Genomic DNA, 54563 nt, shown 5'->3' on the forward strand with positions numbered 1-54563 from the left:
TATTAATCAAAAAAGTTCATAGTTAAATAGTTGAAAAGGGAGGCCTCTATGTAAATAGAGATCTCCCTTTTATAGTAGTGGATCAAGCCCATCGTTAATGGGAAAGTGTTCAGGGTGAATAAGGGATGCTACCTTTTTCAAACCTAGCAATAGTCTAGGAGATGGCCGACAGTAAAGGGCCTCTTCTAAAATGTGTATGTTATTATTTTTTACTGCCTCAAGATTGACCCAATCCGGTCTTTTTTCAACAAGACTTGGATTTACTTTATCTTGTCGAACACCAACCCATGCTAGGCAAATATGATTTGGTTTTCGATTTAGAACATCTTCCCAGTCTGTCTGAACGCTTGCAAGTTCAACATCTTCAAACAAATTACTAGCCCCAGCAAGGTCACTAATATAAGTTAGCCAATTAAGCTTTCCTGGTGTAAATACAGGTTTGGGCCACCACTCCCAATAAAGAGTTGGCCTATTAAAAATGCCTTTTGATATATGAGTATATTCTGTTATGAATTGATTATACTTATTTACTACTTGTGCTGCCTTTTTAGTTCGATTTGTATATTTCCCAACCGTAATAAGATCTTGAGCAATTTCTTCAAGAGAATTAGGATTAAGGACTATATGTGAAATCCCTCTTTTTTGAAGCTCATCCACATTTTTTTCCATACCAGGTACACTTAAAGATGCTAAAACTAAATCAGGTTTTAATTGCTCAACTTTATCCATATTTATTGAAAGGTCTGGGCCAAGCCGTGGTAAGCTTTGAACAGACTCAGGCCAATCAGAAAAGTCATCTACAGCAATAAGTTGATCTGTTAACCCTAAGTAGTGCAGTAGTTCAGTATTGCTAGGACAAATTGAGATAATTCTCATATAAATTCCTCCTACATTATGACAAGTAAATAATGTAATAGAAGTGTTAGTAAGATTCCAGAAAGGCCACCGAAGAATACTTCAATTGGCTGATGTCCTAATAACTCTTTAAGCTCTTTTCTCTTTTCGGTTTCATCCATCTTTGGCCACATTTTTGCTTCCTCTACAAACCTATTAAAATCAATGACAAGTCGATTTAAGACGGTAGCTTGTTCTCCAGCATGGCGACGAACTCCTGTTGCATCAAACATAACGATAATCGCGAATACTGCAGAGACCGCGAAAAGAGGGGATCCGACCCCTTCTTCAATTCCAATTCCAGTGGTAAGTGCAGTTACTGCAGCTGAGTGAGAGCTAGGCATACCGCCAGTACTTGTTATGAGTGACCAATCCACTTTTCTTGATGCAATAAATTGAATTGGAACCTTTACAAATTGTGCAAAACCAATGGCTGCAAGTGCAGCCCATAACGGGAAATTGGTGAATAAGTCCATACTGTACTTCCTTTCAATCACAATAGTGTAAGATTATAAGTGTAATTATTAATAAAATGGGGTGACCATGTTGAACGATTACCCAATGGAGTATTATCAGTTCTTTATTCATTTTAACGAAGGTGATTACTACACCTGCCACGATCTTCTTGAAGAAATGTGGTTAACAGAGAAAAGCAATCTCTTTCTTAAGGGTCTCCTGCAAATGTCTGTAGCTATATACCACTATGAATATGGAAATGTGAAAGGTGCCCGGTTAATGATGAATGCTGGTCATCTTTACATCCAAAAATATCGTCCTTTTCATTGGGGACTAGATTTAGAAGAAGTAAACAGCTTCATTGAAAGATGCCTTTCTATTATACCACAACATATCGATCGAGTTCCGTTTGAAGAGGTAGAAACATTACCAAAACTGCCAGCCTTAATTTTATTTATGAAAGATGATAGTTAGAAGCTCGAAATATTCTAGCATTTCTCTTATAATAGAGAGTACAAAGACTTACTACCACTTGTAGTAATCTTACCGTTATTGTTAAATTGTAAAGCGGATTATATTCGGAGGTGGGATATTAAATGTTTACTGTTAAACAAGCATTAGAATTATCAAAGGTTCAGGAAACACTTGTCATTGGCTTATTTGAAAAAACGAATAAGTTAGAAGGGTTGGCTGCTGAGGTTGACTCCGTACTAGAAGGGCAACTAACAACTTTACTGAAAGATGGGGACATTTCAGCTAAGAAAAAATCAATCACAAAATTACATACTTTAGGTAGACTTTCGGCTAAACGCATTTATTTTGTAGGTTTAGGTAAAGAAGATAAGTTATCTTTTGAAGTTTTACGTGATACATATGGAAAATTATTTAAGACACTAAGGGGAGCAAAGATTGAAGAAGTCACCATTGCTCTAGACTCATTTACTACAGAAGCTATCGACCACACTGAAGCGGCCCATGCAATCGGTGAGGCAGTCTCACTTGCAACCTATCGATTTGCTGATTATAAGCAAAAGTCGAATGAACCTGAGAAAGACATTAGAGACGTTGTTATTTATAGTGATGCCGATTCAGAAGAAATCGAGGCAGGGTTAACAGTTGGTTATGCTTACGCTAAAGGAACAAACTCAGCTCGCACTTTGGTAAATCTTCCTGGCAATATGCTTACGGCAACTGATATGGCTAATTATGCAAAAGAGCTGGGAGAAAAATATCAGTTTGAAGTTGAAATACTTGAAAAAGAAGAAATGGAAAAGTTAGGTATGGGCGCACTATTAGCTGTTAACAAAGGCTCTGTTGAACCGCCTAAGATGATTGTGTTGAAATACCAAGGAAAAGAGAATTGGGAAGATGTGATTGGTCTTGTAGGAAAAGGGATCACATTTGATACGGGTGGCTATTCTATTAAACCTAAAGATGGAATTGTTGGTATGAAATCTGATATGGGTGGGGCAGCTGCAGTATTAGGCGCAATGGAAGTAATCGGTGAGTTAAAGCCCGAGCAAAACGTAGTTGCAGTTATTCCAGCTACCGATAATATGATTAGTGGTAGTGCGTTTAAACCGGATGATGTCATTACAGCGATGAGTGGGAAAACAATCGAAATTTTAAATACAGATGCAGAAGGTCGTCTTGCATTAGCTGATGCAGTAACTTATGCAAAACATCATGGAGCGGGCTATTTAGTGGATGTTGCGACTCTAACTGGTGGGGTAATTGTTGCACTTGGTAATGACATCACTGGGGCAATGACGAATAACGAGGAATTATTTGAACAAGTGCTTGAAGCATCAAATGAGGTTGGTGAGCCGATTTGGCGCTTACCAATTACTGAAAAACATAAAGAACGTGTTCGTAAGAGTCCAGTGGCAGACTTAAATAACTCACCTGGTCGTGACGGACATGCAATCTTCGCAGGTACTTTCATTGGTGAATTTGCAGAAGATACACCTTGGGTACATTTAGATATTGCCGGTACAGCTACTACTAATGCTGCATACGACCTTGGTCCTGCAGGCGCAACTGGGGTAATGGTTCGAACACTTGCAACGTTTGTTGAGAGGTTTACTACAGAAAAATAGATTACATGAAAAAGGACTTATCCGCTTCTATGCGGGTAGGTCTTTTTTGTTGTTTTTTTCCATTGACGGGTATTTAGGAATATGATAGTTTATTTTAGTGATTTAATTCTCTAACTCTCTAATATACTAAAGTGTTGAAATTTTGGAGGTCTTTATTATGAATGCTGTACTTATTGCGGTAGCTGTTATGTTAGTTTTAAGCTTACTGCGTGTAAATGTTGTTTTTGCCCTGGTAACCGGTGCACTAATTGGAGGTCTTACAGGGGGTATGAGCCTAGAAGCTACCATTTCGACATTTAGTAATGGTCTTGGAAGTAGTGCTGTAGTTGCGTTAAGTTATGCTCTATTGGGCGGTTTTGCAGTAGCTTTATCTAAGACTGGTTTACCAGACGCCATGGTGCAAATGGCACTAAAAATCGTTGGTAAAAATGGTGAATCTAAGAAGAAGTCTTATTCAAAAGTTCTTGTGGTCCTTATTATTCTAGTAATTTCTATTTTTTCGCAAAATGTAATACCTATTCATATCGCATTTATCCCAATTTTGATTCCTCCTTTATTGAAGGTGTTAAATGAACTAAGGTTTGACCGAAGATTAATAGCAACCGTAATTACTTTTGGACTAACAGCTCCTTATATATTACTACCTGTTGGTTTTGGAAAAATCTTTCATGATATTCTTCAAACAAATATGATGGATAGTGGGCTAGAAGTAAGTGTTAGTGACATTCCTATTGCCATGTTAATTCCCGTTTTAGGAATGTTAGTAGGACTTTTATGGGCAGTGTTTTTCTCTTATCGAAAACCAAGAAACTACCAGACTGTAGAAATCGCGGGTGGCACTGAAAATATTCCGGTAACTTTTTCGACTAAAAGTTTACTTTTTGCAGTTATTTCAATTGTTGTAGCACTGGTTGTACAACTTCAAGTAGATTCAATGATATTTGGTGCATTAGCAGGAATTGTTGTTATCTATGTAAGTGGTTCAATGAAATGGCGTGAAGCTGATACTCTGCTAACAGATGGTATGAAGATGATGGCCTTTATCGGCTTTGTGATGCTAGCTGCATCAGGCTTTGCAGATGTATTGAAAGAAACTGGAGATGTAGATCGTCTAGTAGAGCAGTCTGCGGCTATTATTGGAGGAAATCAATCCCTAGCAGCACTTCTTATGTTACTAGTTGGCTTATTAATCACAATGGGTATTGGTTCATCGTTCTCAACGATTCCTATTATTGCAACAATCTTTGTTCCCTTAAGCATTCAATTAGGGTTCAGCCCAATGGCCACGATTGCATTAGTTGGTACTGCAGCAGCACTAGGGGATGCGGGCTCACCGGCATCAGACAGTACGCTTGGACCAACTGCTGGGTTAAATGCAGATGGTGCACATAACCACATTTGGGACACATGTGTTCCGACTTTCTTACATTTCAATGTTCCACTCATTGTGTTTGGGTGGATTGCTAGTATGGTTTTATAATTGATAATATAGACTAATTGCTACCGAGAGGGTGGTGATTAGTCTTTTATTTTAGTGGATTTGGGTTTGGCCCGATTATAGTGGTATATGGCCCGATTTTGTTAAGTTTTGGCCTGATTATCACAGTATTCCGCCCGATTCCGCTTCAGTTTGGCCCGATTTCATTTCTAGAGAGTTACTCAGTTTAAAAGTTCACAAAAAAGCCACTTAATATAAGCAGGGAAACCCAGTTTTTAGGCGTATTTTACTTTATGTAATGAAGGAGAGTGATATATTGATAATAAAAACTTGGAAAAAGTCAATAGAATTATTGAAATTGGAGGCTCTGTTACGAAGATTATCTAAAAGTCATCCAAAAAGGCAATTAGTTGAGAAAGACTATGCAATTAAATCGGCGGGTTTTAGGGGGGAGCTATCTCTGGATTACCCTTTAGGATTTTTACCTGAAAAAGATTACTTAATATTTCATAACATCAGATTGAAGTTCAACGATAATTACTTCCAAATCGATACTCTTTTAATTTCTCCTAAATTCATCCTCATCCTTGAATCAAAAAATATCTCTGGAATATTGGAATTCGACCACTTAAACAAACAACTTATTCGAACTTTTAACGATAGTATTAACGTCTATCCAGATCCGGTACAGCAAGTTAAATTGCAGCGTTTTCAACTTGGTTCCTGGCTAGAGTTAAATAAAATAACAACGATTCCAATAAAGACTCACGTAGTAGTCACAAATCCAAATTCACTAATAAGAATCGTTCCCCGAAATACATATTACCAAAAGAAAATCATCAGAAGCACTATCCTGTTTGAGAGAATAAAAGAACTAAGTACACAATTCAACAATGATTTATTATCTAGAAAAGAAATTAGAAAGCTTTCAAATCTCCTCTTAAAGCTAGATACCCCTTTAAATCCGGATATATTAAAAACATACCAAATTAATCCTAATGATCTAGTAAAAGGTGTTCACTGCCCGAGCTGTGATACAATTCCAATGGCTAGAGTAAGGGGGAGCTTTTTATGTCCACAGTGCACCACAATTTCTAAGGACGCATACCTAGCTTCATTAAGTGACTATGCCCTTCTAGTTAAGCCTACTATTACCAATACTGAGATGAGAGAGTTCTTACTCATTCACTCAGCATCAATCGTTAAAAAGATGCTTGCTACCTTAAATCTATCCTATACTGGGACGACTAAGGATAGAAGATACCATCTTCCTTCAAATGAATAAGAAAAGGCTGGTAATAAAATACCAGCCTTTTCAAGTTATGAAGCTTTCGTCGTAATCGTATTCACACCTGAATTTCTTTTTAATGCATAGTAAATTCGTGGAGCGATCATGGCAGCAAGAATTGTAAAGACTATGTCTTTAACGGCAAACCATGTCATAACTACCCAAGCAGTACCATAGCCCATTTCAACATCCATCCAGACATTTAAAGCAAGGTACATGTAGTTAGTACCTATAAAATAAATAGCTGCAATACCAGCAAGAGATGCAGTTATAAAAACCGATAGATTTGGTTTTTCTTTTGATTCAACAATCTTTCCTGCAAGATAAGCAGCAGCAATATAAGATAAAATAAATCCACCTGTATTTCCGATGATAACACTGATTCCTGAACTAAACTGAGCGAATACTGGAGCACCTGCGATCCCAATTAACATATAAACAGTCATAGAGATAGCACCAAGTCTACTACCTAATAGTAATCCTGCTAAAATAGCAAAAAAGGGACCCATAGATAAAGGGACATTGGCAACTTGTAAAAAGGGTGCCCATGAAGTAATGTTAGCGCCAATTGCCATTAGAGCAGCGAACATTCCGACATACGTAATATCAATAGCACGGAATTTAGAGTTTGTAATAGATGACATAAATTATGTAAACCTCCTAAAATATGATGTTAACAAAATAGTATCGGAAAAGTTGCATTTATGTCAACTTATTTTTACATTTAGTTAACCAAATCGTGAATGGTTGACAAATTAAACTTATCGAAATATGGTGACAATAGTAAAAAAGGAGGGATACCTTTGTACTTTGGAAAAAAAGTTGAAAATAAAAATGAAAGAATTCCTCCAAACCAGCATGTAACAACGTCTTTTCCTGTGTTGCATCATGGCAATGTTCCTTACTATAGGAATCTTCATGAAGAATGGAGTCTAACCTTGTTTGGGCTAATCGAAGGAGAGGAGAAGGTACTAAGTTATGATGATTTTTACAAGCTACCACAAGCTAATTCTTTAAATGATATTCACTGTGTAACAGGTTGGTCTAAGCTTGATAACACATGGAACGGTGTATTCGTTAAGGATCTAGTAAGGGGAATTCAAATTAAGCCAGAAGCGAAGTTTGTCATTTTACATGCAGAAGAAGGCTGGACAACAAATCTACCTATTGAAGATTTTTTGAAGGAAACAAGCATGCTAGCACATTCTCATAATGATAAACCATTAACTCCGGAGCATGGCTATCCTGTTCGAATGGTAATTCCACATTTATATTTTTGGAAAAGTGCCAAGTGGATCCGCGCCATTGAGTTTACAGATAAAAATAAGCCCGGATTTTGGGAAAGAAATGGGTACCACATGTTCGGAGATCCCTTTAAAGAGCAGAGGTTCAGCTGGGATTAAATTAAAATGATAATAGTACGTAAGCTACGGTCATATATTTACAGAAGAAAACGAATAAGTCTAAAAAGTCTGTCGTAACAAAGGAGGACACCCTAATGCTAACTAAAATTGTATTAAGATGGCACTTTGTTAGAGCGAGGTATTTTAATGCCTTATTCGAATCATGTCTTGACCCGACTTTAAAAAAGAAACTAGAATTAAAACTGAACTATCACTTAGATAAAATGATTGAATTAAAATCAGAAGCCTCTAGTTAAGGGGCTTCTGATAGTTTTTCACGCTTCACGTAAAATCGGCATTGTGCAGCATCGGAATGATCCACCAGATTTAATAATTTCAGTTATATCTACTTCAATTACCTCAAAACCTCTACTTCGAAGTTGTTCATTTACCCCTTTATTTACCGGTAAACTTAGTATCCTTTTATTTCCTATAGATAAAATATTTGTGCCTAACGTAAATTGTTCCTCCTTACTCACTTCGATTAATTCATATCGTGAAGAAAGAATATTCTTCTCTTTTTCGGTAAATGCCTCAGGGTAAAAGAGTGCAAGGTCAGGAGAAATAATATTAAAAACACAATCTAAGTGTAAAAATTTTTCAGTAAAAGGAATGGCAACTACTTCGAAGTCACACATTAAACTTTGCATATGCTCAATTGCTTTCATGTCAGTACGATCACTTAACCCTATAAAAACAGTGTCCCGATCGATAATGACATCCCCACCCTCAATATGATCTCCAATCAAGTTATAATAGGAAATTTCATTATCTTCAAGCCACTTTTTTAAAACATTTTCTTCTCCTACTCGTGCATCAGCTGCCATTTCAGCAACATAAGTGGTTTTTCCTAAAGTAAATCCAATATCTCGAGTAAAAACTTGTTCATGAAATTTTTCGTCTGCAGGTAATAGAACAACTTCAATACCGTTGCTCTCTAAAGTTTTTACTAACTCCTTGTGCTGTTGCATTGCCTTTTCAATATGTATGCCTTCTTTTTCAAAATGCCTTTGTGTTTCATTTATAACATCACGTATTGTCATATATTTTGGCTCACATAGAATTACTCTCTTCAAAACATCATATTCGGTTCGACAAAAAGTCGTTCTGCTATCGTTAGTCATAACTATTTTATTCCTCCAATGATTGTTTATCCTTATGCTACCCAATTGCAAGGAATTTATAGAAAGGTAAATGAGGTTTAGAATTCCTTTAAAATCTCAATACTAGTAGAAAATAGAGCAGAAAAGAGTGGCTTATATGTTACAAAATGAAATAGAGGATGTTTTTAATTGTTATGGTAATGGTCATCTATACGAAAAACTTAAATATCCACTATACCTCTCAGGAGCGATTGATAAAATAGAGATTGAAATGCTTGAGAACTTTCTAGAACTATATAATTTTGATAGTGAGAAAACTCTTCTTTTCGATGAATTTATGTATCATTTCAGAATCTACGAAGCAGTTTTAAATTTAAATGACCTACCTATAAAATACTTGTAAAAGCCAACTGTCTTTGGGTATAAGCAGCTGGCTTTATCTTTTTATTAGGTTCTTTTCTAAAAAAATGCATCGTTATTAAATTTATATAGATTAATAGTGGATTGGAGCGGAAGTCACTTGACTCCTGCGGGAAGTAGAGGAAAGGTCGAGACCCCGCAGACGGACGTCGAGGAGGCTCGACTTACTCCCCGGGGAAAGCAAGTGACTGTAGCGGAAAGGAACGGTCCATGTTAAATTGAAAAACAACATTCTTTACATGAGCGTTTACTAATAAGGATAAAACACTCAACTTCTTGATTTTTGTCCGGACTTCTTTAATAAAATTTTAAGACAAATGAATTATAATGAAGTTAAAATAGTTGATTGGTGTGAATTTATATGAGGATACTTATAGTTGAAGATGACAATTCGATGCTTGAGGTCATTTGTACAGCGCTTAGAAATGACTCATATCAAATAGATGCATGCAGCACAGGTGATGAGGGATTGCTCTACGCCTCAAATGCTGTGTATGACCTTATCATCCTTGATATTATGTTACCAGGAGCAGACGGATTAACAATTGTTAAACACATTAGAAAACGGGGATTTGATACCCCTATTTTGCTGTTAACGGCTAAGGATGCTATAGAAGATAGAGTAAGAGGGCTCGATTCTGGCGCAGATGATTATCTGACAAAGCCGTTTGCCATTTCTGAATTATTGGCTCGTGTTCGTGCATTGATTCGTAGGAAAGCTGGAATGCAATCAGAGGGACTTCTAAAGTATGGTCCTATAAGCATTCGAAGTGATGTTCACGATGGGTATGTAAATGAACAACCTTTGAAATTGGCAGGGAAAGAGTATGATTTGTTGGAGCTCTTTTTAAGGAACCCCAAACGAATACTAACAAAAGATCAGATATTTGATAGCATCTGGGGGTTCGAGTCAGATTCAGCACCTAGTGTAATCGATGTTTATGTACACCATTTACGAAAGAAACTAGCAAATTATAATTGTCAGGGATATATTGAAACGATTCGCGGTGTAGGTTATATGATGAAAGGAAATGAGTAGGATGTTTAGGAAGACTAGACACAGATTAGCGTTTACAAATGCGAGTATTTTGTTTGTTATTTTAATCTTGTTTAGTAGCGCGTTATACCTCTTTACAGAACAGCGCATTTATTCTCAAATTGATTCAAAAATGGTTACGGAGGCTAAACCGTATTTATTGGACGAGAGAAGGCTGGTATATATAAATCAAAATTATAATAATCGTTCAAATTTAACTAAGATAGCACAAACTCCAACGCTTTACTTACTATGGGATGGGAATCGAAATATCGCTTTTCAGTATCCCTTAACCGTTTTTAAAAACGATGAATTGCTTTTTCTCTCATCTACACTTTCTAGTTCTAAAGGAGAAACGGTTGAAATTCAAAATAGCTCATTTAGAATCATTAATTTTGTTGAAAGATATGAAAATGGAGAAGAACGAAAAATTTTACAAGCCATTCGTAACATTGATCAAGAAATAGGCATGCTGAAGGACCTTAGAATCATCATTCTAGTTGGTATTGGGGTAGGGATGATTGTTGCTATTATCACAGCTTTTTATTTAGCACAGAGAGCACTTAAGCCAATTCAGGTATCATGGGATAAACAGCAACAATTTGTTGCAGATGCATCGCATGAATTACGTACACCTTTGGCGGCTATCCAAGCAAATACAGAACTTTTACTACATCAACCACACCAAACAATTGAAAGTGAAAGTAAGACAATTGCAAATGTGCTAAAAGAAACAAAAAGATTAAATAAGCTAGTCGATCATTTATTAACGCTTGCAAGGTCAGATACAAATCAGCTGCAGTTGCAAAAGGTAGAGCTACAGCTTGATAAGGTCATTCAAACTGTTATTGAGCAGTTTAGTGTTTTATGTGAAATTAAAGGTGTATCTTTTGAGGCCACTATAGATAATGAGCTAAAGATGGCTGGAGATGAAGAGAGAATAAAGCAATTACTTTATATCATTCTGGATAATGCTTTAAAATATACTCCTGAAAAAGGAGTTGTATCACTAACGGCACAAGAAAATGGTCGTCAAGTAGTAATTATTGTGAAAGACAGTGGTATGGGGATAAAGGATGATGATTTACCTTATATATTTGATCGTTTTTATAGGGGAGATAAGTCTCGTTCTGGAAATGGTGCAGGACTCGGATTATCCATTGCAAGATGGATTGTAGAAGCTCATTCTGGAAGAATAGTGATTAAAAGCCAGGAAGGAAAAGGCACAGAGGTGAAGTTGACATTCTAAATTGTTAAAAAAGTAAAAGCAAATGGGCATCTGATTTAGTGTCATAAACTCAATTGCAACAATATAATGCCCATATCTGGGAAGTTGGAGAGGTGTTAGGCAATTGAGTATAGGAATATTAATTATGGGCCTTGTTGTAGGTTTTTTAGTAGGTTTAACAGGTGTAGGTGGTGCTGCGCTTTTGACACCTTTTTTAATCTTACTGGGAATTAATCCTGTGGTTGCGGTTGGTACTGATTTTGTTTATAACTCTATTACAAAGTTGTTTGGATCAATCCAGCACTATCGACAAAAGACAATAAACCTACAGTTGGTGAAATATTTAGCAATAGGAAGTATACCTAGTGCACTTATTGCACTGCTTTTTTTGCAAATATACGGAAATACACAATATCTACAAGGTGAGATTATTAAAACGGCTTTAGGCTATGTGTTAATCATTGTTGCAATCGCTACAATTATAAAAACCCTGTTTGGACATCACTTTAAACAGAATACTTATATTGAAAAACCATTGGATCAAAAAGTTACAATTACCATTATAGTTGGGGGCGTTTTAGGTTTTATAGTTGGGTTAACTTCTGTTGGTTCAGGATCGCTCTTTGCCTTAGCAATGCTATACTTATATAATTTAAAAGCGTCAGAACTTGTAGGAACGGATATTGCACATGCTTTTATTTTAGTTACTGTAAGTGGAATTATTCATATGGGCCTTGGAAATGTTAATTTTATGCTTGTACTAAATTTGTTAGTAGGTTCCATACCAGGGGTAATCTTAGGAAGTACTCTTTCAGCAAAAGTTCCTGTCAAACCTTTAAGGACAATAATAAGTGTAATAATTTTAATGAGCGGAATTAAATTAATTTATTAGGCACCCGGGATGATTTTAATGAATCATCCCTTTTTAAATTATCAATACTATGGAAAATACATAACTGCTCTTCCATTAATTCAAGAGAATGAAATGATATGAAGATTGATATGATATGAATAGCAAGGAGGTAAAAAGGAAATGTATGATAAGGTCATAAATGATCTAAAAGAAGAAAACACTAAAAATAATTCATTAAACCATGGTTTAGATCCTGAGCTAGACTTACGAAATGTCAATTTCGCTACAGGAGAAAATCACTACCTAAGCGAAAATGCTAGTCAGGATGAACAATATACAGGACGGTGAACATAATGGCACGTGATGAAAGGTTAAATGAAGAAGGTGCTATGAATAATAATTTAACTGCATCTACCTATGTAACAAATCCTGAAATTAGACAGCAACATAAAAAACCAAGACTAATCCCTCGAAAAAAATAAAACAATCTAAGATGCAATGAGTGAATTCATTGCATTTTAGATTGTTTTGAACGTAATTTCAAACCACCTATAACAATCAATATATTGAGAATGATTATACCTGCTAATACAATCATAGATTGATGTTTTGTCCATAAAGTGGAAGTAGTCCGAATAAACTCATGTAAACTAGGCTCAGAAATTGGTTCATTTCGCTTGTCAACATAGCGAATATGCTCAATTGTACTCCCGGATAAAGTTGGCCTCCATTGACTATTTTCACCTTTAACTAGCCAAATCTTAATGATGTCTCCTTTTGTAATATCTACTCTCGATGGACCTACGTACTGATTTATATTCCAGGATGGTATGTAATGGTACTGTACATTCAACTTATGATTGGTATGAAGATTTAAATCTTCTGGTTGTTTTAAGATTTCATGTACTAAAAGGACCATTTCTCTTGTTTGTGATGGGTGAGATTTTGAGGTACTAATATCCTCTAGTAGTAAATCATCGATGACTTCAGCGGTGACTATTAATGTAGATTTCTGTTTTTTTTCTTCTACCTCATTTGGAGGTGGGGCGGCATAAGTGGATACAGGTAAAACGAATAATAAACAAAGTAAGGCTATAATCTTTCTCATATATCGTACCTCTCAATGGGCTTTTACCTATTAGTCGAATATAGTTCTATAATGTTACATGAAAAATCCACCAAAGTACTTTTTAACTCTGGTGGTTTTTAAGTATGCTTGTTACCCCCTCCAAAGAAGTGCAACGGTTAGCTTACAGCAATCTGTTTGACCGACTTTCGACTTAAAGGTCATATTTATACCGTCAGGATTAAAAGAGGTTTCGACCTTAGACTTAATTCCGGTTGATTGTATTAGTCGATCAACTTCTTGTAGATGTGACTCTTGTGCAGCCGACATTACTTTCTTAGCAAAATCCTTTGATTCTGCGATGCGTTTTAAGACAATACTCGCATCATTCATAAGCTTTTGCATTTCAATGGCTGATTCATTAAAAAGTGTCGGATCCACGTCTGGATATTGTCTATAAGTAGGATATGAATACCAATGATAATTAGGATGAAAAGATGGTATTCCTTGTGGATACGTGGACTGAATCATTGGATAATTTGGTGTAGGAAACACATGCATCTGACTAACGTTATGATATGGGTAATTGTACAAACTTTGTCCCTCCCTAGCAAAACTCCATACCATTATATGTACAAATACCCACTTAGGTGCCTGAACCAAGTAAATTGACACATCTAATCATTTTACTGTTTTAGGTTAATTTTTTCATAACAACCCTCTCCCATAGCTTCCAAGGTAGCAACTTTTTTAAAAGTAATCCTACTCGTACTCCTTTTCCAATGGGATACCTAAGCTTTGTTTCACCTGGTTTTTTACATGCGATGTTTTTAACTAGCTCTGCAACCTCCTGTGGGTCACCATATTGATTCTGCCCTAATTCAAGTTGATCCTCGATCTTTATCATCATTGGTCTGTATGGCGAATGGGGATCCAGTGAATTTTTTGCTATTTGTTTACCAGAACTCCATATATTCGTTTTGTATGAGCCTGGTTCAATAAGAGCTACTTCTATTCCGAAAGGTTTCACCTCTAGTCGAAGGGACTCACTATAACCTTCTAGTGCAAATTTGGAAGATACATAGGGAGAAAGGCCTGGAAATCCAATGTGCCCACTTATACTACTAATGTTAATAATTTTACCTACTCTTTGTTTTCTCATAAAAGGCAACACAGCTTGTGTAACTGCAATCAATCCAAAAAAATTAGTATCAAACTGTTTCTTATACTCATGTATGCTTACTTCTTCAGCAAAGCCTCCTAATGCAAATCCTGCGTTATTCACCAATACATCTATTTGTCCTAAAGTTGGTAAGAATGTTGTGAATTCCTGTAAGGATTGTTCACTTGTAACATCTAAGCTTTGAAACTTTACAGATTCCTGCAAACCTAATTGTGTTAAGACCGTTAATAAGCGCTCTTTTTTCGAAAGGTCACGCATGGTAGCAATCACTTGAAATTGTTCTTTTGCTAGCTCAATCGTTGATAGAAATCCAAAGCCACTTGACGCTCCAGTAATTATTGCTACTTTTTTCATAGGGCCTCCTGTGTTTACGGTTTACTTAAGTGTACTTTCAGATGTCTATTCTATTCAATAGGTAATTTTCAATAATTATGTAAAGCTAGCATACATTGATATAGTAACTACCTCAAATGTGAAGGAAGGATAAATGAATGTATCCAAATTCTTATTTTTCTTATCAAAATGGATTAGTCCAACATAGGTCTGCAAATCACTATAAAAGCCCAATCATAGAAGTGGAAGGGATTGGACAACTCAAGGTAAGGCCTGATATTGTTAGTGTAAGATTTGGTGTGTTAACGGAAGGTATGGACGTTCAAAATGCACAAGACGAAAATGCAAAGATAATAAATGATATTATTGAAGCTATCGTGAATGCTGGGGTTCAAAAAAATCAAATTGAAACAGTATCATTCTCTGTTAGTCCACAATATCAATACACAAACAATGAAAAAATACTACAAGGCTATGAAGTGAGACATCTCCTCTCTGTGAGGCTAGATGATGTGCAAAAGGCAGGAGTGATCTACGATATTGCTTTTAATGAAGGTGCCAATATTGCTGAAAATCCAATCTTTATGGTCGAGAATGAACAAGCCTACCAGATGGAAGCTTTACAGAAAGCTTTGCAGAATGCAGTTATTAAAGCCACTACTATAGCAAATACCCTTGGTGTGACTTTAAGTCAACAACCATTACGTGTAGAGGAAATTAGTACAAATTTCATCCCAAGAGAGTATGGTGTACAGGAGGTAGCTGCAAGTATGGGGACAGCGACTCCTATTCAAGTAAGAGAGATTGAATTTCAAGCAAGAGTAGAGGTTCAGTTTACTTTTCATTAACTTAGGAAAACAATAAGACAGTAGATAATACTGTCTTATTGTTTTGAAATGTAGGATATTTTTTAGTTAGTAAAATGAAGGGATGTAGCAGGTATGAAAGTAAATTGGTTAATCATTTTTTGTTTAGTAATCTGTGTCGGGTGTGCCGGTGACCGTATACAAAATGAAACAATTGAAGTATTCAAAGATCAGCCTGAGATTATTTCTATACAACTAGATATTCCGTGGTCCATTTCAAAGGTAGGGAGATCTTTATTTATAACTGAGCGAAAGGGAACCCTTTTAAAGGTTGATGAAGAAACGAAGCAAATAATACCACAGGAGCTGAGTTTGAATAAAAAGATTTATCATATAGGAGAAGGAGGTTTATTAGGATTTACATTAACACCTGATTTTGAAACTAGTAAGGAAGCTTACATATATCATACATATGAAGAAAATAATGAAATACTAAATCGTGTAGTATTAATTGAAAGAGCAGGGGATGTATGGGTTGAGCAAAGATCTGTACTCGAAAATATACCAGGTGGACGAATACATAATGGAGGTAGACTTAAGTTTGGCCCTGATGGATATCTTTATATCACAACTGGTGATGCTGGTGTTCCAGACAATGCACAGAACTTGGTTAATCTTTCTGGTAAAATTTTGCGGATGGAGAGAGATGGTTCTATTCCGAGTAATAACCCATTTGATAATTCCTATATCTATTCTTATGGTCACAGAAACCCGCAAGGACTCACTTGGGATGGTGAAAATAATCTATATGCAACAGAACATGGACAAAGTGCTCATGATGAAATTAATTTGGTACGACCTGGACGAAACTATGGCTGGCCAATTATTGAGGGTAATGAAAAATCACCTGGTTTAGAAACGCCACTTTTCCAATCGGGCAAAGATACGTGGGCACCATCTGGGGTTGACTATTATAATGGAAAACTTTATGTAGCTACTTTAAGAGGACAAAGTGTTCGAAGTTTCGATTTAGATACTATGGAGATAAGCATTGAATATAATCAATCAGGTAGAATGAGGGATATCCTTATTCATGATAACACTTTATATGCTTTGACAAATAATAAAGACGGTAGGGGAAGCCCACAAGAAGATGATGATAAGTTAATGAAAGTTAATATTGATTAAAGGAGGTAATAATCCCCCCTTTAACAATGCGTTTTTATCCCTATCTTCGATGTTCAATAAAGGATGATGTATAAACATTTGAAATTATCTGGAAACGATGTACAATAAAAGAAAAGATAGAAAAGGGGGATAATATGGATATTAAGATGAACCGAGAAAATACACTCGTTGAAGCACTTGGAATTGAGTTTAAGGAGCTTTCACCAGAGCGAGTGGTTGCAACAATGCCTGTAAATGAAAAAACTCGTCAACCATTTGGAATTCTACATGGGGGTGCTTCAGTAGCACTAGCTGAAACAGTTGCCAGTGTAGGTACCTACAACTTAGTGGATCAAGAAACAGAAGCATGTGCTGGACTTGAGATTAATGCAAATCATATAAAGTCGAAGAAGGACGGGATTGTGACTGCAATTGCAACTCCATTACATAAAGGTCGGACAACAATGGTATGGGACATTAAAATCGTGGATGAAGAAGAAAATCTAATATGTGTTTCAAGATGCACAATGGCTGTTTTAAAACTTAAAAAATAACGTAAAAACCGAGATGACTAGTCTGTCACCTCGGTTTTATTTATGATTTTACTTTTTGTTTTACTTTTAAATCATCTCTAACACTATTCTCCCATAGAGGAACCCCAGAATTATATGCTGCACGACTAATTAGATGTCCAGCTACTGGTGCTGTTAAAAAGATGAATACAATCGCTAAAATTAATCTTGAATTCATATAGCCATTTTCTAGCCAAAAGAACAAAAAGGTACCGAACAAAATGAACAGAACTCCTAATGTTGCACTTTTTGATGCTGCATGATTACGAGTATAAATATCCGGCAAACGAATTAAACCAATCATAGTTATAATACTAATTACTGATCCTAGAAGGATAATTACCGCAAAAGTAATTTTAAGAGTTTCGATCACGTTCTATGACGACTCCCTTCTCAAGAAACTTAGCAAAAGATACGGTTCCAATAAAGGCAACAATACCTATTAAGAGTATGACTTCCAAGAAAGCTTCCGTTCTTAGAAGGACAGAAGTAATAGCGGTAATTCCAACTAAGTTAATTCCGATAGCATCCAATGCAATAACACGATCTGGTACCGTTGGACCTTTTACCACTCGGTATAAGAACCCAAGAGTTGCAACCGATAAAAGCAGTAAAGATACGTTTAAAATAATATCTACCATTATCGGCTCACCTCCTTGATTGCTTTTTCAAATGTATTTTTTATTGTATTAATCGAGCTGTTTACATCCGGTACATCCATAGCATGAATGTAAAGGGTTTTCTTGTCATCTGACACGTCAATCACAAGTGTTCCGGGTGTTAAGGTAATTAAATTTGATAAAACCGCGATTTCCCAGTCTTCTTCAAGTTCTATTGGTAAAGCAAAAATCCCGGGTTTTGCATCAAATTTTGGTTTTAAGACGATCTTTAAAATTTCAAAATTTGATAATATAAGTTCTTTTATAAATAACAAAATTAGCTTAATTACAGCATAAATATTTGCCAAGTAGAAGCGGTGATTAAAAAATCGCCGAAGGATAAAAATCATTAATAAACCTACGAGGTAACCTGCAAAAAATGCTGCAAAATCATACGAGTTGGTTAAAAACATCCATGTAAACGCAATAAGTATATTAAGTAATAGTTGAAAGGCCATTTTTCACTATCCCCCTAACACAGCTTGAATATAGATTGAAGGGTTCATTAGTGTTTCAGCAGCTTCGCTTATATAAGGATAGAACCAATCGGCACCTACTCCAAGAATAATTGATATTGAAAGTAATAGAGCGCATGGGTACAATAACCCTTTTGTTGTACCTTTTTCTTCTTCTTTAGCTAATTTTGTTTCTCCCCAGAATCCATTCAAAAAGATCTTAAAAACTGAGTAGAGCACAAGCAAGCTTGATAATAATACCAATCCGGCTAGCCAATAGTGTTCACTTTCAAAACCACCAGTTACAATTAATAGCTTACCTACAAATCCACTTAGTGGTGGGATTCCGGCTAAAGTTACAGCTGCAACAAAAAACATCCAGCCTAGTAAAGGATGATTTCTGATTAATCCTCCCATTTCCTTTAAGTTATTTGTTCCAGTAATAACAATCATGGCTCCTACTAATAAAAATAGTGCAGCCTTTATGACCATATCATGAACAACATAAAAGATAGCTCCAGATAAGGCAGTTGTAGAGAATGCAGCCAATCCAGCTAAAATGACTCCGACAGCCGTCATAATATTATAGATGATTATTTTCTTAACATCCCAATATGCGATAGCACCGATAACACCTACAATAATAGTGAAACCAGCTAGTATTCCTATAATTGTATGAGTAAATGCAACATCCTGATTAAAAATCAATGTAAACACGCGGATAATTGAGTACACTCCGACTTTTGTTAAAAGTGCGCCAAAAAAAGCAGTAATTGGCGTTGGAGGTGCTTGATAAGATCCAGGTAACCAAAAGAATAGAGGGAATATTGCAGCTTTCATTCCAAATACGACTAAGAATAAAATGGCAATAACCGTGATTATTCCTTCATTACCGATCTCATTAATTCGAACTGATAAATCTGCCATATTTAATGTACCAGTAACCGCATATAGATAAGCGACAGCTGTAACAAACAAAGCAGAGGAAACAATGTTAACTAAAATATACTTAATTGATTCTCTTAACTGAATTTTTGTGCCACCTAATACTATTAATACATAAGAAGACATCAGCATAACTTCAAAGAATACAAAAAGATTGAAAATATCACCAGTTAAAAATGCACCAAGTATTCCTACAATCAAAAATTGGACGACCGAGTAATAGTAAAATCGCTCTCTATCAATGCCAATTGATTTGAAGGAATACAAGATACACGCTAAAGAAACAATGGAAGTAGTAAAGACAAGAATAGAAGCGAATAAATCTGCAACTAAAACGATTCCAAACGGTGCTTTCCAATTTCCTAAGTTTAAGGTTTGGATCCCATTATCATAAACGAATTGTACCAAGTAACCCGAGACAATAACAGTTAATACAGCTGAAAGAGCACTTATCCATTTTTGAGCTAGGATATACTTATGTAGGAATATTAAAGCAATCCCAGCTAATAATGGAATAAGCAGTGGTAGTATTACTAAATTATTCATTACGATCAGTTCCCCTCAATTTGTCCATGTTATCTGTTCCAAGTTCTTGGTAAGAGCGATAGGCTAGTACTAAGAAGAAAGCAGTAACACCAAAGCTAATAACAATCGCTGTCAAAATTAAAGCCTGAGGCAGCGGGTCTGTATAAGCACTGGCATTTTCTCCAAGTAACGGTGCAGCCCCTCTTTTTAATCCTCCCATTGTTAGTAGTAACAAATGTGCTCCATGGCTTAGAAGTCCAGTTCCAATAATGATACGTATTAAACTTTTAGATAAAATGAGGTAGGTTGCAGCAGTAAATAATATGCCGATGATAAAAGACATTACTATCTCCATTATTCATCCTCCCCAATTGTTTGTATGATGACCATAACAATTCCTACAACCACCAGGAAAACACCAATATCAAATAATACTGCTGTGGCAAGACCGGTTTTCCCGATGATCGGTAGATCAAAATAACCAAATGTATGTGTTAGAAATGGAACATCAAATAGAAATGCACCAACACCTGTTCCAACTGCAATCAGTAATCCTAATGCTGTCATGCTGATGAAATTGAATGGGAGTATGCTACGGACCGTCTTCATGTCAAAAGCTAATAACAGTAAAACAATTGCTCCAGCAGCCATCAGTCCGCCAATAAACCCACCACCTGCCGTATAGTGACCAGCCAAGAACAGGTTGATTGCATATGCAAAAATGATGAAGACAAGAATCTTCGTCATCGTTTGAAGAATTACATCGTTTGTTTTCATCCTTGTCTCCCCCTTGTTAGACGGAGTTTTATCATTGAATAGATCCCCAGTGCTCCGATACCAAGTACGACAATCTCAAATAAGGTATCAAACCCTCTAAAGTCTACAAGTATAACATTTACCATATTTTTACCACCGGCTTCAGTGTAACTTGCATCAACATAATAACTTGATATCGAGTCAAAAAGTCTTGTGCTATTTGCTGATAAAGCGATTAAAGTAACAACAGTTCCAACACCTAAAGAAATAAGTAAGTTCGTAAGTCGGAAAGAAAGTCGCTTTTGTTGTTTCTTATACTCAGGCAAATGGTAAAAACAAAGTAAGAATAATGCTACAGATACTGTTTCTACTAATAGTTGAGTTAATGCTAAGTCCGGTGCCCTAAATAACACGAAGAATAAAGCAATCGTGTAACCAACGGCTCCAAGAGCAATAATTGCTGATAACCGAGACTTTGAAAATAATATTGTTAATACTCCTGCTACTAAAACCAAGGCTAAAACAACTTCATATAATCCTACTGGCGCTGCCGCAGTAAAATCTACAATAAAAGCATTCTTGGTCAGTAAAGAACCACCCAATGCGAAAATCATAAAACCAAATATAAAAACTAGGTAATTTCTAATAAAGCCTGTCATGTAAAGACTATTTAGTTTGGTTGCTGATCTTTCCATGGATATTAGCCCGTGGTCATATAAATTATTAAGTGTTAAGCGCTTTGGAAATAGGTCATACAAGCCAGACCACTTTGTTAATGTTAAAAATAGGGCTGACCCTATACCTACTACTCCAATAGTCATAAATAACTCAAGGTTCCAACCGTGCCAAAAGTAGATCTTTGTATTGAACGATCCCATTTCCAGAAGAGTAGGGTGAATGGACACCATTGCCGGTTCTATTAAACTCTGTGCAATGAGGTTCGGAAAGAAAGCAATAATAATTACTAATGAAGCTAAAACAATTGGTGATATTAGCATACCGATTGGAGCTTCATGTGGTTTCTTATCAAGTTCCTCTGGTTTGTATTTTCCTGTAAAGGTTTTGAATACCAAAATCATGCTGTAAATGAACGTAAAAATACTTGCAATCCAAGCCAGTATTGGAAACAGAATTCCCCAAGTTTCGAAATTAAAAATATCTAATGTGGATGCGTGAAGCATCGCAGTAAAGAACATCTCTTTACTAAGGAAACCGTTAAAAGGTGGTAAACCAGCCATTGAGAACGAACCAATGATTGCTAATGTAAATGTTATCGGCATTAATGTCATTAAACCGCCCAATTTACGGATATCCCTTGTTCCTGTTTCATGATCAACAATTCCTACAACCATAAATAGACTACCCTTGAAAGTTGCGTGATTGATTAAGTGAAAAATTGCTGCAGTTGTAGCAATTAAATAGATATTGTCATCAAGATAGTCATAATGTAAGGCTGCTGCTCCGATTCCTAGCATTGACATAATCATCCCTAACTGACTAATTGTCGAAAAGGCAAGGATTGATTTTAAATCGGTTTGTTTTACAGCGGAGAATGACCCCCAGAAAAGGGTGATGATTCCAAATCCAGCAACGAGCCATAACCATTCTGCTGACCCGGCGAAAACAGGACTTAATCTTGCTACAAGGTAGATACCTGCTTTTACCATTGTAGCTGAGTGTAAATAAGCACTTACCGGAGTAGGAGCTTCCATAGCATCCGGCAACCAAATATGAAATGGAAACTGAGCAGATTTTGTAAAAGCTCCAAGTAGCACTAGCAATAATGCTGGAATAAATAAAGGATGTGAAGGAATTGTATCTGCTTGTGCAATTAATTCACGAATACTAAAAGTATCAGCCATCATACCTAAAAGAATAAAACCAGCTAACATTGATAAACCGCCAAACACAGTGATTAGCATTGATTTTTGGGCACCATATCTTGATTTCTCTCGATGATACCAATATCCAATAAGTAAGAAGGAAGATAAACTGGTTAACTCCCAGAAAGTATAAAGAACAATTAGATTATCAGATAAGACAACCCCAAGCATTGCTCCCATAAACATTAATAGATAAACATAAAACGTATGTAAGGATTCTTTGTCCTTCGACAAATAATAAATGGAATATAAGACAACAAGTGCTCCAATTCCTGTAATCAAAAGGGCAAATAACAGCCCTAGTCCATCCACATATACTGTGAAATCGATTCCTAGTGATGGTATCCAGGATAATGTCTTTGTTGTTGGGTTACCCTCTACATTACCTTTTATAAACTGTAAAAGATAAATGAATAAGATGACCGGTAAAACAAGGACGAACCACCCAGTATGAATCTTCCTGAAATGCTTATATAACAGCGGAATGAAAACCGCCAGCAAAAAAGGAGACAAAATGGCTAAATGTAACAATGACAATGTAGTACCCCCCTATTTATTTTTAGACGTTCACTAATCCTTAGTAAACATCAAGAATTAGTATGTATACCTTACTAGGAAAATTATATACTAAACTAATTTAACTTGCATGCAATGTAATTGGTAGTATACGCCATACTAATCGAAGTTATTAAATAAGTAAAAACCCGTCATAATCTATTAAAAAATTCATAAAAAATTTTTTCTAGGTATAGATTTTTACTTCTTGCTAAAAACTATACCTGAGGTGTTGACTATGTATAAAAAAGAAGTAATGGTAGCAATATCAATTTTTTTTATTTTACTTATAGGTGCTTGGTGGCTGAATGATCAAACTAAAAGTGATTATGGAAATTATAAATATGAAAAAGATCCAGACGGAACCGTTCGAATACAAACTATAAATAATGGACAAATTGGCAAAGAAGGCAATTTATATACGCCTTTTAGGCCAAGAGAATATATTAGGGTTAATAGTAGACCTGGTGTAGACTAAACAAAATAGCTTACAAAATAAAACAGATGGCTATAGCTATATAACCATCTGTTATGTTATGCATCTACATGTCTTTCTATTTCATTGGATTGCCGCTTGATACTTCCCCATAAAATAAGGGCACTTAAAACAAAGATTCCACATGTTACAAAGAACACAGAAGAAATCCCAAAATACCCACTTACTATTCCACCCATAACAGGACCAATTACATTTCCGAGAAATCTAAAGCTAACATTATAACCCATTACTTCTCCTTGAATTGAAAGAGGGGCTACTTGACGTATATAAGCAGTCATACATGGAATTAATCCGCCAACAGAAATACCAAATAAAAACCGAAAGATAACTAATTGCCAGAGTGAAGTAGCTAATCCTTGAGGAATAAACGTAATAGCTGCAAATATGATTAAAATCATTAGTACTTTTTCATGACCTATTCTGTCCCCAAGTTTTCCCCACTGTCTTGTTGCAAGTAAATTTCCAAATCCAGTTGCTGAAAAAGCAAGACCTGCTAGGAAGGCAAGATTCTCCGTTCCATTAAGTTCTCCAACATAGAGTGCTAAAAGAGGTTGGATGCTAAAATTCGCAGCCTGAACTAGTAAAGAGATTATCATAATTGTAAATAATACTGGATTGTGAAAGATTAGTTGAAGTACCTCTTTACGGGACAATCTCTTTTTGTCCTTGCTTTCTTTTGATACTCTTATTTCATTAATCCCGATTCCCACCAATAAAGTGGACAGTGCAATGACGATGGATGTTAGTAAAAATGTGTATTGAAATCCAACTGCATCAGCAAGTATTCCCCCAAGCAGTGGTCCGAATAAGGCACCAGAAACTGTCCCCATTTGCAATGTACCGAGAGTTTTTCCTGCCGTTTCCTTTGGCGTTTGAGCTGATATTAAGGCTAATGATGTTGGAATAAAGCCTGTTACAATTCCCATTATTAATCGAAGAATAAATAGCTGTTCAACAGACTGTACAAAGCCCATTAAGAAAATACTTATCGCAATTCCAGAACCAGTGATTAGTAATATTTTTTTATAACCGTGCTTGTCGGCGAAACGTCCCCAAATTGGAGAAATAAAGAATGCACTCAGAAAGGTTACCCCGAAAACAAAGCCTGACCACTTTTGAACATAATCATCTGAAAAATCACCTAATGTATCAATGAATAAAGATAAAAAAGGCATAATCATTGTAGCACTAGCTGCTACAAAAAAATTGGTAAACCACATAATTAGTAAGTTTCGCTTAGCGGTAGTAATTGTGTACACCTTCTTGTCTTAGTTATTTCGTTTCCCTAAATATTATAGTATAATATTCAAAATAGTAAAAGTGATTTGTCAAAGACTAGATTGAATTTTTTGTATATTTTTATTATATTCTGAAAAAAAGACATAAACAGAAGCTCATCTCGTGGTATAATTGTCTAATAATGGTGTTCGAAAGTCTTTAGATGGTATGTCATAACAAGGGGGAAGTAGAATGGATGATAAGCACCAATATCTATTCATTGATTTTGAATTTACAATGCCAGAAAATAGATCTAATCCATATGGTTTTTATCCTGAAATAATTGAAGTGGGTTTAGTAGCCGTCATAGGGCAAAAAATTCGTGGCACATTTTCTTCATATGTTAAACCATTAAAGTTTCCTATCCTCACAGAGAGATGCCGAACGTTTCTATCCATTACTCAAGAGCAGGTGAACAACGGTATTACATTTGAAGAACTAGTTAAGAAGTTAAATGAATTTGATCCCGCTCAGGAAAGTACAATCATTACATGGGGTAATATGGATATGAAGGTATTACGCCAAAACTGCATAAAAGCAAACCTTGCCTTTCCTTTTAAAGGGAGACAACGAGATTTGTCAATGGAGTATAAACGATTTTTTGGTGACCAAAATCAAACTGGTCTTTGGAAGGCTGTACAGGAGTATGGGAAAGAAGGGACAGGTAAGCATCACTGTGCATTAGATGATGCAACGACTACTTTTAACATTTTTAAATTGGTTGAAAATGATAAGCGATACTTAGAAAAACCTGAACCGACTACAATTGGTGACCGAGTTGATTTTTCGAAGCTATTAAATAAGTTTGCATGATGAGCTAAATCCACACAAGTGATTTAGCTCTATTTTTGTGGTGAAAATACCCCTTATTATCCATTAATTACAAGATATATAACCGTTTCAGCTTTTCATAAAAACCATCTCCTAGGAAAAGACTAGATAAAAAAGAGGAGAGATGTTCGATGTTTGTTGGTCATCGTATGGAAAGTAACGATACAATTATCTTAACACTCGACCCTAACCTTACTGAGTTTTCAAATGAATTGGGAAGCAATCCACCTCAAAAAAAGAGACATCTTAATGGCAATGTTCAAGGCTATCTTGAAAAGAATGTCCCTAATTTTAAACAAGGAATAGTTAAGGTAGTCTCGGGTACCATTGTTGTTGCCACAATTATGCTTGGGAGCAGTATTGTTCTCGGGGATAACTCTCAAGCAACTGTAAAAGCAGCCTCACTAGATAACACCTACACTGTTCAAAAAGGAGATACTTTATCTGCTATCGGACAAAAATTCAGAATAACAGTACACGATCTGAAGCAACTTAATAATTTGACTGGTGATATGATTTATATCGGACAAACTTTAAAGATATCTTCCTCGAGCCCTTCGTCAGTCCAAGAATCATCTTATACTGTAAAAAGTGGTGATTCCTTATCAGTAATTGCCAAACTTTATAATATGACTGTAAATGAACTAAAACAACTAAACAATTTAACAAGTGATACAATTTATATCGGACAAAACTTGAAAGTTAGGGGTTCAACCGTCACACCACAACCTACAACCTCAACTCAGAATTATGTAGTTCAGGCTGGTGATTCCCTTTCTGTTATTGCTAAGAGATACAATATGACTGTTTTACAAATCAAGCAACTTAATAATCTTACCTCGGATACAATTTATATTGGTCAACAGCTGAAAGTAGGTACAACTAATCCAACTTCTACAACCTCATATGTCGTTCAATCAGGTGATACATTATCTGCAATTGCTAAAAGGTATAATACTACGGTAAATGCGATTATGTCAGCCAATAATTTAGCAAGTGATGTAATTTATGTTGGTCAGAGGTTGACTGTGGTTTCAGCAGGTGGTTCTACAACAAGTGGAACGACTAAGAGCCCTGCACAAGTAAAACAGGAGTTAGTTAAGGACTCTTTTAACTACATAGGTGTGCCTTATGTGTGGGGAGGTTCTACTCCTTCGGGTTTTGATTGCTCAGGTTTTGTTTCTTTTATGTTTGCGCAACATGGAATTAATATTCCAAGAACAACTTCTGCAGCTTATTTTACAATGGGCACTTCTGTTGCAAAGTTGAATTTAGAAGTAGGAGATCTAGTATTCTTCGGGGTGAACCGGCCTGGAGAGGTATCGCATGTAGGTTTCTATGTAGGAAATAATGAGTTTATTTCTGCAACAACCTCGAAAGGAATTGCTGTTTATTCGTTAGATAATAGTTATTGGTCTCAGTATTATATGGGGGCGAAAAGAGTTTATTAAGGGCAGGGGATACCCTGCCTTTTGTTTGCTTAAAATTAGGAGTAAAAGTAGCTCTTCTATAATCCACTTTAAAGTAATGTTATTTAAAGTAGTCTATTTTAAGGATTGCTAGGTTTTCTAGGCTTCTTTTTGCCCATTCGCTGTTGTCTGTTTCTAATTCTTGTACTGCTTTATTTAATGCGTCGTGTAGGGATTTTTCATAAGATGGAATTTCGCCTTCGTACGGACGTACCATTTTTAAAGGGATGTTTGTTTGTTCGTTAAAGGCAAGTGCTCTGCGTTCATGAAAGATTGGAACATTTACTTCCTTAGGAGCATGAAGATCCCCTTGAAGAGGATGCTTAAGAACAGCTTTAATTTTAACTAAGTAATGCTGTGGACGGATATTTGTTATTTCACCGATATATTTTCCAGTCTTAGCGATTCCTGTGACAATATCACCAATTTGTAATGTGTTTTCACTCACTTTTTTCACCCTCATTCCTGTATTAATATGTTCGAGAACTCGTCATTAATATGATATACTTAGCGAGTTAGACTAGCAATATGAAAGGTAGTGTGTCTATGTTCGTAGTATTCAACACGCTTTATTTATTTTTATATTTTCCAGAGGATAAGTCAGAGTATATTCCAGCCTTCTTTTGGAGTGCACTTTTTTTGTTATTCGCTGTTTTAACAATGCGCTTTATTATAAAAGTTTCTAACAAAGAGCAAGCAAAAGCAAAAGAACTTGAAGAGAGATTAAGAGATAAAGAATAAATTGTAAAGTAATCCTACTCAATTAAGTAGGATTTTTTAAATTATTTGAAATAATTTTATTAATAGATTTATGCTATTATAAATATTATTTCATAAATGAGCAATGAAAGAGGAGTAAAGTATACATGAAAAATGATCAGTGGACATCGAAGATAGGTTTTATACTAGCAGTTGCAGGTTCTGCAATTGGGCTAGGTGCTATATGGAAGTTTCCATATATGGCTGGAACAAATGGAGGAGCCATCTTTTTTCTTTTGTTTCTTCTATTAACAATATTCATAGGGGCACCCATTTTAATAGCAGAATTTATTATTGGTAGAGCCTCTCAAAAAGATGCAATAAGCTCTTTTAGACAATTAGTCCCACAGACAAACTGGCATATATTGGGGTATATGGGGGTTGGTCTTTCCTTTATCTTACTATCATTTTATAGTGTTGTAGGTGGTTGGATCTTATCATATCTATGGAGGAGTATTAGTGGTTCCTTAACAGGGCTAAGTAATGATGAGTATGGAAGACTATTTTCAGGTATTATTTCTAGTCCATTTGAGGTTGTGTTTGTTCAGTTTCTATTTATGCTCCTAACCATTATGGTGGTTCAGGGAGGCATTCAAAAAGGTATTGAAAAAGCTAGCAAATACATGATGCCTGCTCTATTTATCTTATTTTTGATTTTGGTATTTCGCTCGGTAACTTTGGAAGGTTCAAGTGAAGGAATTGCGTTCTTATTAAAGCCAAACTTTATGAACATAACATCAGATACAGTTTTAATGGCTTTAGGTCAGTCTTTCTTTGCTTTAAGTGTCGGCATTTTAGTAATGGTAACGTATGCTTCCTATTTATCTAAAAAGGAGAATATCACAAAGTCTGCATACACAGTAGTTGGATTAAATATTTTGATTTCTCTTTTAGCGGGATTGGTTATTTTTCCTGCAGTATATGCATTTGGGTTTGAGCCAAGTGAAGGACCTGGTTTAGTTTTTGTTGTCCTTCCAGCAGTATTTAATGAGATGTTTTTCGGTGGCTTTTTCTTATTTCTATTTCTTCTGTTGCTTCTGTTTGCTACCTTAACATCTGCTTTCTCGATATTAGAAATCGTTGTGGCAGCAATAGTAAAGGGAGAACACCGGAAGAGAAAGCATGTAACCTGGATTTCTGGTATTTTGGTTTTCCTAGTTGGCATTCCGAGTGCCTTATCCTTTGGAGTGTTGTCGGATTTCTTGATTTTTAACAGAACAATATTTGACTTAGCAGACTTCATTGTTACAAACTTTGGCTTACCATTAGGTGCTCTATTTATCTCTTTATTTGTAGGGTATAGACTACCAAGGAAGCTAGTTAAGCAAGAGCTCGAAAATGGTACAAAGGGTCTTGGTATCTTATTTGATTTATGGTATTTCTCAATTCGTTTTATTGTTCCAATTGCTATAAGTGTTATCTTTGTTTATTCACTTGGTTGGATTTGAAAATGATGTAAAGTGGGGAATGGAAATGGATATTGTTATAATTAGACATGGTCAATCGGAAGCAGACTTACTAGGCGTTCATGAGGGAAGAGCAGATTTTTCACTAACAGATTTAGGTAGAGAGCAAGCTGCGCTTATGGCAGAGAAAGTAACAAAAAGATTTAGCCCTAATAAAATTTGGGCTAGCCCATTAAAGCGAGCACATGAAACGGCCAGTATACTATCACAAAAATGTGGTGTTCCACTACTACTTGAAGATGACTTAATGGAATACAATAATGGTGTGCTTGCTGGGTTACCTAGGGAAGTTGCTGCACAAAAATATCCACTCCCACCTGGTGGAAGATTGCCACATGAAGCAATCGAGGCTGGTGAGTCTGTCCTGGATTTTAGATTAAGAGTGGAGCGGGTATTTTCAAAAATAATTGCAGAAAGCGGAAATGCCCCTAGAATTGCCATTGTTGCCCATGGTGGCACGATCTCAAATATACTTAAATCTTTTTTAAAGCTACCACCAATTACAGAGTACGGTTTTTCTACAGGAGATACAGGTATTCATTACTTACGAATTACCGATAATAATAGATTGATTTTATGGTTAAATAATACGGAGCATTTAGTGGATTTACAAAAAGATGAAGTCTAGGTTTTATTCGGACAGGTTTGCGAAGAGAATACCACAACTAGTCCGAATCCGTGGTGTATTCGGACAGGTTGAACAAGCCAACCCCTCAACTAGTCCGAATCCGAGGTGTATTCAGACAGGTTGAACAAGCCAACACCACAACCCGCCCGAATCCAGAGGTTATTCGGACAGGTTGAACAAGCCAACACCACAACTAGTCCGAATCCGGGGTGTATTCGGACAGGTTGAACAAGCCAACCCCTCAACCCGTCCGAATCCAGAGGTTATTCGGACAGGTTGAACAAGCCAACACCACAACCCGCCCGAATCCAGAGGTTATTCGGACAGGTTGAACAAGCCAACCCCTCAACTAGTCCGATTCCGAGGTGTATTCAGACAGGTTGAACAAGCCAACCCCTCAACCCGTCCGAATCCAGAGGTTATTCAGACAGGTTGAACAAGCCAACCCCTCAACCTGTCCGAATCTAAGGAGTAAATAATCAACACAGTAAACATGCATTTCCCTCTTTTTGAAAGAATATAAGGTTCTTTCCAAAACTCTATGACAAAGCAACCTTCAGCCTATTAAGTCCTTCTTTAAGCGTACTTATAGGACATCCAATATTAATCCGAACGAATCCTTCACCACCCGGTCCATATTTAGTACCAGGCTCTAATCCTAATTTACCCTTCTTGATAAGGACATCCTTAAGCTCAGAGTCTGTTAACCCTAGCTCCCTGCAATCCAACCAAACAAGATAACTAGCATCAGGTCTTATCACCTTAACTTTAGGAAGATTAGATTCTATGAAGTTCATAAGATAAGAAACATTTTTCCGCAAATACTCAATTAAATTATCCAACCACTCGTCTCCATGTAAATAAGCAGCCTCCATTCCTATAATGCCAAATGTGCCTAAAGTAAAAAATCCTTGTTGTTGTTGCCTTTTATCAAACCTTGTTCGTAAGGATCTATTTGGAATAATAGTGGCTGAAGCCTGTAAACCAGCTAAATTAAAGGTTTTACTAGGTGCAATTAACGTGATGGATTGATTAGCGAACTCTTCAGAAATAGAAGCAAAAGGAATATGTGGTTGATCCCCGATAATTAGATCTGAATGAATTTCATCAGATACAATAAGAATATTGTGCTTTAGACAAATTTGACCTAATCTTATAAGTTCTTCTCTTGTCCAAACTCTCCCCCCCGGATTATGAGGATTACATAGAAGAAATAGTTTAACAGAAGGATCTAAATTTTTTTCTAAATCGTCAAAGTCTATATAATAGCGGTTATTTTTTAATATTAGAGGACTGTTCAACACGGTCCGATTATTCTTCTCTATCATTTCAAAGAAAGGGGTATAAATGGGTGATTGAATGAGGATTTTATCTCCTGGACTTGTATACTCTTGAATGACCATACTAATTGCGAAGACGACTCCAGGACTGTATGTTATTGAACTAGAATTAACTACCCATTGATGCCTTCGTTTCAACCATCCCGTGATAGCCTCACTCGTCTCTACCATAGGTATTGAGTAGCCAAAGATACCATGGTTGACCTTTTGTGCAAGTTCCTTTACAACTATCTCTGGTGCTTGAAAGTCCATATCAGCAACCCACATAGGAAGAACATCTTTTGTTCCAAATACTCTTTCATTTATATCCCATTTCACAGAGTTTGTTCCCTTACGGCTAATTTCATTATCAAAGTTCAACATACATTCAACCTCCTAATATGTATTACATGTAAAGGTGTGATAAAATAGACCATACTGTATTTATGAAACCTATGTGTAACTTGACAGAAGTTATTACATTAAAGATAAAATTATGTGTAAAAAGGTGATAATTATGACTATGCAGAGAGATGTGAATTTACAGATCATGTACCTGCTTGAAAATTGGGACCCTCTAGGTCATGGACTAGGGTCATATGAAACAGAAGCAGTAGATGTTCTTCAGGCTGTATACCAGATAGATGATCCGGAGAAACTTGCAACTAAAATTCAGTTAATTTATGAATTCTCGTTTGAACAGCTGATTCCTTTAGCGGATTGTAGAAAGATGGCTGAAAAACTACTATTAATTAAAAATGATTCGACTTGTGAATTGTAGGTTAAGGAAACACTAACCGAAATAATAAACGTAAAAGGAGATTACATCAGATAGTTACGATGTAATCTCCTCTTACGTTAGATAAATTGAGCTATTCTCTCATGAACTAGTAAGGGTTTCTCTTCTGGAACAAGATGACCAGTTTTAGTCAACGAAATAAAAGAGGAATTCGGGAGGTCTTTGTGCAGACGTTCTCCAATAGATATAGGAACCACCTTGTCCTCTTGTCCCCATATCAATAAACTAGATGTCTCAATTTTTCTCAGTTCCTCAGGAGTTAAATCACCTTCACGATGCCTAATCATTCTTGTTAATGCCCTGAAGATATTATCATCGGAAAATGGCTCTAGATATCCTTTTCTCATATCTTCATCGATAATCGAGTGATCGTGAACAACATTGTAAAGATTACGATCTATTCCCTGTTTTGCAAGATGACGTTTTACATATAGGTGAAAAAAAGGAAAATAACTTGAATAAATTAAAGGTGAGGGTAGTCTCTTCATATAACCAGAACTACTAAGTAAAACAATTTTATCAATTAAATCTGGGCATTGCTTTGCAATATTTAAAGAAATTTGTCCTCCCATAGAATGGCCGACTAAACTTACTCGAAAATAGTTAAGGTGATTAAGTAACTTAATCACAACATGAGCTAGATTCTGATAAGAATAGGTCATTTTTGTAGATTTACCACTACGACCGAATGGTGGCAAGTCTAAGGCTAGTACAGTATACTCTTCTTTTAATAAAGGAATAAGTCGTCTATAGCTAAAGGTTGAAGAGAGGAAGCCGTGAATAAGGACAAGTACAGGTTTATTGCGATCTTTATGGGGATATAACTCATAATAAATGTCTATCCCTTGAACATTTACTTTAAACTGGGGAGATACTAACGTCATTGATTTCACTCCAAATTAAAATATGAAACTATTTTACCCAACTTTACCCAAAAAACACACCTTTTTAGGTGCAAAATAAAAATGGACATTACCAATGGTAATGTCCACAAACAAAAGGGGGGGAATACTAGAAAGCCTTATAATTTATATGATACCCAGGTATTTCACTTTATAAACACTTAAAACTACTTAACCTAAATTATTTTCATCGTTATACTTAATTTCATATAACATTTGCATAACGCGAAGAAAATCTTCTTCAGAAAATTCCTTAGCTTTTCGTAAAATAAGCTTTGATCTTTTTATTCCAATTTCTTTAATGAGTGACTCAATCTCTGAATCTATCCCAAATGTTGATTCTGTATTTTCTTGTTCCATAAGTTCTGAAGCTGGAATATCAAGTACGGTTGAGATCTTTAAGATTGTTTGAACATCAGGTGTCTGTTCTCCGTTCTCATATTTCTCTATAGTCCCTGTTCCTACACGTACTTTTAAAGCGAGTTCCTGCTTAGTCATATTACGTTGTTCACGATAAACTTTAATGTTCTCACCTATACTACCCATCATCTCACCCCACAGAAATAATAACGATTTCTTACTACTATCATACCATTTCCAACATGTAATAAAATTATCAAAACTAGAACATTTTGTGATAATTAGTAAAAATTATTAGTAGATGTGAAACAATTGTTCATTAATGTACGTTACATAGGTGAAATAAGGAGGTTAGCCATCATGCAAGAGGAAGAGTTAATCCAGCGGGCCAAACAAGGAAATATGAATGCCTTTAGTGAACTAGTCGAGGCATATTATCCAACTGTGGAACGGTTTGCTTATCAGTTAGGAAATCGGCAGGAAGAAATACAGGATATAACCCAAGAGGTGTTTATTCGAGTATATAGATTTCTAGATCAATTCTCAAAAGCTAAATTTTCAACATGGCTGTACAAAATTACATTAAATGTAACGAGGGATATGGCTAGAAAACGCAATCAAAATCTAAAGAAGATCTTTAAAATACAAAAAGAACGTCATGATGATTACCCTGAGGTTGAGTCTCATATTTTACAAAATGAAGAAGACCGAAGACTACATCTTTGTATTCAAAAATTAGATGAGAAATATAGAATTCCAATTGTGTTGTTTTATTTTCATGATAAGAAATACGATGAGATAGCCGATATTATGTCAGTTACACTATCTACCGTAAAAACTAGAATTTTAAGGGGCAAAACGATGCTTAAAAAAGCAATCGAAGAAATGGAAAAAAAAGAAGGTGAAGTACATGGATGATAAATTTTTAGAAAAAAGACTTCAGAACCTAAAATCTTCTTACGAGGAATTGCCAACAGTTTCACAACCTAAGGACATTGTTACAAAGATAAAAATGACCGAGCGAAAATCGAAAAAGAAGTATTTATTCCATCTTCCTTTTGCTGCAAGTTTTATAGGAGTTCTTCTGATTGGAAGTTTGTTGGCTATGCAACTTTTAAATAACGAAAATGACATTCAACAAGGAAGTAACAAAGATCCACAAAGTGAATTACTACAAGTACCTACACAGGATGAAATAGAAGAGAAGTCCAAGGAATTAAGTTCTTATTACGAAGAACTTTTAACCTACCTAAAGAATAATTTAGAAACGGAAAATGTTGAAAGGTACTCTTTTGTAAAAGACAGTAAATATGTTGTTGATCGTTTTGGGGACCCTTCGTTTAAGGTGTTTACGAACAAGCAAGATTTAAACGATTATTTTGAGAGTACAAAGTATTATATTGGCTATAAATTACTCACACCAAAACAACATATCGATGCTTTAAGTCAAAGGAAAAATGAAATACCAGACGATGAAATACTAGGTCTCATTATAAAACAAGAGGAGATTTTAAAAACAATTTATGAGCCTAAGTGGAATCAGGATTCAAATGCGATTTATCGTGAAATGAGTGATATCGGTCTATCGGCCATCTTAGAGAGACTAAATAGTAAACACGATTTTAAATCTGAAGAGATTAATACCTTTGCAAAAACAGTGGTTAGCAATGGATTTATTTTCGAACATGTTGGCGAGGGTATGATTGAAATTACGAAAGATTATTCTAGACTGAGTCAATTGAATGTAAGTCAACAAATCACAGATTATTTTACAATGATTCAAGAAAGAATTGTCATGGATGCGGCATTGATCATCACTTGGAATGAACTTTCCGACAGAATTGTAAAATTAGAAAGATTTATTCTTTCTAACCCAAACTTTCCGGACAATAAGATTCTGTATGAACTGTATAAGAGGTATTTCACTTTTTATACAACAAGCCTTTTAGACAACACCCCAATTTATGATCGTGATGTTTTGATTGAAGAGGTAAAAAGTAGCTACGAACGATTTATGGAAATTAATAAGGGAACCGAAACAGCTCAAGTCATAAATGATTTTTATCAAAGGCTTGAAGAAAATAATTTTAAACGTGTAGATAATCCAGAAATCCCAGAATTGATTACCATTGAACCGTAGGGAGAATCGCTACGAGTACCTGAGTTGAGACTGCGATAAAAAGGTTTTCATACTTTAAAAGAAAATCGGAAATCCTAACCTTATTAAAGGCCCTATTTAAACAATTTTTGATTATATCCTTTAACTGTGATATAATTTTAAATTGCGTATAATTGTCGTATATAAAATAAGATTTTGGGAGTGTTTCGCATGTCTGAAAATTATCAAGTAGGTAGCGTAGTTAAAGGAAAAGTAACAGGAATTCAACCGTACGGAGCGTTTGTTGCATTAGACGAATCAACACAAGGTTTAATTCATATCTCTGAAGTAACTCATGGTTTCGTGAAGGATATAAATGAGCATTTAAAAGTTGGAGACGAAGTAAATGTGAAAGTTCTTTCTATCGATGAGAAGGCTGGTAAGATTGGCCTTTCAATCCGTGCAACTGAAGAAGCACCAGAAAAGCCAGTTGTTACAAAACAAGCAAAACCAAAGAAACGTCAAGCTTCAGTAAAGATTGACCCATCATTAACAGAAGCTCCACAAGGATTTAATACGTTAAAAGAAAAGTTAGAAGATTGGATTGAACAATCTAATCGTGAAGATTTAATTAAAAAATAAGCATTAAAAAAGGCTATGACATTACGTCATAGCCTTTTATTTGATTTTTAGCGAGTTGGGTTTGGTTCAGTTGCTCTTTCACGAACTAAATCTGGTTTAAATAATAAACCAAGGTTAATTAGTCCTGCAATACCCACAAGTCCATAAACTATACGGGAAAGAGCTGTTGCTTCTCCGAAAATAGCTGCTACTAGATTAAAATTAAAGAACCCAATTAGACCCCAGTTTATTGCACCAACAATGGTTAAAAGCAATGCGATACGTTGTAATGTACTCATGTTTTTTCCTCCTTATTGAGTTATTCCTTTATATTTTGTTAAAAAGTAGAGCGATTTATGCATCGCACAGTAATCTGTGAAAATAATAAGAGAGTTATTTCTTTACTTTCATAAATCAATTCGTTCATAATCAACAATAAGGAGGCGATACAGTATGCAAAATTTTACATATCATAACCCTACAAAATTAATTTTCGGTAAGGGACAAGTTGAAGAATTAAAAAATGAGGTACCAAAGTACGGCAAGAAAGTACTAATGGTTTATGGTGGAGGAAGCATTAAACGAAATGGCCTCTACGATCAAGTTAAAGGTTTATTAAAAGAAATTGGTGCTCAAGTTTTTGAATTGGCAGGGGTAGAACCTAATCCTCGTCTAACAACAGCACGTAAAGGAATTGACATCTGTAAACAAGAAAATATTGAATTTATTCTTGCTGTCGGTGGAGGCAGCGTGATTGATTGTACAAAGGCAATTGCTGCTGGAGCGAAGTATGACGGTGATGTTTGGGACTTTATTTCTCGAAAAAATATTGCCAGCGATGCTCTCCCATTTGGAACCATTTTAACACTATCAGCAACTGGATCAGAAATGAATGCTGGTTCTGTTATCACAAACTGGGAAACACAAGAGAAATACGGATGGGGAAGTGCAGCTACTTTTCCAAGGTTTTCAATATTAGATCCAGTAAATACATTCTCAGTTCCACTTGACCAAACCATTTACGGCATTGTAGACATGATGTCTCATGTATTCGAACACTATTTTCATCATGTTGAAAATACACCATTACAGGATCGTATGTGTGAAGCTGTACTAAGAACCGTAATGGAAACAGCTCCAAAGCTTTTAGTGGATCTTGAGAATTATGAGTATCGCGAAACCATTATGCTGAACGGGACAATGGCGCTAAATGGAATGTTGAATATGGGGTATCGTGGTGACTGGGCAACTCATAATATAGAACATGCTGTTTCCGCTGTCTATGATATCCCACATGCCGGAGGATTAGCTATTCTATTTCCAAACTGGATGAAATACAACCTAGATATCAATGTGGGCCGATTCAAACAACTAGCAGAGCGAGTGTTTGATGTTAATCCAGAGGGTAAATCAGACAGAGAAATCGCATTAGAAGGTATTGAAAAACTTCGTGAATTCTGGAACAGCATCGGTGCACCATCAAAACTTGCTGACTACGAAATTGGTGACGATAAACTAGAACTCATCGCCGAAAAAACAATTGCCTTCGGAGAATTTGGTAACTTCAACAAATTAGGCAAAGAAGATGCCCTAGCTATCTTGAAAGCATCTCTATAGAATGATGATTAAATAATCAGGGTTTTTACTCTGATTATTTTTTTGTTGTTTTGTAAAGGTCTTTAAAGAATATATTTATTGAATAGTGTATTGGAGCGGAAAGCACTTGACTCCTGCGGGACGAAGAGGGAAGTGCGAGACCCCGCAGGCCAAGCCGGGAGGCTCGCATCCCTCCCCGCGGAAAGCAAGTGCCTGCAGCGGAAAGGAACGGTCGAGGTATAGGTTGAATCCAATAATCTTATTGATTAAAAATATTGTCAAAGTTTGTTCTAAATTGGACACGCTTACATAGAAGAGTGTTTCTTGATTTAACTTTCGTGATTCGATAAAGTGTAATAAGTGAATTAAAAATCAAAAACATGGAGGACAAAAACTATGACACATGTTCGTTTTGATTATTCAAAGGCACTATCCTTTATTAGTGAACATGAACTTACATACTTGCAAGATGCTGTAAAAGTTGCTCATCATTCAATTCATGAAAAAACAGGTGCAGGTAATGACTTTTTAGGATGGGTTGAACTTCCTACAGAATACGATAAAGAAGAATTCTCTAGAATTCAGAAGTGTGCTGAACAAATTAAATCAGATTCTGACATTCTTCTAGTAGTAGGAATTGGAGGCTCTTATCTAGGGGCAAGAGCAGCTATTGAGGTACTGAGTCATTCATTTGCAAGCTCCCTTTCCAAAGAACAACGCCAATCGCCACAGGTTATATTTGTAGGTAATAATATCAGCTCAACTTATATGAAAGATTTAACTGATCTTTTAGAAGGTAAGGATTTTTCGATTAATGTTATTTCAAAATCTGGAACAACAACAGAACCTGCACTGGCTTTCCGTATTTTCCGTAAACTATTAGAAGAAAAATACGGTAAAGAAGAGTCACGTAAACGAATTTATGCAACAACTGATAAAGAGCGTGGTGCACTTAAAACACTCGCTACTGAAGAAGGATATGAATCGTTTATTATTCCAGATGATGTAGGAGGAAGATATTCTGTTTTAACCGCGGTAGGTCTGTTACCGATTGCTGTAAGTGGAGCAGATATCGAAGCAATGATGAAAGGTGCGGCCCAGGCAAGTGAAGATTTTTCAGCATCAGAGTTAAAAGATAATCCGGCATATCAATACGCTGCTGTTAGAAACGCACTTTATAATAAAGGTAAAACCATCGAAATTTTAGTCAACTATGAGCCTGGCCTACAATACTTTTCAGAATGGTGGAAACAGTTATTCGGAGAAAGTGAAGGGAAAGACCAAAAGGGAATTTATCCTTCTTCAGCAAACTTCTCTACAGACTTACATTCTCTAGGTCAGTATATTCAGGAAGGACGTCGTGATTTATTTGAAACGGTATTAAATGTAGAGAAATCACGACATGAAATGACTATAGAGAAAGAAGAGAATGACCTTGATGGGCTAAATTATTTAGCTGGAGAAACGGTTGACTTTGTTAATAAGAGAGCATTTGAAGGAACAATGCTTGCTCATACAGATGGTGGAGTTCCAAACTTAATTGTGAACATTCCAGAATTAGACGCATATACTTTTGGTTACCTTGTCTACTTCTTTGAAAAGGCTTGTGCAATGAGCGGATATTTATTAGGTGTAAATCCTTTTGACCAACCTGGTGTAGAAGAATACAAAGTAAACATGTTTGCATTATTAGGAAAACCAGGATTTGAAAAGAAGAAAGCAGAACTAGAAAAAAGGTTAAAATAAATTTTTTTAAAAGAGCTATTTCCTCGTGAAATAACTCTTTTTTCTTTTAGTAATATTTCGTTAGTTGGATAACCTAAAGGGTAGAATTCTTAAAAAGGGGTTGTTCATATGATTCCAGTTCCTTCAACACTCGAAGGGAAAACATATCAATTATATAAACTAGAAAAGGAACTTAAGCCATTAGGTTATACAATTGGAGACGGATGGGAATATGACCACGGTTACTTCGACTATAAAATAGATGATGAGGTAGGGTATCAGTTTTTAAGGGTGCCTTTTGAAGCGGTAGATGGGCAGCTTGACTCACAGGGGACAACGGTACAACTAGGAAGACCATTTCTACTTTCTCATAAATACCAAATAGGATTGGATGATCATGTAGAATCAGATATGGATTTTTTTTCAGCAGCTGTGGATCAATTTCAGGAGCCACAAGACCCAGATGCATCATTTCCTGAAAAGTATATTGATTTAGGGAAATCCCTGGTTAAAGAGTTGGAGACCATATTAGCAGATGATTAAAGGGATCCTTAAACTGGATCCCTTAGTCTTTAATAACTAAAAGCTCATCATTTTCTTCCAACGTATAGGACAATGGTGGGTTGATGTATGAGTTTTCGCCTCTTTTGACACCCAAAAGGATAATGCGTTCTTTTAATAACGCTGAGCTCGTATATTGAAAAGTCATTCCCACATCGTTTTTGGATAGTTCGATATATTTAAGCTTACTACCTTTTAATTGGTCAAGCATCGTTACTAAGATATCTGACATTCCATGAGATACTACATCATTAACCATCAATAACCCGGAAATATGATTGGTTTCTATAATTTCATTTGCACCAGCTCTTTTGGCGTTATTTACCTGATGTCCAGCTAATATTTCAACAATACAATAGGCGTCTGGATTTAAGCCTTTTATAGCTATAAGGGTAAGTATGGTTAACATATCTGCTTGTTGTTCATCCTTGCTTTGATCTGCCGTGAGTATGACCATTTCAGCATGATTTATATCCGCCTTAAGGAGAGTCTCATCAACCGTTGGGTTTCCCTTTATAAAATGGATATCATATTTTGGATTAGGGTTTTCTTTAAGTGTTTCGTCAATCAACAAAATTTTTACAGAGCTATCTAATTTTATTAGCTGTTCAATAATGATGCGTACACGTTCATTCCAACCAACTATAATAATATGCTTGTCTCCGTAGTACTTCATTTTCCCGTCAAGAAATGAATTCTGGTTTGTGACAGCGGTAGCTGCTAATGTTACAAAATAAGTTGTAACGAAACCCGTCCCAAATAAGATTAGGACCATCCCTAAACTTCTACCAGCTATCGAAGAGGGCACATAATCTCCGAATCCTACTGTTGAGGTGGTTACCAGTGCCCACCAAATTCCATCGAATACAGTTGGGAAGTTTTCAGGTTCGATTAAGTGAATGATTGACCCAAAGAAAATGATAATTAGAAAGATAATTAAAAGTACACGCGAAATGATTGGCCATCGAAGAAATGTAATCAGTAGTTTGTTTGTTCGCATTTAAAAGTAAATCTCCCCTTCAGATGTGTATGTAGTAAGTATTGCCAAAGGGGGATGGGGATAAAAGCTATTCCGCCTCATTCTTTGGAATAAATGACAGGACTTCTTTAATAATCGTGTTAATTTTTTTTGTTGTTTCTTCCTCACCATAAGCAGATTTGGCTTTCTCAATAGCATCAATCACTTCTGGTTCAAATTCAATCAAAGGTTTATCTTCCTCAGATTCATTATAGTATTCAATAAATACATCTAGTGCTTCATTCATTCTGTCTATGGATTCACTCAACTTCTGTTTTTCTTTTTCATTTAACTTCATAACTTAAACCTCACCATTCCAATCTATTATCAGTCCCAAAAGCCTTTTGTGAAATTAATAAAAATGTCAAAACTTAGATAAAAAAAGGAGGCTAGGAAAAATAGAATTACTAGAACTGTAATTAGCCAGCCAATCGTTGTTTTATTCATAAGTCCCCCTAAGAATAAAGAAGGTAACAGTTGTCTTAGTATTTGTAAGTAAATAAGGAATAAACATATAAATAGAAAAAGTAGCAGAGATTGTGTGAATTTATGAAAGTAAAGTCAGCTGGTTATTATTTTCATATAGTAAATACATCTTGTATTGAATTGTAAAGCGTGCTATGATTGGATTAATTATTTTTGTTCGGATAAGACTTAACAGAAGGATTTGCTTCGTTAGTTGTTTTCATCTTGATAGGGTTAAACTTGAGCAGGAATAGTAATACAAAAGTGGAAATTTTCCACAACAGGAGGAAACACACATGTTACAAGGTAAAGTTAAATGGTTTAATTCAGAAAAAGGTTTCGGATTCATTGAAGTAGAAGGACAAGATGATGTATTCGTACACTTCTCAGCTATTCAAGGTGATGGCTTCAAATCTTTAGAAGAAGGTCAAACAGTTACTTTTGAAGTAGAACAAGGTGCTCGTGGACCACAAGCAGCTAACGTTTCAAAGTAATATGAAATAGTAAAGGACTCCATAGAGGAGTCCTTTTTTGTATATAAATGATACTGATCTGATATGGAAAAGAAAATATTGCTCTTGGTAAACAAAGGTCGCCCTAATCTATACAACAAATTTCCTTCGAACAGCCTTCACATTGGATTTCTCTTCTTAAGTAGTTGATATTATGAATCGTTATACTGCTACCAGAGATAGAAATAACTCCATCTGATTTTAAACTAGAAAGAAAACGGTTGACAGATTCCCTTGTACTTCCGCAAAAGTTTGCTAAATCCTGGTTTGTTAATTGTAAATCAATTACAATCGAACCATTAGATTGTGGGATTCCATAAGTGTTTGACATTCTAATTAGTGTAGAATAGAGTGCACCCTTTTTGCCAAAAAGCATAAGGTCTCTAAACTTTGTGTGAGTTTTTTGAAAATGTGTGTTAAACCATATGATAAATTCCTTAGCTAAGGCTGAATTCGAACTAACAGCTTCCTCAATTGTTTCACGATTTAGAACGTATACTTCTACAGGAGTAACAGCTTCTGCAGTTAAAAAGTAATGTGGATTGTTTGTAAATAAAGTAAGCTCACCAATTAAATCACCTGTTTTACACATGCGTAAATTAAGTTGTTGCCCATCAATGCTTTGTTTACTTAAACGAACAATTCCAGACTTAATATAAAAAATTTCAGTAGATTTTTGCCCTTCATGAAAAATACAGCTGCCACGCTCAATTTTTCTGACCGTATCCGCTAAATCAAAAATCGTTTGCAAAGTTACTGTAGATGGCGAAAGTGTATATGCAGATGTCATTTGCTAATCCCTCCTCTATAATGTGAACAATTCGTTAACACTGCTGTTATAGTGTTTTTATAATAACAAGTGACAGAAAGAATGACTGTGATGGAAATCACACTAATAGGATTTTTTTCACGAAATGTTCACTTTTTGTATTCCAGAGTAACTTTTAATCGTAGCAGAACGACTAATAGTTAAGGATTTAATTGGAGGAGATATATTTGGTACAACAAACTTATAGGAATAAATGGGGAATTGTCACGCTCAGTATACTTAGTAGTATATTTATAACTGCAACTTATGGTTTATATGTAGTGGAAGGATTACAGTCTTTGGACTTTTTAAAGTTATTACTCATTATAGTTGGACTGCACCTACCCATAATAATTAGTTATTTTCTTAGATGGCGATATTTTCACATAATAAGTATAATAGGTTGGCTCATCATCTGGATAGGATATATCTATTACCTGATAGACCATAACGAAGGAATGAAGGACTTAGTTATCATCACATGGATCACTTTCTCATGGATTCTAACGCAGAGTATAGCACTAATTATACAAGTGTTTATAAGTATCAAAAAAAGAAGCAAAGAGTCTCTCTAAAAGGAAGGCTCTTTGCTTCTTAGTCTATATATCTTGCTTACATAGCTATTATTCTGCTTTAGCTGCTTGAATTTGTAATGATACTTTTACTTTATCTCCAACTAGCACTCCACCAGTTTCTAATGCTGCGTTCCAAGTTAAGCCAAAATCACTACGGTTTATTGTACCTTCTACACTAAATCCAGCTTTTTCATTGCCCCAAGGATCCTTACCAGAACCTTCAAATGTTACTAGAAAGTTTTGAGACTTTGTAACACCATTAAGTGAAAGGTCTCCAGTTACGTCATACTCATTGTCACTTTTTCTTGAAATGTTTGTTGATGTGAAAGTCATTGAAGGTTTATTTTCAACATCAAAAAAGTCAGCTGAACGCAGGTGATTATCACGGTCAGCGTTACGAGTATCGATACTTGCAAGGTCAACACTGAAAGTGATATCAGCTGAAGTTAAATCAGTAGGATCAGCCACAATTGTAGCATCAAAAGAATTGAATGCACCTCTTACATTTGTGAACATCATATGTTTAATTGAAAATTCTACGCTACTGTGAGTTGGGTCAACTGCCCATTTTGTTTTTGTCATGTTTAATTCCTCCACCTTTTAGTTTTAATTAATTTATCTTAAATTAAAGATATTTGATTTCGAGATTATTATATGATTTTCAGGTTACCATTGTCAACAATAAAGATTAAAGATTTTATTAATATTGATAAAAGGGATGATGGAAATCTAGGATAATGTATTGACACGTTCTTTATATAGAACTACAATGATAAGAGTAAGAGAATTGTTCTATTTGGAAAAATAGTTACAGAGTTTTTCCATATATTTTTTAGTTAAGTGTTCTTTATAAAGAGCAATTTATGTTAAGATAATACATATAGAAATAGGTGAAATGAATAAGTTTGGTAGAGTAGAAAAGGGACCTCTATTATAAGTTGGGAGATCAGATAAGCACCTGATTTAATAAATAGACGGAAAAATTCCGTTTAAATAGAAAATGCCATTGAAAATTGCTTAAATAGACGGAGAGATTCCGCCTATTGACCTAAATAAACATAAAAATATGGGATTTTCCTTGGCATAACCGGAAAACCTCCCCTTATTTAGCCTCAAAGGAGATCCATTCTGTATTTAACCGGAAAATCTCCGCTTATTTTACTATACTTAATTAAGGACTAAGGATCTTATTAGTAAGTATTTCAAATTCAATGAAGTAAAGTTTTGCACTCCAAAAGAAAACCCGTTATATATTATAATAGGGCTCGTTTTTACTTTTCTAGTAGAAAGGAAATATTTTTACTTTTATTGAATAATATTGATAATTATTATCAATAATATAAAAAAAGAGACAGCCGCGGCTACGGCTGAATCTTCTTCAAAAACTTATAGGTCTGCAGGTTCAAACGTTTTGCAATCTGTTTCTCCACTTGATGAAGCATTCTTTTCCTTATGGTTCACCACATAAATCTGAGAAGCACCGCATTTATTCTCATTAGTAATGTTGTGAACACAGCTGCTTACTTCGCATAATACATCTTGTGCCATTAAGAACACCTCCTTCAAATTTAGGATAAACAAAATCGGTTTATCCTATACTTGATGAAGGGGTTTTAATTATTACTATGCAATATGTAGGGGACTTACGCTACCAGACAAGGTTACGACCTCTTTATAAAAGGACGAAGTAGTAAAGGCATAAGTTGACCATTAACAATGATTACTCCTGCAATTATAATAATGCCCCCAACCACACTTTTAATAAAAATTTCTTCTTGTAAAATAGCTACTGCTGCAATCAGGGTAGTAATAGGTTCAAGGTATAAGAACATCGATACTTTTGAAGCTTCTAATACTTCAAGTGCCTTTCCCCAATACCAATAGGCAATTCCTGAAACAAAAACACCTAAAAATAATAAATGAGCCCATTCTGAAGTAGATAATAAGTTGAGTGAAGACCATCCCTTATTTCTAATAATAAACGGTGTTGTTAGAATAAAGCCGATCAGACTCATATAGAAAGTTACAACAAGGGCAGGGTAAGGGATTGCTAATTTCTTCAGAAGAATAGAATAGATGGCCCAGTTTAACGTACTCAATATCATCAGTAGGAAACCCACATTTATCGCAAAATGAAGGGATTGTCCACTTCTTGCTGTTGTTATAAGAATAACTCCAGTAATAGCCAAAATCATACCACTGGCTTTAGGGATACTCATTTTTTCATGTAAAAAGAGCATCGAGAGTAGTACGGTAAAAATGGGAGAGAAGGAAATGAGCCAACCTGCAGATGAAGCATCAATCGTTAATAAGGCAGTAGCTTGAATGACTTGATGTACAAAAACCCCAAGGATACCTAAAATCACTAAATGTGGAACATATTTAAAAGGGATGTATAGTCGATGCCGTTTTATAAGTAAGAGTATGAATAAAAAAATAGCTCCGATCCCAAATCGAAGAACTAGTAAAGTAAAGGGGTCAAGCTTGCCTAATACTGCCTTTGTGGAAACAAAAGAAACTCCCCAAAAGCTAATCGACATTGTTGCATACAGTGAAGCACCAAGCTTTGATTTAAGTTGACTCATATATAGACTTCCTTTCAGACAAAGGTTCTCTACAATCATATGCTTGTCTTTATGGAAGATGTGTTTAAAAAAGAAAAAAGAACCCTTATGATAAGGGTTCTTTTTGATGGAGCATAGCGGGATCGAACCGCTGACCTCTACGCTGCCAGCGTAGCGCTCTCCCAGCTGAGCTAATGCCCCAATATACTAACTAGAAACATAATATCATTTTAATATTATAAAAAACAATCTATTTTTTAGTGATTAGGCACAAAAAAGCAGGAAACATTATAGTTCCCTGCCACGTGCTTATTTAATACCAATATTTTCTTTTGTTATATTTATCGTATAGTTCTTCTTCAAACTCTCTATTAATAAATTTGCTCTTTTCATATTCCGGTCCACTTTTAATTGTATCAACTGATAAGTCTACATGGACCTTACGATCTGCCCATCTTACGTCTTTTATCCAATCTGGTGAAACGAGGACTTTTTTACCTGGCCACCAATTTTTCGTGTCCACAACCATATATCGGAGCGCCCATGTTATAGGACAAATGATGAAATCTTCCACATGCCCAATATTTCCGTCTACAGCATGGATGTGATAGCCAGTCACTTCCTTCATACTTCGCAGATTTGGTTCATCTGCTTTTTCAATATCATCATGATTAAAGTTTACTTTCTTGTTTTCTAAACTAACTGCCAACTGTCCAGGAACTAAGTATTGTCCTCCAACTTCTGTTCCAGCAATGCTTCGATATGGAGGGTAACCGTAATAGCTTCCAACCTCTATTTCCTTTTGTTTTGATACTGGTTTATCGGTATCGATATCAGGACTATTTTTTATCTTCTCTTTTGTTAATGCTAATTCTACTTTATTCTCTGGAACGTTAACATTTTGAATTGACATCGGTGATACAAGAACCTTTCGTCCAGGTAACCATTTCATTGTATCAACAACTAAATAACGGGTTGTCCATTTCTCATCATCGAAAAACAAGTCGTGAACGGTTCCAATTGATCCATCTGTTGCATGTATATCAAACTTTTTCAACTGATTGCCTTCGTGTAGCAAGAAATTTCCTCCTTTATTTATTTAGTTATAGTTCAAATTAGCTGTTAATGTTCAGGCATTTTTTGTTATCGACTGTGATACATCGCTGACCTTTTCCTTTGTACGATCTGCGATTTTATATACTTGATCTTGTATTGTACTCATTTGATTTTTAAAGTCTTTACGATTCCTTTTACCTGACTTTGGTGAAACAAATAGTGCTGTTGTTGCACCAATGATTACACCTAATAATGATCCTACTACGACACTTTTTTTGTTTGTATTATTTCCACTCATATTTAACACTCCTTTATCCTTATTACTCGTTTCCTTTCCTTTTCATTCAAAAGTTTGATGTTTTTCAATTTTTCCGTCCTGCCTGTGAATGATTAGTCTTGTATGTTCTTCACTCGCCATTTGTTGTGCCTTCTTAAGCGCTTCTTTTTTTGTATTAAAAATACCACTCGCTCTTTGAGTTTTTTCCTTTTTAATCGCCCAGCCGTCAGAATGTGGTACAACATGGCGGATTGGGTTATCATCTCCATAGGTTTTCTTTGCTCTTGCTACCGCAATTGGAATGGCTCTTCCTGCTTCAAACCCTTCATCTAGTAGTCCATTGGCAATGCCGATTGCTTCTTCTCGAACCACTTCATCTAAATTTTTCATAGAATCAGGATAGTCCTTTATGTTCCAAGACATATACTCATCCTCTCTTTTAGATTTAATGACTAAGCTATCTATGTGTGTACTATCTATTTACCCTCTTGATTTGTAATAAAACATAAATAAAGAAACTAGCTGGTATTAGTTCAGGGAAAAGAAAAAACAAATAGTAACATCATAAAAATAGACTTGGTAAAAAAATGATATAATTTCACAACATAATCCTAAGAGACATGTGACACACTAGACCTAGTTTAAGATGTTAAGAAACGAGGTCTTTAGCATGAATAAAGAAATGAGTTATGGTAGTGACTATAAGTTTATACCTGCCACTTCAGTTGCAAGCGGTTTAGGTAAAGTGGTTGCACGAGATGTATTTTGTCAAACCATTCAAGTAGTTAATCTTTGCTTAGTTGGAAATACCGAAACGCAGGATTTTGTACTAGTTGATGCCGGAATGCCTGGTTCAGCTGACGAAATAATAGCTCTAACTGAAGAACGCTTTGGCCCACATAGTCGTCCTAGAGCAATCTTATTAACTCACGGTCATTTTGACCATGTTGGTGCGATTATTGAACTAATCAATCATTGGGAAGTGCCAGTCTATGCTCATGAATTAGAAATCCCATTTCTGACTGTAAAGCAAAGCTATCCTGAGCCAGATCCAACCGTTGAAGGTGGCATGTTAGCAAAATTGTCGCCCATGTATCCGAATGAGCCAATCGATTTAGGCAATCATGTAAAACCTTTACCATCTGATGGGACTATTCCTGAAATGCCTGAGTGGCGCTGGATACATACACCAGGACATACTCCAGGCCATGTATCATTTTTTAGGGAAGAAGACCGAGTATTAATTGCAGGAGATGCATTTGTAACAGTTAAGCAAGAATCTCTATACAAGGTGTTCACACAGGAGTTTGAAATAAGTGGTCCCCCAAGGTATTTAACAACCGATTGGGAATCTTCTCTTACTTCTGTGAAAACATTAGAACAGTTAAAACCTGATGTAGCCGTAACAGGTCACGGCATACCAATTTCAGGAGAGAAACTAACAACAAGTCTTTCTATGCTAGTGAAGGATTTTGACAATATTGCTGTTCCTGATTATGGAAAGTATGTGGATACTAAGCGGGAACTCCATTAATAAGAAAAGGGAAGCAAAGTAGCAGCTTCCCGTTCGTTTGTTAATTAGGAAACAGTAAGGAAATTATTTTATCGTAAAAAAAATCGCACCAAGAGAGGTGCGATACATGGTTATACTGTTTTAGCTGTTTGTGAAATCCATTCACTTGCTTGTTCACGAAGCTTAAACTTCTGAATTTTACCAGAAGCCGTCATTGGGTAGTCATCAACAAATATAAAGTATTCAGGTATTTTGTAATAGGCTAGTTTACCTGTACAGAAGCTTCGTATATCCTCGGAAGTAATCGAATGTCCTTCTTTGACCTTAATACATGCAGCAACTTTTTCACCGTACTTTTCATCAGGTACCCCGACGACTTGAACATCAAGAACACTATCATGCTGATAAAGGAATTCTTCAATCTCCCTAGGATAGACATTCTCGCCACCTCTTATAATCATATCTTTTAAACGGCCTGTAATTCTTACATAACCATCCTCATCCATTGTTGCTAAATCTCCAGTGTGTAGCCATCCTTTTGTATCAATCGCTTCATATGTAGCATCTGGCATTTTGTAGTAGCCTTTCATTACTAGATATCCTCGCGTGCAAAGCTCACCTTGGTGTCCACGTGGTACCTCTGATCCTGTAACAGGGTCAACAATTTTCACTTCGACATGTGGATGTGCTTTACCAACTGAATTCACTCTCCGTTCGAGAGAATCAGTCGTTGTTGTTTGTGTGATAACTGGTGATGATTCAGTCTGTCCATATGCAATTGTTATATCAGTCATACCCATTTCGTTAATTAACTTTTTCATAACTTCAATTGGACAATTGGAACCGGCCATGATCCCTGTTCTTAGCGTGGATAAATTGTAGTTAGAAAACTTCTCATGATTTAACTCAGCTATGAACATAGTTGGTACACCATGTAACCCAGTGCATCTTTCTTTTTCAATCGTCTCTAACACAAGTTCAGGGTTAAATTCTATAATTGGAACCATAGTGGCTCCTACAGATACGCATGCAAGTGAGCCTAACACACACCCAAAACAATGAAAAAATGGAACGGGGATACACAATCTATCCTCTGCACTTAGTTTCATGGACCTTGCAACTAAATGACCATTATTTACGATATTATGGTGTGTTAACATAACACCTTTAGGGAACCCAGTAGTTCCAGAGGTATATTGCATGTTAATAACATCAGTAGGATCTAGTGATTGTTCGCGATGAAGTAAGACTGTATCACTTACATCGTCCCCTAGTGTAACTAAGTCCTTCCAATTCATCATTCCATCCGGGGACGGATTTTCTCCAATGTAGATTACATTCTTTAAGTAGGGTAGATGATCTAGGTGTAGTTTACCTGGCATGGAGTCAATAAGTTTATGGTGACAAATGGTGTTAATAATGTCTATGTAGGAAGTACCTTTAAACCCACTAATACTAAAAAGTGTGGTTGTATCTGATTGTTTAAGTAAATATTCTAGTTCGCTTGATTGATAACTTGTATTTATAGTCACTAAAACAGCACCGATTCTTGCAGATGCATATTGAAGAAGTAGCCACTCAGGAACATTAGTTGCCCATATAGCAATATGTTCCCCTTTTTGTATTCCAAGTTTCATAAGGCCCTTTGCAATCTTTGAAGTTTCTTCGTAAAATTCAGCATATGTATAGCGGATATTTTCATTTGAATAGACGATGGCTTCTTTTTTGCCATATTTATTTACTGCATCCTTTAGTAGTTGTCCGATTGTAACATCCTTTAAAATATCCATATGTTCCTCCTCGATTGTTTTGTAATGGGTACTAACGTTTCTAGTATACTATTATTCAGTGAATATTTAAAATTTTTAGATTAATAGAATCTGAAGATATGTTTTTAAAAATTTCTAGTCATTTCTAGAGATTATCGAGTATAGTATATTTAATTTCTATATAAAAGGTGAAGTTATGAATAAAATTAGTGCACCATATATTGCTTTACTTATTGGGGTAGTGGCGGTCTCAACTTCTGCTATTTTTGTGAAATTGGCTAATGCCCCAGCCCCTGTCATCGCATTTTATCGTTTGTTTTTTTCAGTTTTACTAATGTCACCTCTATTCCTACTAAAGTATAGGCATGAAATTAAAATAATATCTAAAAGAGATTGGCTAATGTCGGCGGTTGCAGGTGTCTTTTTGGCCTTTCACTTTATCTTATGGTTTGAATCACTAAACTATACTTCTGTTGCGAGTTCAACGGTTTTGGTAACCTTACAACCAATTTTCGCATTTATAGGAACCTATCTATTTTTTAAAGAGAAGGCCGGTTATAAAGCTTTATTAAGTGGAGGAATTGCCATAATAGGCAGCTTTATTATTAGCTGGGGAGACTTTAAAATAAGTGGAATGGCCTTGTTCGGGGATCTATTAGCTTTAGTTTCTTGTGCTATGGTTACAGCCTACTTGTTATTCGGTCAAACTGTCAGAAAAAGACTCTCATTAATTACGTATACATTCATTGTTTATGGAATAAGTACTTTAACCCTTTTTCTCTATGTAGTGCTTTTACAATATCCTATTATTCCTTTAGATAATGGTGATTGGATCTATTTTCTTTTATTAGCCGTTGTACCAACATTATTAGGCCATTCACTATTTAATTGGTCCCTTAAGTGGCTGAGTACTTCCGTTATATCTATGAGTATTCTTTTTGAACCAATTGGAGCAGGAGTGTTAGCCTATTATATCCTTGGAGAGAATGTTGTATGGACACAGGTAGTAGGGGGAGTCATTATCATTCTAGGAATTTCTTTGTACGCAGTTAGTGAAAAGAAGAAACCGAGAGTTAAGGAAGCTAAATCATTGAACGCTAGTTAAAAATTTTTTGAATAAGTTAGGAATTAATAGAAAATACTACACTCCGAGAATATAAAAATGGAGTGATCAAATTGAAAAGATTAGCGATATGTCTCTCTTTATTGTGTGTTTTTAACTTATTTAACCAACCGACTGAAATCATTCATGCCCAAAAGCCAGAGCACAAAACAGATATTAAGCTTACTGCTGACCAGCAAGAGGAGTTAGAAAATCTATATAACGAAATGTTTGAAACAAAAAAACAGCTTATTAACAAGTATGCCGAGTACGATGTTATTACACAAAATAAGGCTGAAGAAAAATTAGCTCGATTAGATAAATTTCAAGAAAAACTTAAAGAGCATGGGTATGTTCCACACTGGCCACACCATGGAAAAAAATATAATTGTGATAAGAGTGAATAAGTCAATTAGTGCTACAACATGTTTGTAGCACTTTTTTGATGGTTACCTTTAAGGTAATATCGGAATTGGGTGAGGGGTAATGTAACTCTTTTCTATCTTTTTACTAAGCAAAAACATGAAACAACTTACCTTCTGCATATTGATAAGTAAGGGGGTGATTAGTTGGAGACATTTGGGAGAGGATGCTTGTACTGTATTTTTGGGGTGATCGTCCTATTGTTCTTTGCGTTTATAACACAAAGTACGATTCATATTCCTTGGTTTATTTTCATTCCTCTAGTTTTTCTTGCCTTTTGGGCAGCAAGTAAAAACAATAAAGACCACTAGTTCACTCTTCGGATGAAATTCCATACCAATTATGTGGGGGATTTATTTTTAGAATGAAAGTTTAGACCCCCGTTTACAACATGTAGGACAAGTTCAGCTTGCGTTTTAAAAAAGGACAACCCACATATTTCCAGTAAGCCTCTCGAATCCTATTATAACTATGGTATTACAAATAGGGCTTGTTGGAGGGGAAAATGTGACTAGGCTATGTGTGAATGATATAGATTACAATCATTTATATGAGCTTTTCTATGAGAAGTTGTTTAAAATAGCTTACTATATTACAAAAGACTTATATCTATCGGAAGATATAATTCAAGAAGCATTTCTTAAGGCATACCAAAAAATGAACACAATTAAAGATGTAAGCAAGATTGGTTCATGGTTATCGACGGTTACAAAGAGAAAAGCAATTGATTTAGTTAGAAAAGAAAGTAGAAGTCAGAATATACCGTTTGAGGATACTATATTAGAAGTTATATCTAGGGACTACGTACCCTCTATAGATAGTGAGCTGGATATTTTATTCTTTGTGGACGAAATTCGGGAAAAAATAAATCACTTAAAGCCTGAACAACGCGAGGTAATATTGTTAAAGGTAAACAAAGGGTTAAAAGATGATGAAATTGCAGATATATTAAATCTCAAAAAAGCCACTGTAAAGACCAGAATCTTTAGGGCTAGAGAAAACTTAAGAGAACTCCTCTTAAATAAATCGATAAAACATCCAGCTTGATTTCTAACTGAAAAACAGATAAGCGAGGAACTTCTAAGAGAAGCTAGATATATGTTGAAAGACCAATTTAAAATTAAGAATTGGTCTTTCTTAATAATTTTTTCTATGAGAAATATAAGGAATGGGTTGTAAAACCAAATATACAAGCGGATACTAGACTGAATAGAAAGGTAGTTGCACGAACCTTTCCTTCCTCATTACAAATTCGTATGCCTTCCATATATGAATAGACAAATAAAAATATACACATTGCAAGCGATAAAAACATAGCAAATGCCTTTATAAATTCCATCTCAATCTCCCTTTCTATCTAATCTCTTAATCAACTATATGAATTGAATCTAGCAAATATGAGGGAATCTATTAAAAAAATCTATAGAGTGAATAACAAGTTTATAAATTTATAAAATAGCATGAACACTTCTTGTAGGACATAGAATGTTTGTACAACATAAGAGGTGATAAGTGTGAAAATAAGAAAACTTTTTAAAACAAAAACTTCCGTAGGTAGTGAAGAGGTCTCTAAAAAGTATGGTGGTTTAATAAAACAGCTTGACCTAGATAGTTTTTGGTCTTCACTAACTGAAGATGAAAGATCATTTATAAGAAGAAGTTGTAAGCATTCATTTGGAATTACTTTTCCATTGTCTGAAGTCGATGCTCCAGAAAGTCAATTAAAAACAAGAAGAGATACGAGTTCCTTTTTAATAGGATGTGCTGCTTGGGCTATTGAAGGAAATAAATATGGACTTGCTGAGAAACTACTCCTTACTTCTATTGACCATGCTCAAGATATTACATCAGTACACTCTGCTTACCACTGGCTAATTAAAATGCATGATCACCTAAGAGTGTCTAATATACAATCAACGAAAGACTGTATTGTCTTTTGTAAGTCTGATATTGAAATCCTTCCACTTTTACAGAAAGAACTATATTCGAAGGGAAGAAGTGTACAAAGAGTTATATCAATTAATGTTCTACTTTCTATATATAAAGAACTTGGTTTAAAAGAAGAGTTTAACGAGTTGTATGAACTTGGATCCTATTATGATGCTTTATAGAAGAATTATTATTCTTCATATAATAATGAAACAGAGAGTTACTCTTAATGGGCTTAAGTAAATCTCTTTTTCATTTTTTTTATTTAAGGGGTTGAAATCATTTTTTATCCGTGATATATTAGATTTCGTCGCCAAAGAGGAAAACAAATTGGTCGCACAAGCAAAAAACATTTCTTGAAAAGTTGTTGACATGAAAGATTGGAAATGTTATATTGATAAAGTCGCTTCAGAGCGATTGAACAAAAAAGTTCTTTGAAAACTGAACACAACACAAGCGTCAATGTTTGTTTTAAAAATTGTTTTAGCATGAGCTAATCAACTCTATTGGAGAGTTTG

67 protein-coding genes and 1 tRNA gene (1 of these 68 cut by a window edge) are annotated in these 54563 nt (G+C 35.5%); 36 read left to right on the forward strand and 32 right to left on the reverse strand.

The annotated features are described in order from the left end of the window. Positions 1-22 carry the 3' end of a 3D domain-containing protein gene (locus tag J2Z26_RS19460; RefSeq protein WP_227413626.1) on the forward strand. Its footprint begins 698 nt before the window's first position, so 22 of the gene's 720 nt are visible here — the last part of the coding sequence; its start codon lies beyond the left edge, outside the window; the stop codon is at positions 20-22. Positions 23-69: 47 nt separating this feature from the next. Here the strand turns inward: J2Z26_RS19460 and J2Z26_RS19465 are convergent, their stop codons facing one another. Together J2Z26_RS19465 and J2Z26_RS19470 are read right to left on the reverse strand one after the other, a co-directional pair. Then, positions 70-876 carry a cobalamin-binding protein gene (locus J2Z26_RS19465; RefSeq protein WP_193534909.1) on the reverse strand — a complete coding sequence of 269 codons (807 nt, stop codon included), beginning with the start codon at positions 874-876 and terminating at the stop codon, positions 70-72. 11 nt (positions 877-887) lie between these two features. Beyond that, a complete protein-coding gene (locus tag J2Z26_RS19470; protein ID WP_193534910.1) occupies positions 888-1370 on the reverse strand; it encodes a divergent PAP2 family protein in 483 nt (160 codons plus the stop codon). Positions 1371-1440: 70 nt separating this feature from the next. Between J2Z26_RS19470 and J2Z26_RS19475 the strand changes: the two genes are divergently transcribed. The 4 genes from J2Z26_RS19475 (at position 1441) to J2Z26_RS19490 (ending at position 6172) form a co-directional block, all read left to right on the forward strand. Then, entirely contained in the window at positions 1441-1824 is a 384-nt protein-coding gene (locus J2Z26_RS19475; protein ID WP_193534911.1) for a DUF309 domain-containing protein, read from the forward strand. 122 nt (positions 1825-1946) lie between these two features. Then, on the forward strand, positions 1947-3449 hold the full coding sequence (locus J2Z26_RS19480; protein WP_193534912.1) for a leucyl aminopeptidase: 1503 nt from the start codon (positions 1947-1949) through the stop codon (positions 3447-3449). A 157-nt stretch (positions 3450-3606) separates the two neighbouring features. Then, a complete protein-coding gene (locus J2Z26_RS19485; RefSeq protein WP_193534913.1) occupies positions 3607-4929 on the forward strand; it encodes a Na+/H+ antiporter family protein in 1323 nt (440 codons plus the stop codon). Positions 4930-5203: 274 nt separating this feature from the next. Further along, positions 5204-6172, forward strand: a complete 969-nt coding sequence (locus J2Z26_RS19490) for a nuclease-related domain-containing protein (RefSeq protein ID WP_209794415.1) — start codon at positions 5204-5206, stop codon at positions 6170-6172. Between the two features lie 35 nt (positions 6173-6207). On the opposite strand, the gene J2Z26_RS19495 is transcribed toward J2Z26_RS19490, so the two are convergent. Beyond that, on the reverse strand, positions 6208-6819 hold the full coding sequence (locus J2Z26_RS19495) for a biotin transporter BioY (RefSeq protein WP_193534915.1): 612 nt from the start codon (positions 6817-6819) through the stop codon (positions 6208-6210). Positions 6820-6978: 159 nt separating this feature from the next. On the opposite strand from J2Z26_RS19495, the gene J2Z26_RS19500 reads away from it, so the two are divergent. Both J2Z26_RS19500 and J2Z26_RS19505 read left to right on the forward strand, forming a co-directional pair. Further along, the gene (locus J2Z26_RS19500; protein ID WP_193534916.1) at positions 6979-7578 is read left to right on the forward strand and encodes a sulfite oxidase-like oxidoreductase; all 600 of its coding nucleotides are present in this window, start codon (positions 6979-6981) and stop codon (positions 7576-7578) included. A 95-nt stretch (positions 7579-7673) separates the two neighbouring features. Beyond that, a complete protein-coding gene (locus tag J2Z26_RS19505; RefSeq protein WP_193534917.1) occupies positions 7674-7835 on the forward strand; it encodes a hypothetical protein in 162 nt (53 codons plus the stop codon). Between the two features lie 18 nt (positions 7836-7853). Here the strand turns inward: J2Z26_RS19505 and J2Z26_RS19510 are convergent, their stop codons facing one another. Further along, positions 7854-8702, reverse strand: a complete 849-nt coding sequence (locus J2Z26_RS19510; RefSeq protein WP_193534918.1) for a dimethylarginine dimethylaminohydrolase family protein — start codon at positions 8700-8702, stop codon at positions 7854-7856. Positions 8703-8829: 127 nt separating this feature from the next. On the opposite strand from J2Z26_RS19510, the gene J2Z26_RS19515 reads away from it, so the two are divergent. From J2Z26_RS19515 to J2Z26_RS22345, 6 genes are all read left to right on the forward strand, one after another. Further along, positions 8830-9084, forward strand: coding sequence for a hypothetical protein (locus tag J2Z26_RS19515; RefSeq protein ID WP_193534919.1), 255 nt, complete (start codon positions 8830-8832; stop codon positions 9082-9084). Positions 9085-9462: 378 nt separating this feature from the next. Beyond that, on the forward strand, positions 9463-10140 hold the full coding sequence (locus tag J2Z26_RS19520; RefSeq protein ID WP_193534920.1) for a response regulator transcription factor: 678 nt from the start codon (positions 9463-9465) through the stop codon (positions 10138-10140). Between the two features lies 1 nt (position 10141). Continuing rightward, entirely contained in the window at positions 10142-11386 is a 1245-nt protein-coding gene (locus tag J2Z26_RS19525) for a sensor histidine kinase (RefSeq protein WP_193534921.1), read from the forward strand. Positions 11387-11489: 103 nt separating this feature from the next. Continuing rightward, the gene (locus J2Z26_RS19530; protein ID WP_193534922.1) at positions 11490-12257 is read left to right on the forward strand and encodes a sulfite exporter TauE/SafE family protein; all 768 of its coding nucleotides are present in this window, start codon (positions 11490-11492) and stop codon (positions 12255-12257) included. A 141-nt stretch (positions 12258-12398) separates the two neighbouring features. Then, positions 12399-12566: a hypothetical protein gene (locus J2Z26_RS19535; protein WP_193534923.1), complete on the forward strand. Its 168-nt coding sequence runs from the start codon at positions 12399-12401 to the stop codon at positions 12564-12566. Between the two features lie 5 nt (positions 12567-12571). Beyond that, on the forward strand, positions 12572-12700 hold the full coding sequence (locus J2Z26_RS22345; RefSeq protein WP_264467076.1) for a hypothetical protein: 129 nt from the start codon (positions 12572-12574) through the stop codon (positions 12698-12700). 26 nt (positions 12701-12726) lie between these two features. Here the strand turns inward: J2Z26_RS22345 and J2Z26_RS19540 are convergent, their stop codons facing one another. From J2Z26_RS19540 to J2Z26_RS19550, 3 genes are all read right to left on the reverse strand, one after another. Further along, on the reverse strand, positions 12727-13326 hold the full coding sequence (locus J2Z26_RS19540) for a hypothetical protein (RefSeq protein ID WP_193534924.1): 600 nt from the start codon (positions 13324-13326) through the stop codon (positions 12727-12729). Between the two features lie 111 nt (positions 13327-13437). Then, positions 13438-13878 carry a YuzC family spore coat inner layer protein gene (locus J2Z26_RS19545; RefSeq protein ID WP_193534925.1) on the reverse strand — a complete coding sequence of 147 codons (441 nt, stop codon included), beginning with the start codon at positions 13876-13878 and terminating at the stop codon, positions 13438-13440. 100 nt (positions 13879-13978) lie between these two features. Further along, on the reverse strand, positions 13979-14821 hold the full coding sequence (locus J2Z26_RS19550; RefSeq protein ID WP_193534926.1) for an SDR family oxidoreductase: 843 nt from the start codon (positions 14819-14821) through the stop codon (positions 13979-13981). A 137-nt stretch (positions 14822-14958) separates the two neighbouring features. Here J2Z26_RS19550 and J2Z26_RS19555 point away from each other — a divergent pair, with 137 nt between their 5' ends. From J2Z26_RS19555 to J2Z26_RS19565, 3 genes are all read left to right on the forward strand, one after another. After that, a complete protein-coding gene (locus J2Z26_RS19555) occupies positions 14959-15648 on the forward strand; it encodes an SIMPL domain-containing protein (RefSeq protein ID WP_193534927.1) in 690 nt (229 codons plus the stop codon). Between the two features lie 93 nt (positions 15649-15741). Further along, positions 15742-16794 carry a PQQ-dependent sugar dehydrogenase gene (locus J2Z26_RS19560; protein WP_193534928.1) on the forward strand — a complete coding sequence of 351 codons (1053 nt, stop codon included), beginning with the start codon at positions 15742-15744 and terminating at the stop codon, positions 16792-16794. A gap of 146 nt (positions 16795-16940) precedes the next feature. Further along, positions 16941-17327, forward strand: a complete 387-nt coding sequence (locus J2Z26_RS19565; RefSeq protein WP_193534973.1) for a hotdog fold thioesterase — start codon at positions 16941-16943, stop codon at positions 17325-17327. 40 nt (positions 17328-17367) lie between these two features. Here the strand turns inward: J2Z26_RS19565 and mnhG are convergent, their stop codons facing one another. The 7 genes from mnhG to J2Z26_RS19600 are packed head-to-tail and all read right to left on the reverse strand — an operon-like array spanning position 17368 to position 23105. Continuing rightward, positions 17368-17718: a monovalent cation/H(+) antiporter subunit G gene (mnhG, locus tag J2Z26_RS19570; RefSeq protein ID WP_193534929.1), complete on the reverse strand. Its 351-nt coding sequence runs from the start codon at positions 17716-17718 to the stop codon at positions 17368-17370. After that, positions 17702-17986, reverse strand: a complete 285-nt coding sequence (locus J2Z26_RS19575) for a Na(+)/H(+) antiporter subunit F1 (protein WP_193534930.1) — start codon at positions 17984-17986, stop codon at positions 17702-17704. Before J2Z26_RS19575 ends, mnhG begins: the two co-directional genes overlap by 17 nt. After that, entirely contained in the window at positions 17986-18462 is a 477-nt protein-coding gene (locus tag J2Z26_RS19580) for a Na+/H+ antiporter subunit E (protein WP_193534931.1), read from the reverse strand. The genes J2Z26_RS19575 and J2Z26_RS19580 overlap by 1 nt, the downstream gene beginning before the upstream one ends. Before the next feature lie 6 nt (positions 18463-18468). After that, on the reverse strand, positions 18469-19950 hold the full coding sequence (locus tag J2Z26_RS19585; RefSeq protein ID WP_227413628.1) for a Na+/H+ antiporter subunit D: 1482 nt from the start codon (positions 19948-19950) through the stop codon (positions 18469-18471). Further along, positions 19943-20284 (reverse strand): Na(+)/H(+) antiporter subunit C, encoded by a 342-nt coding sequence (locus J2Z26_RS19590; protein WP_193534932.1) that lies wholly within the window; start codon positions 20282-20284, stop codon positions 19943-19945. The genes J2Z26_RS19585 and J2Z26_RS19590 overlap by 8 nt, the downstream gene beginning before the upstream one ends. Then, a complete protein-coding gene (locus tag J2Z26_RS19595) occupies positions 20284-20706 on the reverse strand; it encodes a Na(+)/H(+) antiporter subunit B (protein ID WP_193534933.1) in 423 nt (140 codons plus the stop codon). The genes J2Z26_RS19590 and J2Z26_RS19595 overlap by 1 nt, the downstream gene beginning before the upstream one ends. Then, the gene (locus J2Z26_RS19600; protein WP_193534934.1) at positions 20703-23105 is read right to left on the reverse strand and encodes a Na+/H+ antiporter subunit A; all 2403 of its coding nucleotides are present in this window, start codon (positions 23103-23105) and stop codon (positions 20703-20705) included. The genes J2Z26_RS19595 and J2Z26_RS19600 overlap by 4 nt, the downstream gene beginning before the upstream one ends. Before the next feature lie 256 nt (positions 23106-23361). On the opposite strand from J2Z26_RS19600, the gene J2Z26_RS19605 reads away from it, so the two are divergent. Next, complete coding sequence (locus tag J2Z26_RS19605) at positions 23362-23601, forward strand: hypothetical protein (RefSeq protein WP_193534935.1); 240 nt, start codon at positions 23362-23364, stop codon at positions 23599-23601. A gap of 56 nt (positions 23602-23657) precedes the next feature. Here the strand turns inward: J2Z26_RS19605 and J2Z26_RS19610 are convergent, their stop codons facing one another. After that, on the reverse strand, positions 23658-24842 hold the full coding sequence (locus tag J2Z26_RS19610) for an MFS transporter (RefSeq protein WP_193534936.1): 1185 nt from the start codon (positions 24840-24842) through the stop codon (positions 23658-23660). Between the two features lie 250 nt (positions 24843-25092). On the opposite strand from J2Z26_RS19610, the gene kapD reads away from it, so the two are divergent. Together kapD and J2Z26_RS19620 are read left to right on the forward strand one after the other, a co-directional pair. Further along, on the forward strand, positions 25093-25713 hold the full coding sequence (gene kapD, locus J2Z26_RS19615; RefSeq protein WP_193534937.1) for a 3'-5' exonuclease KapD: 621 nt from the start codon (positions 25093-25095) through the stop codon (positions 25711-25713). Between the two features lie 149 nt (positions 25714-25862). Further along, positions 25863-27182: a C40 family peptidase gene (locus J2Z26_RS19620; RefSeq protein WP_193534938.1), complete on the forward strand. Its 1320-nt coding sequence runs from the start codon at positions 25863-25865 to the stop codon at positions 27180-27182. Positions 27183-27261: 79 nt separating this feature from the next. Here J2Z26_RS19620 and kapB read toward each other — a convergent pair whose 3' ends face one another. Then, positions 27262-27648, reverse strand: a complete 387-nt coding sequence (kapB, locus tag J2Z26_RS19625; RefSeq protein ID WP_319638026.1) for a kinase-associated lipoprotein KapB — start codon at positions 27646-27648, stop codon at positions 27262-27264. 98 nt (positions 27649-27746) lie between these two features. Here kapB and J2Z26_RS19630 point away from each other — a divergent pair, with 98 nt between their 5' ends. The 3 genes from J2Z26_RS19630 to J2Z26_RS19640 all read left to right on the forward strand — a co-directional run bounded on the left by J2Z26_RS19630 (position 27747) and on the right by J2Z26_RS19640 (position 30053). After that, positions 27747-27941 (forward strand): hypothetical protein, encoded by a 195-nt coding sequence (locus J2Z26_RS19630; protein WP_193534940.1) that lies wholly within the window; start codon positions 27747-27749, stop codon positions 27939-27941. A 125-nt stretch (positions 27942-28066) separates the two neighbouring features. Then, positions 28067-29407 carry a sodium-dependent transporter gene (locus J2Z26_RS19635; protein WP_193534941.1) on the forward strand — a complete coding sequence of 447 codons (1341 nt, stop codon included), beginning with the start codon at positions 28067-28069 and terminating at the stop codon, positions 29405-29407. A gap of 25 nt (positions 29408-29432) precedes the next feature. Then, complete coding sequence (locus tag J2Z26_RS19640; RefSeq protein ID WP_193534942.1) at positions 29433-30053, forward strand: histidine phosphatase family protein; 621 nt, start codon at positions 29433-29435, stop codon at positions 30051-30053. A gap of 539 nt (positions 30054-30592) precedes the next feature. Here the strand turns inward: J2Z26_RS19640 and J2Z26_RS19645 are convergent. Then, positions 30593-31753, reverse strand: coding sequence for a MalY/PatB family protein (locus J2Z26_RS19645; protein ID WP_193534975.1), 1161 nt, complete (start codon positions 31751-31753; stop codon positions 30593-30595). A 136-nt stretch (positions 31754-31889) separates the two neighbouring features. Between J2Z26_RS19645 and J2Z26_RS19650 the strand changes: the two genes are divergently transcribed. Continuing rightward, complete coding sequence (locus J2Z26_RS19650; protein WP_193534943.1) at positions 31890-32153, forward strand: DUF1871 family protein; 264 nt, start codon at positions 31890-31892, stop codon at positions 32151-32153. Positions 32154-32230: 77 nt separating this feature from the next. On the opposite strand, the gene J2Z26_RS19655 is transcribed toward J2Z26_RS19650, so the two are convergent. Continuing rightward, positions 32231-33055: an alpha/beta fold hydrolase gene (locus tag J2Z26_RS19655; protein WP_193534944.1), complete on the reverse strand. Its 825-nt coding sequence runs from the start codon at positions 33053-33055 to the stop codon at positions 32231-32233. A gap of 189 nt (positions 33056-33244) precedes the next feature. Beyond that, positions 33245-33619: a helix-turn-helix domain-containing protein gene (locus J2Z26_RS19660; RefSeq protein ID WP_193534945.1), complete on the reverse strand. Its 375-nt coding sequence runs from the start codon at positions 33617-33619 to the stop codon at positions 33245-33247. A 174-nt stretch (positions 33620-33793) separates the two neighbouring features. On the opposite strand from J2Z26_RS19660, the gene J2Z26_RS19665 reads away from it, so the two are divergent. From J2Z26_RS19665 to yugI, 3 genes are all read left to right on the forward strand, one after another. Further along, complete coding sequence (locus tag J2Z26_RS19665; protein WP_193534946.1) at positions 33794-34351, forward strand: RNA polymerase sigma factor; 558 nt, start codon at positions 33794-33796, stop codon at positions 34349-34351. Then, entirely contained in the window at positions 34344-35573 is a 1230-nt protein-coding gene (locus tag J2Z26_RS19670) for a hypothetical protein (protein ID WP_193534947.1), read from the forward strand. Before J2Z26_RS19665 ends, J2Z26_RS19670 begins: the two co-directional genes overlap by 8 nt. Positions 35574-35762: 189 nt before the next feature. After that, positions 35763-36173 (forward strand): S1 domain-containing post-transcriptional regulator GSP13, encoded by a 411-nt coding sequence (yugI, locus tag J2Z26_RS19675; RefSeq protein ID WP_193534948.1) that lies wholly within the window; start codon positions 35763-35765, stop codon positions 36171-36173. A 47-nt stretch (positions 36174-36220) separates the two neighbouring features. Here yugI and J2Z26_RS19680 read toward each other — a convergent pair whose 3' ends face one another. Next, entirely contained in the window at positions 36221-36451 is a 231-nt protein-coding gene (locus tag J2Z26_RS19680; RefSeq protein ID WP_193470223.1) for a DUF378 domain-containing protein, read from the reverse strand. Between the two features lie 154 nt (positions 36452-36605). On the opposite strand from J2Z26_RS19680, the gene J2Z26_RS19685 reads away from it, so the two are divergent. The 3 genes from J2Z26_RS19685 to J2Z26_RS19695 all read left to right on the forward strand — a co-directional run bounded on the left by J2Z26_RS19685 (position 36606) and on the right by J2Z26_RS19695 (position 40016). After that, the gene (locus J2Z26_RS19685; RefSeq protein ID WP_193534949.1) at positions 36606-37769 is read left to right on the forward strand and encodes an iron-containing alcohol dehydrogenase; all 1164 of its coding nucleotides are present in this window, start codon (positions 36606-36608) and stop codon (positions 37767-37769) included. Between the two features lie 375 nt (positions 37770-38144). Continuing rightward, positions 38145-39494: a glucose-6-phosphate isomerase gene (locus J2Z26_RS19690; RefSeq protein ID WP_193534950.1), complete on the forward strand. Its 1350-nt coding sequence runs from the start codon at positions 38145-38147 to the stop codon at positions 39492-39494. Positions 39495-39602: 108 nt separating this feature from the next. Further along, positions 39603-40016: a YugN-like family protein gene (locus tag J2Z26_RS19695; protein WP_193534951.1), complete on the forward strand. Its 414-nt coding sequence runs from the start codon at positions 39603-39605 to the stop codon at positions 40014-40016. Between the two features lie 22 nt (positions 40017-40038). Here J2Z26_RS19695 and J2Z26_RS19700 read toward each other — a convergent pair whose 3' ends face one another. Together J2Z26_RS19700 and J2Z26_RS19705 are read right to left on the reverse strand one after the other, a co-directional pair. Next, positions 40039-41034, reverse strand: coding sequence for a potassium channel family protein (locus tag J2Z26_RS19700; RefSeq protein ID WP_193534952.1), 996 nt, complete (start codon positions 41032-41034; stop codon positions 40039-40041). Between the two features lie 67 nt (positions 41035-41101). Then, positions 41102-41350 carry an atypical membrane-integrating protein (Mistic protein) gene (locus J2Z26_RS19705; protein ID WP_193534953.1) on the reverse strand — a complete coding sequence of 83 codons (249 nt, stop codon included), beginning with the start codon at positions 41348-41350 and terminating at the stop codon, positions 41102-41104. 463 nt (positions 41351-41813) lie between these two features. On the opposite strand from J2Z26_RS19705, the gene J2Z26_RS19710 reads away from it, so the two are divergent. Beyond that, entirely contained in the window at positions 41814-42011 is a 198-nt protein-coding gene (locus tag J2Z26_RS19710; RefSeq protein WP_193534954.1) for a cold-shock protein, read from the forward strand. Between the two features lie 103 nt (positions 42012-42114). Here J2Z26_RS19710 and J2Z26_RS19715 read toward each other — a convergent pair whose 3' ends face one another. The 8 genes from J2Z26_RS19715 to J2Z26_RS19750 form a co-directional block, all read right to left on the reverse strand. Further along, entirely contained in the window at positions 42115-42819 is a 705-nt protein-coding gene (locus J2Z26_RS19715) for a Crp/Fnr family transcriptional regulator (RefSeq protein WP_193534955.1), read from the reverse strand. 641 nt (positions 42820-43460) lie between these two features. Further along, positions 43461-43994, reverse strand: a complete 534-nt coding sequence (locus tag J2Z26_RS19720; protein ID WP_193534956.1) for a YceI family protein — start codon at positions 43992-43994, stop codon at positions 43461-43463. 804 nt (positions 43995-44798) lie between these two features. Beyond that, complete coding sequence (locus tag J2Z26_RS19725; RefSeq protein WP_193470210.1) at positions 44799-44960, reverse strand: DUF1540 domain-containing protein; 162 nt, start codon at positions 44958-44960, stop codon at positions 44799-44801. A 113-nt stretch (positions 44961-45073) separates the two neighbouring features. After that, positions 45074-45997, reverse strand: a complete 924-nt coding sequence (locus J2Z26_RS19730; RefSeq protein ID WP_193534957.1) for a DMT family transporter — start codon at positions 45995-45997, stop codon at positions 45074-45076. Between the two features lie 107 nt (positions 45998-46104). Next, positions 46105-46177: transfer RNA gene (locus J2Z26_RS19735), tRNA-Ala, on the reverse strand. Between the two features lie 112 nt (positions 46178-46289). After that, positions 46290-47054: a PRC-barrel domain-containing protein gene (locus J2Z26_RS19740; RefSeq protein WP_193534958.1), complete on the reverse strand. Its 765-nt coding sequence runs from the start codon at positions 47052-47054 to the stop codon at positions 46290-46292. A 51-nt stretch (positions 47055-47105) separates the two neighbouring features. Beyond that, entirely contained in the window at positions 47106-47330 is a 225-nt protein-coding gene (locus J2Z26_RS19745) for a YtxH domain-containing protein (RefSeq protein WP_193534959.1), read from the reverse strand. 42 nt (positions 47331-47372) lie between these two features. Further along, positions 47373-47732 carry a DUF2188 domain-containing protein gene (locus J2Z26_RS19750; protein ID WP_193534960.1) on the reverse strand — a complete coding sequence of 120 codons (360 nt, stop codon included), beginning with the start codon at positions 47730-47732 and terminating at the stop codon, positions 47373-47375. 247 nt (positions 47733-47979) lie between these two features. Between J2Z26_RS19750 and J2Z26_RS19755 the strand changes: the two genes are divergently transcribed. Next, positions 47980-48843 (forward strand): MBL fold metallo-hydrolase, encoded by an 864-nt coding sequence (locus J2Z26_RS19755; protein ID WP_193534961.1) that lies wholly within the window; start codon positions 47980-47982, stop codon positions 48841-48843. 110 nt (positions 48844-48953) lie between these two features. On the opposite strand, the gene J2Z26_RS19760 is transcribed toward J2Z26_RS19755, so the two are convergent. Beyond that, entirely contained in the window at positions 48954-50612 is a 1659-nt protein-coding gene (locus J2Z26_RS19760; protein WP_193534962.1) for an AMP-binding protein, read from the reverse strand. 175 nt (positions 50613-50787) lie between these two features. On the opposite strand from J2Z26_RS19760, the gene J2Z26_RS19765 reads away from it, so the two are divergent. From J2Z26_RS19765 to J2Z26_RS19780, 4 genes are all read left to right on the forward strand, one after another. Beyond that, the gene (locus J2Z26_RS19765; RefSeq protein WP_193534963.1) at positions 50788-51696 is read left to right on the forward strand and encodes a DMT family transporter; all 909 of its coding nucleotides are present in this window, start codon (positions 50788-50790) and stop codon (positions 51694-51696) included. 71 nt (positions 51697-51767) lie between these two features. Next, positions 51768-52100 carry a DUF2680 domain-containing protein gene (locus tag J2Z26_RS19770; protein ID WP_193534964.1) on the forward strand — a complete coding sequence of 111 codons (333 nt, stop codon included), beginning with the start codon at positions 51768-51770 and terminating at the stop codon, positions 52098-52100. A gap of 162 nt (positions 52101-52262) precedes the next feature. Beyond that, positions 52263-52427 carry a hypothetical protein gene (locus J2Z26_RS19775; RefSeq protein ID WP_193534965.1) on the forward strand — a complete coding sequence of 55 codons (165 nt, stop codon included), beginning with the start codon at positions 52263-52265 and terminating at the stop codon, positions 52425-52427. A 196-nt stretch (positions 52428-52623) separates the two neighbouring features. Further along, complete coding sequence (locus J2Z26_RS19780; RefSeq protein ID WP_193534966.1) at positions 52624-53163, forward strand: RNA polymerase sigma factor; 540 nt, start codon at positions 52624-52626, stop codon at positions 53161-53163. Between the two features lie 103 nt (positions 53164-53266). On the opposite strand, the gene J2Z26_RS19785 is transcribed toward J2Z26_RS19780, so the two are convergent. After that, on the reverse strand, positions 53267-53455 hold the full coding sequence (locus tag J2Z26_RS19785) for a hypothetical protein (protein ID WP_193470196.1): 189 nt from the start codon (positions 53453-53455) through the stop codon (positions 53267-53269). A 175-nt stretch (positions 53456-53630) separates the two neighbouring features. Here J2Z26_RS19785 and J2Z26_RS19790 point away from each other — a divergent pair, with 175 nt between their 5' ends. Continuing rightward, positions 53631-54227, forward strand: coding sequence for a hypothetical protein (locus tag J2Z26_RS19790; RefSeq protein ID WP_193534967.1), 597 nt, complete (start codon positions 53631-53633; stop codon positions 54225-54227). Positions 54228-54563 lie beyond the last annotated feature (336 nt).

Source organism: Cytobacillus luteolus (assembly GCF_017873715.1).
Taxonomy (GTDB): Bacteria; Bacillota; Bacilli; order Bacillales; family Bacillaceae_L; genus Bacillus_BV; species Bacillus_BV luteola.

What these genes read in the sequence shown, in the direction of transcription:
- J2Z26_RS19465 (WP_193534909.1), bottom strand. Translation starts at nt 876, where the DNA reads ATGAGAATTATCTCAATTTGTCCTAGCAATACTGAACTACTGCACTAC.
- J2Z26_RS19470 (WP_193534910.1), bottom strand. Translation starts at nt 1,370, where the DNA reads ATGGACTTATTCACCAATTTCCCGTTATGGGCTGCACTTGCAGCCATT.
- J2Z26_RS19480 (WP_193534912.1), top strand. Translation starts at nt 1,947, where the DNA reads ATGTTTACTGTTAAACAAGCATTAGAATTATCAAAGGTTCAGGAAACA.
- J2Z26_RS19485 (WP_193534913.1), top strand. Translation starts at nt 3,607, where the DNA reads ATGAATGCTGTACTTATTGCGGTAGCTGTTATGTTAGTTTTAAGCTTA.
- J2Z26_RS19495 (WP_193534915.1), bottom strand. Translation starts at nt 6,819, where the DNA reads ATGTCATCTATTACAAACTCTAAATTCCGTGCTATTGATATTACGTAT.
- J2Z26_RS19505 (WP_193534917.1), top strand. Translation starts at nt 7,674, where the DNA reads ATGCTAACTAAAATTGTATTAAGATGGCACTTTGTTAGAGCGAGGTAT.
- J2Z26_RS19510 (WP_193534918.1), bottom strand. Translation starts at nt 8,702, where the DNA reads ATGACTAACGATAGCAGAACGACTTTTTGTCGAACCGAATATGATGTT.
- J2Z26_RS19520 (WP_193534920.1), top strand. Translation starts at nt 9,463, where the DNA reads ATGAGGATACTTATAGTTGAAGATGACAATTCGATGCTTGAGGTCATT.
- J2Z26_RS19525 (WP_193534921.1), top strand. Translation starts at nt 10,142, where the DNA reads ATGTTTAGGAAGACTAGACACAGATTAGCGTTTACAAATGCGAGTATT.
- J2Z26_RS19535 (WP_193534923.1), top strand. Translation starts at nt 12,399, where the DNA reads ATGTATGATAAGGTCATAAATGATCTAAAAGAAGAAAACACTAAAAAT.
- J2Z26_RS22345 (WP_264467076.1), top strand. Translation starts at nt 12,572, where the DNA reads ATGGCACGTGATGAAAGGTTAAATGAAGAAGGTGCTATGAATAATAAT.
- J2Z26_RS19540 (WP_193534924.1), bottom strand. Translation starts at nt 13,326, where the DNA reads ATGAGAAAGATTATAGCCTTACTTTGTTTATTATTCGTTTTACCTGTA.
- J2Z26_RS19550 (WP_193534926.1), bottom strand. Translation starts at nt 14,821, where the DNA reads ATGAAAAAAGTAGCAATAATTACTGGAGCGTCAAGTGGCTTTGGATTT.
- J2Z26_RS19555 (WP_193534927.1), top strand. Translation starts at nt 14,959, where the DNA reads ATGTATCCAAATTCTTATTTTTCTTATCAAAATGGATTAGTCCAACAT.
- J2Z26_RS19560 (WP_193534928.1), top strand. Translation starts at nt 15,742, where the DNA reads ATGAAAGTAAATTGGTTAATCATTTTTTGTTTAGTAATCTGTGTCGGG.
- J2Z26_RS19565 (WP_193534973.1), top strand. Translation starts at nt 16,941, where the DNA reads ATGAACCGAGAAAATACACTCGTTGAAGCACTTGGAATTGAGTTTAAG.
- J2Z26_RS19575 (WP_193534930.1), bottom strand. Translation starts at nt 17,986, where the DNA reads ATGGTAGATATTATTTTAAACGTATCTTTACTGCTTTTATCGGTTGCA.
- J2Z26_RS19580 (WP_193534931.1), bottom strand. Translation starts at nt 18,462, where the DNA reads ATGGCCTTTCAACTATTACTTAATATACTTATTGCGTTTACATGGATG.
- J2Z26_RS19585 (WP_227413628.1), bottom strand. Translation starts at nt 19,950, where the DNA reads ATGAATAATTTAGTAATACTACCACTGCTTATTCCATTATTAGCTGGG.
- J2Z26_RS19590 (WP_193534932.1), bottom strand. Translation starts at nt 20,284, where the DNA reads ATGGAGATAGTAATGTCTTTTATCATCGGCATATTATTTACTGCTGCA.
- J2Z26_RS19595 (WP_193534933.1), bottom strand. Translation starts at nt 20,706, where the DNA reads ATGAAAACAAACGATGTAATTCTTCAAACGATGACGAAGATTCTTGTC.
- J2Z26_RS19605 (WP_193534935.1), top strand. Translation starts at nt 23,362, where the DNA reads ATGTATAAAAAAGAAGTAATGGTAGCAATATCAATTTTTTTTATTTTA.
- J2Z26_RS19610 (WP_193534936.1), bottom strand. Translation starts at nt 24,842, where the DNA reads ATGTGGTTTACCAATTTTTTTGTAGCAGCTAGTGCTACAATGATTATG.
- kapD (WP_193534937.1), top strand. Translation starts at nt 25,093, where the DNA reads ATGGATGATAAGCACCAATATCTATTCATTGATTTTGAATTTACAATG.
- J2Z26_RS19620 (WP_193534938.1), top strand. Translation starts at nt 25,863, where the DNA reads ATGTTTGTTGGTCATCGTATGGAAAGTAACGATACAATTATCTTAACA.
- J2Z26_RS19630 (WP_193534940.1), top strand. Translation starts at nt 27,747, where the DNA reads ATGTTCGTAGTATTCAACACGCTTTATTTATTTTTATATTTTCCAGAG.
- J2Z26_RS19635 (WP_193534941.1), top strand. Translation starts at nt 28,067, where the DNA reads ATGAAAAATGATCAGTGGACATCGAAGATAGGTTTTATACTAGCAGTT.
- J2Z26_RS19640 (WP_193534942.1), top strand. Translation starts at nt 29,433, where the DNA reads ATGGATATTGTTATAATTAGACATGGTCAATCGGAAGCAGACTTACTA.
- J2Z26_RS19650 (WP_193534943.1), top strand. Translation starts at nt 31,890, where the DNA reads ATGACTATGCAGAGAGATGTGAATTTACAGATCATGTACCTGCTTGAA.
- J2Z26_RS19655 (WP_193534944.1), bottom strand. Translation starts at nt 33,055, where the DNA reads ATGACGTTAGTATCTCCCCAGTTTAAAGTAAATGTTCAAGGGATAGAC.
- J2Z26_RS19660 (WP_193534945.1), bottom strand. Translation starts at nt 33,619, where the DNA reads ATGGGTAGTATAGGTGAGAACATTAAAGTTTATCGTGAACAACGTAAT.
- J2Z26_RS19665 (WP_193534946.1), top strand. Translation starts at nt 33,794, where the DNA reads ATGCAAGAGGAAGAGTTAATCCAGCGGGCCAAACAAGGAAATATGAAT.
- J2Z26_RS19670 (WP_193534947.1), top strand. Translation starts at nt 34,344, where the DNA reads ATGGATGATAAATTTTTAGAAAAAAGACTTCAGAACCTAAAATCTTCT.
- yugI (WP_193534948.1), top strand. Translation starts at nt 35,763, where the DNA reads ATGTCTGAAAATTATCAAGTAGGTAGCGTAGTTAAAGGAAAAGTAACA.
- J2Z26_RS19680 (WP_193470223.1), bottom strand. Translation starts at nt 36,451, where the DNA reads ATGAGTACATTACAACGTATCGCATTGCTTTTAACCATTGTTGGTGCA.
- J2Z26_RS19685 (WP_193534949.1), top strand. Translation starts at nt 36,606, where the DNA reads ATGCAAAATTTTACATATCATAACCCTACAAAATTAATTTTCGGTAAG.
- J2Z26_RS19690 (WP_193534950.1), top strand. Translation starts at nt 38,145, where the DNA reads ATGACACATGTTCGTTTTGATTATTCAAAGGCACTATCCTTTATTAGT.
- J2Z26_RS19695 (WP_193534951.1), top strand. Translation starts at nt 39,603, where the DNA reads ATGATTCCAGTTCCTTCAACACTCGAAGGGAAAACATATCAATTATAT.
- J2Z26_RS19700 (WP_193534952.1), bottom strand. Translation starts at nt 41,034, where the DNA reads ATGCGAACAAACAAACTACTGATTACATTTCTTCGATGGCCAATCATT.
- J2Z26_RS19705 (WP_193534953.1), bottom strand. Translation starts at nt 41,350, where the DNA reads ATGAAGTTAAATGAAAAAGAAAAACAGAAGTTGAGTGAATCCATAGAC.
- J2Z26_RS19710 (WP_193534954.1), top strand. Translation starts at nt 41,814, where the DNA reads ATGTTACAAGGTAAAGTTAAATGGTTTAATTCAGAAAAAGGTTTCGGA.
- J2Z26_RS19715 (WP_193534955.1), bottom strand. Translation starts at nt 42,819, where the DNA reads ATGACATCTGCATATACACTTTCGCCATCTACAGTAACTTTGCAAACG.
- J2Z26_RS19720 (WP_193534956.1), bottom strand. Translation starts at nt 43,994, where the DNA reads ATGACAAAAACAAAATGGGCAGTTGACCCAACTCACAGTAGCGTAGAA.
- J2Z26_RS19725 (WP_193470210.1), bottom strand. Translation starts at nt 44,960, where the DNA reads ATGGCACAAGATGTATTATGCGAAGTAAGCAGCTGTGTTCACAACATT.
- J2Z26_RS19730 (WP_193534957.1), bottom strand. Translation starts at nt 45,997, where the DNA reads ATGAGTCAACTTAAATCAAAGCTTGGTGCTTCACTGTATGCAACAATG.
- J2Z26_RS19745 (WP_193534959.1), bottom strand. Translation starts at nt 47,330, where the DNA reads ATGAGTGGAAATAATACAAACAAAAAAAGTGTCGTAGTAGGATCATTA.
- J2Z26_RS19750 (WP_193534960.1), bottom strand. Translation starts at nt 47,732, where the DNA reads ATGTCTTGGAACATAAAGGACTATCCTGATTCTATGAAAAATTTAGAT.
- J2Z26_RS19755 (WP_193534961.1), top strand. Translation starts at nt 47,980, where the DNA reads ATGAATAAAGAAATGAGTTATGGTAGTGACTATAAGTTTATACCTGCC.
- J2Z26_RS19760 (WP_193534962.1), bottom strand. Translation starts at nt 50,612, where the DNA reads ATGGATATTTTAAAGGATGTTACAATCGGACAACTACTAAAGGATGCA.
- J2Z26_RS19765 (WP_193534963.1), top strand. Translation starts at nt 50,788, where the DNA reads ATGAATAAAATTAGTGCACCATATATTGCTTTACTTATTGGGGTAGTG.
- J2Z26_RS19785 (WP_193470196.1), bottom strand. Translation starts at nt 53,455, where the DNA reads ATGGAATTTATAAAGGCATTTGCTATGTTTTTATCGCTTGCAATGTGT.